Source organism: Allobosea sp. RAF48, from assembly GCF_052114025.1.
GTDB lineage: Bacteria > Pseudomonadota > Alphaproteobacteria > Rhizobiales > Beijerinckiaceae > Allobosea.
In genome coordinates this window covers 223,364-280,684 of record NZ_JBFRDZ010000012.1, presented here as the reverse complement: position 1 = coordinate 280,684, position 57,321 = coordinate 223,364, and the positions used below count along the sequence as shown (strand labels likewise).

48 protein-coding genes and 1 pseudogene (1 of these 49 running past the window's edge) are annotated in these 57,321 nt (G+C 68.0%); 23 read left to right on the top strand and 26 right to left on the bottom strand.

The window, feature by feature from the left end; all coding sequences use genetic code 11:
- The first annotated feature begins 1 nt into the window (after position 1).
- The 5 genes and pseudogenes from AB4Z10_RS21245 to AB4Z10_RS21225 all read left to right on the top strand — a co-directional run bounded on the left by AB4Z10_RS21245 (position 2) and on the right by AB4Z10_RS21225 (position 4,819).
- Positions 2-776, top strand: a pseudogene (locus tag AB4Z10_RS21245) (ComF family protein).
- 32 nt (positions 777-808) lie between these two features.
- The gene (gene grxC, locus AB4Z10_RS21240; RefSeq protein ID WP_441472370.1) at positions 809-1,066 is read left to right on the top strand and encodes a glutaredoxin 3; all 258 of its coding nucleotides are present in this window, start codon (positions 809-811) and stop codon (positions 1,064-1,066) included.
- Positions 1,067-1,160: 94 nt separating this feature from the next.
- Positions 1,161-1,637 (top strand): DUF1178 family protein, encoded by a 477-nt coding sequence (locus tag AB4Z10_RS21235; RefSeq protein ID WP_441472369.1) that lies wholly within the window; start codon positions 1,161-1,163, stop codon positions 1,635-1,637.
- A 349-nt stretch (positions 1,638-1,986) separates the two neighbouring features.
- Positions 1,987-2,805 carry a cell wall hydrolase gene (locus AB4Z10_RS21230; RefSeq protein WP_441472368.1) on the top strand — a complete coding sequence of 273 codons (819 nt, stop codon included), beginning with the start codon at positions 1,987-1,989 and terminating at the stop codon, positions 2,803-2,805.
- Between the two features lie 145 nt (positions 2,806-2,950).
- Positions 2,951-4,819, top strand: coding sequence for a methylmalonyl-CoA mutase family protein (locus tag AB4Z10_RS21225; protein ID WP_441472367.1), 1,869 nt, complete (start codon positions 2,951-2,953; stop codon positions 4,817-4,819).
- Positions 4,820-4,829: 10 nt separating this feature from the next.
- Here the strand turns inward: AB4Z10_RS21225 and AB4Z10_RS21220 are convergent, their stop codons facing one another.
- The gene (locus AB4Z10_RS21220) at positions 4,830-5,447 is read right to left on the bottom strand and encodes a J domain-containing protein (RefSeq protein ID WP_441472366.1); all 618 of its coding nucleotides are present in this window, start codon (positions 5,445-5,447) and stop codon (positions 4,830-4,832) included.
- Positions 5,448-5,551: 104 nt separating this feature from the next.
- Here AB4Z10_RS21220 and AB4Z10_RS21215 point away from each other — a divergent pair, with 104 nt between their 5' ends.
- Entirely contained in the window at positions 5,552-5,815 is a 264-nt protein-coding gene (locus AB4Z10_RS21215; protein ID WP_441472417.1) for a BolA family protein, read from the top strand.
- 4 nt (positions 5,816-5,819) lie between these two features.
- Here AB4Z10_RS21215 and AB4Z10_RS21210 read toward each other — a convergent pair whose 3' ends face one another.
- The 3 genes from AB4Z10_RS21210 to AB4Z10_RS21200 form a co-directional block, all read right to left on the bottom strand.
- Entirely contained in the window at positions 5,820-7,016 is a 1,197-nt protein-coding gene (locus tag AB4Z10_RS21210; RefSeq protein ID WP_441472365.1) for an MFS transporter, read from the bottom strand.
- Between the two features lie 197 nt (positions 7,017-7,213).
- Positions 7,214-8,383, bottom strand: coding sequence for an acetyl-CoA acetyltransferase (locus AB4Z10_RS21205; RefSeq protein ID WP_441472364.1), 1,170 nt, complete (start codon positions 8,381-8,383; stop codon positions 7,214-7,216).
- A gap of 136 nt (positions 8,384-8,519) precedes the next feature.
- Positions 8,520-9,425, bottom strand: a complete 906-nt coding sequence (locus AB4Z10_RS21200; protein ID WP_441472363.1) for an EamA family transporter — start codon at positions 9,423-9,425, stop codon at positions 8,520-8,522.
- A gap of 236 nt (positions 9,426-9,661) precedes the next feature.
- Between AB4Z10_RS21200 and AB4Z10_RS21195 the strand changes: the two genes are divergently transcribed.
- The 4 genes from AB4Z10_RS21195 (at position 9,662) to AB4Z10_RS21180 (ending at position 14,684) form a co-directional block, all read left to right on the top strand.
- Positions 9,662-11,239: a D-alanyl-D-alanine carboxypeptidase family protein gene (locus AB4Z10_RS21195; RefSeq protein WP_441472362.1), complete on the top strand. Its 1,578-nt coding sequence runs from the start codon at positions 9,662-9,664 to the stop codon at positions 11,237-11,239.
- A 7-nt stretch (positions 11,240-11,246) separates the two neighbouring features.
- Positions 11,247-12,143, top strand: a complete 897-nt coding sequence (locus tag AB4Z10_RS21190) for a DMT family transporter (protein ID WP_441472361.1) — start codon at positions 11,247-11,249, stop codon at positions 12,141-12,143.
- Positions 12,144-12,260: 117 nt separating this feature from the next.
- Positions 12,261-13,364, top strand: coding sequence for a CobW family GTP-binding protein (locus tag AB4Z10_RS21185; RefSeq protein WP_441472416.1), 1,104 nt, complete (start codon positions 12,261-12,263; stop codon positions 13,362-13,364).
- Positions 13,365-13,532: 168 nt separating this feature from the next.
- Positions 13,533-14,684 (top strand): GNAT family N-acetyltransferase, encoded by a 1,152-nt coding sequence (locus AB4Z10_RS21180; RefSeq protein ID WP_441472360.1) that lies wholly within the window; start codon positions 13,533-13,535, stop codon positions 14,682-14,684.
- 68 nt (positions 14,685-14,752) lie between these two features.
- Here AB4Z10_RS21180 and AB4Z10_RS21175 read toward each other — a convergent pair whose 3' ends face one another.
- The 3 genes from AB4Z10_RS21175 to AB4Z10_RS21165 all read right to left on the bottom strand — a co-directional run bounded on the left by AB4Z10_RS21175 (position 14,753) and on the right by AB4Z10_RS21165 (position 18,094).
- Complete coding sequence (locus AB4Z10_RS21175) at positions 14,753-16,369, bottom strand: acyl-CoA synthetase (protein WP_441472415.1); 1,617 nt, start codon at positions 16,367-16,369, stop codon at positions 14,753-14,755.
- A 98-nt stretch (positions 16,370-16,467) separates the two neighbouring features.
- A complete protein-coding gene (locus AB4Z10_RS21170; protein WP_441472359.1) occupies positions 16,468-17,457 on the bottom strand; it encodes an ABC transporter substrate-binding protein in 990 nt (329 codons plus the stop codon).
- 178 nt (positions 17,458-17,635) lie between these two features.
- On the bottom strand, positions 17,636-18,094 hold the full coding sequence (locus AB4Z10_RS21165) for an Lrp/AsnC ligand binding domain-containing protein (protein WP_441472414.1): 459 nt from the start codon (positions 18,092-18,094) through the stop codon (positions 17,636-17,638).
- 126 nt (positions 18,095-18,220) lie between these two features.
- On the opposite strand from AB4Z10_RS21165, the gene putA reads away from it, so the two are divergent.
- Complete coding sequence (putA, locus tag AB4Z10_RS21160; RefSeq protein WP_441472358.1) at positions 18,221-21,322, top strand: bifunctional proline dehydrogenase/L-glutamate gamma-semialdehyde dehydrogenase PutA; 3,102 nt, start codon at positions 18,221-18,223, stop codon at positions 21,320-21,322.
- 130 nt (positions 21,323-21,452) lie between these two features.
- Here the strand turns inward: putA and AB4Z10_RS21155 are convergent, their stop codons facing one another.
- Positions 21,453-22,553, bottom strand: a complete 1,101-nt coding sequence (locus AB4Z10_RS21155; RefSeq protein WP_441472357.1) for an NADH:flavin oxidoreductase/NADH oxidase — start codon at positions 22,551-22,553, stop codon at positions 21,453-21,455.
- Between the two features lie 105 nt (positions 22,554-22,658).
- On the opposite strand from AB4Z10_RS21155, the gene AB4Z10_RS21150 reads away from it, so the two are divergent.
- The 3 genes from AB4Z10_RS21150 (at position 22,659) to AB4Z10_RS21140 (ending at position 23,956) form a co-directional block, all read left to right on the top strand.
- Positions 22,659-22,964, top strand: a complete 306-nt coding sequence (locus AB4Z10_RS21150; RefSeq protein ID WP_441472356.1) for an ArsR/SmtB family transcription factor — start codon at positions 22,659-22,661, stop codon at positions 22,962-22,964.
- Between the two features lie 96 nt (positions 22,965-23,060).
- Positions 23,061-23,579: an RNA pyrophosphohydrolase gene (locus AB4Z10_RS21145; RefSeq protein WP_441472355.1), complete on the top strand. Its 519-nt coding sequence runs from the start codon at positions 23,061-23,063 to the stop codon at positions 23,577-23,579.
- Positions 23,576-23,956 carry a VOC family protein gene (locus AB4Z10_RS21140; RefSeq protein WP_441472354.1) on the top strand — a complete coding sequence of 127 codons (381 nt, stop codon included), beginning with the start codon at positions 23,576-23,578 and terminating at the stop codon, positions 23,954-23,956. The genes AB4Z10_RS21145 and AB4Z10_RS21140 overlap by 4 nt, the downstream gene beginning before the upstream one ends.
- 49 nt (positions 23,957-24,005) lie before the next feature.
- On the opposite strand, the gene AB4Z10_RS21135 is transcribed toward AB4Z10_RS21140, so the two are convergent.
- The 6 genes from AB4Z10_RS21135 to AB4Z10_RS21110 form a co-directional block, all read right to left on the bottom strand.
- Complete coding sequence (locus tag AB4Z10_RS21135; RefSeq protein ID WP_441472353.1) at positions 24,006-24,419, bottom strand: F0F1 ATP synthase subunit epsilon; 414 nt, start codon at positions 24,417-24,419, stop codon at positions 24,006-24,008.
- Between the two features lie 141 nt (positions 24,420-24,560).
- Positions 24,561-26,048, bottom strand: a complete 1,488-nt coding sequence (atpD, locus tag AB4Z10_RS21130; protein ID WP_441472352.1) for a F0F1 ATP synthase subunit beta — start codon at positions 26,046-26,048, stop codon at positions 24,561-24,563.
- Positions 26,049-26,123: 75 nt separating this feature from the next.
- Positions 26,124-26,993, bottom strand: a complete 870-nt coding sequence (locus AB4Z10_RS21125) for a F0F1 ATP synthase subunit gamma (RefSeq protein WP_441472351.1) — start codon at positions 26,991-26,993, stop codon at positions 26,124-26,126.
- 100 nt (positions 26,994-27,093) lie between these two features.
- Positions 27,094-28,626: a F0F1 ATP synthase subunit alpha gene (gene atpA, locus AB4Z10_RS21120; protein ID WP_441472350.1), complete on the bottom strand. Its 1,533-nt coding sequence runs from the start codon at positions 28,624-28,626 to the stop codon at positions 27,094-27,096.
- Positions 28,626-29,195 (bottom strand): F0F1 ATP synthase subunit delta, encoded by a 570-nt coding sequence (locus tag AB4Z10_RS21115; RefSeq protein WP_441472349.1) that lies wholly within the window; start codon positions 29,193-29,195, stop codon positions 28,626-28,628. Before AB4Z10_RS21115 ends, atpA begins: the two co-directional genes overlap by 1 nt.
- Positions 29,196-29,402: 207 nt before the next feature.
- On the bottom strand, positions 29,403-31,604 hold the full coding sequence (locus AB4Z10_RS21110) for a primosomal protein N' (protein WP_441472348.1): 2,202 nt from the start codon (positions 31,602-31,604) through the stop codon (positions 29,403-29,405).
- Positions 31,605-31,645: 41 nt separating this feature from the next.
- Here AB4Z10_RS21110 and AB4Z10_RS21105 point away from each other — a divergent pair, with 41 nt between their 5' ends.
- Together AB4Z10_RS21105 and AB4Z10_RS21100 are read left to right on the top strand one after the other, a co-directional pair.
- Positions 31,646-32,572: a tyrosine recombinase XerC gene (locus AB4Z10_RS21105; protein ID WP_441472347.1), complete on the top strand. Its 927-nt coding sequence runs from the start codon at positions 31,646-31,648 to the stop codon at positions 32,570-32,572.
- 73 nt (positions 32,573-32,645) lie between these two features.
- Positions 32,646-33,206 (top strand): DUF4337 family protein, encoded by a 561-nt coding sequence (locus AB4Z10_RS21100; RefSeq protein WP_441472346.1) that lies wholly within the window; start codon positions 32,646-32,648, stop codon positions 33,204-33,206.
- Positions 33,207-33,218: 12 nt separating this feature from the next.
- Here AB4Z10_RS21100 and AB4Z10_RS21095 read toward each other — a convergent pair whose 3' ends face one another.
- The 5 genes from AB4Z10_RS21095 to AB4Z10_RS21075 all read right to left on the bottom strand — a co-directional run bounded on the left by AB4Z10_RS21095 (position 33,219) and on the right by AB4Z10_RS21075 (position 38,908).
- Positions 33,219-34,019 (bottom strand): SDR family NAD(P)-dependent oxidoreductase, encoded by an 801-nt coding sequence (locus AB4Z10_RS21095; protein ID WP_441472345.1) that lies wholly within the window; start codon positions 34,017-34,019, stop codon positions 33,219-33,221.
- A gap of 26 nt (positions 34,020-34,045) precedes the next feature.
- On the bottom strand, positions 34,046-35,434 hold the full coding sequence (locus AB4Z10_RS21090) for an amidase (protein ID WP_441472344.1): 1,389 nt from the start codon (positions 35,432-35,434) through the stop codon (positions 34,046-34,048).
- Between the two features lie 27 nt (positions 35,435-35,461).
- The gene (locus AB4Z10_RS21085; protein WP_441472343.1) at positions 35,462-36,322 is read right to left on the bottom strand and encodes an ABC transporter permease; all 861 of its coding nucleotides are present in this window, start codon (positions 36,320-36,322) and stop codon (positions 35,462-35,464) included.
- Entirely contained in the window at positions 36,319-37,263 is a 945-nt protein-coding gene (locus tag AB4Z10_RS21080; RefSeq protein WP_441472342.1) for an ABC transporter permease, read from the bottom strand. Before AB4Z10_RS21080 ends, AB4Z10_RS21085 begins: the two co-directional genes overlap by 4 nt.
- A gap of 154 nt (positions 37,264-37,417) precedes the next feature.
- Positions 37,418-38,908 carry an ABC transporter substrate-binding protein gene (locus AB4Z10_RS21075; protein ID WP_441472341.1) on the bottom strand — a complete coding sequence of 497 codons (1,491 nt, stop codon included), beginning with the start codon at positions 38,906-38,908 and terminating at the stop codon, positions 37,418-37,420.
- Between the two features lie 352 nt (positions 38,909-39,260).
- Between AB4Z10_RS21075 and uxaC the strand changes: the two genes are divergently transcribed.
- From uxaC to AB4Z10_RS21060, 3 genes are all read left to right on the top strand, one after another.
- Entirely contained in the window at positions 39,261-40,664 is a 1,404-nt protein-coding gene (gene uxaC, locus AB4Z10_RS21070; protein WP_441472340.1) for a glucuronate isomerase, read from the top strand.
- Positions 40,661-42,130: a mannitol dehydrogenase family protein gene (locus tag AB4Z10_RS21065; RefSeq protein ID WP_441472339.1), complete on the top strand. Its 1,470-nt coding sequence runs from the start codon at positions 40,661-40,663 to the stop codon at positions 42,128-42,130. Before uxaC ends, AB4Z10_RS21065 begins: the two co-directional genes overlap by 4 nt.
- A 228-nt stretch (positions 42,131-42,358) precedes the next feature.
- Positions 42,359-43,189 carry a transporter substrate-binding domain-containing protein gene (locus AB4Z10_RS21060; protein ID WP_441472338.1) on the top strand — a complete coding sequence of 277 codons (831 nt, stop codon included), beginning with the start codon at positions 42,359-42,361 and terminating at the stop codon, positions 43,187-43,189.
- A 181-nt stretch (positions 43,190-43,370) separates the two neighbouring features.
- Here the strand turns inward: AB4Z10_RS21060 and AB4Z10_RS21055 are convergent, their stop codons facing one another.
- A complete protein-coding gene (locus tag AB4Z10_RS21055) occupies positions 43,371-44,525 on the bottom strand; it encodes an amidohydrolase (RefSeq protein WP_441472337.1) in 1,155 nt (384 codons plus the stop codon).
- A gap of 217 nt (positions 44,526-44,742) precedes the next feature.
- On the opposite strand from AB4Z10_RS21055, the gene AB4Z10_RS21050 reads away from it, so the two are divergent.
- The 3 genes from AB4Z10_RS21050 (at position 44,743) to AB4Z10_RS21040 (ending at position 48,627) form a co-directional block, all read left to right on the top strand.
- On the top strand, positions 44,743-46,452 hold the full coding sequence (locus tag AB4Z10_RS21050) for a lysine--tRNA ligase (protein ID WP_441472336.1): 1,710 nt from the start codon (positions 44,743-44,745) through the stop codon (positions 46,450-46,452).
- 19 nt (positions 46,453-46,471) lie between these two features.
- A complete protein-coding gene (locus AB4Z10_RS21045; protein WP_441472335.1) occupies positions 46,472-47,857 on the top strand; it encodes an FAD-binding oxidoreductase in 1,386 nt (461 codons plus the stop codon).
- Between the two features lie 77 nt (positions 47,858-47,934).
- A complete protein-coding gene (locus tag AB4Z10_RS21040; protein ID WP_441472334.1) occupies positions 47,935-48,627 on the top strand; it encodes a nitroreductase in 693 nt (230 codons plus the stop codon).
- A gap of 110 nt (positions 48,628-48,737) precedes the next feature.
- Here AB4Z10_RS21040 and AB4Z10_RS21035 read toward each other — a convergent pair whose 3' ends face one another.
- Entirely contained in the window at positions 48,738-49,808 is a 1,071-nt protein-coding gene (locus tag AB4Z10_RS21035) for a DUF808 domain-containing protein (protein ID WP_441472333.1), read from the bottom strand.
- Positions 49,809-49,981: 173 nt separating this feature from the next.
- On the bottom strand, positions 49,982-52,054 hold the full coding sequence (locus AB4Z10_RS21030) for a 3-hydroxyacyl-CoA dehydrogenase NAD-binding domain-containing protein (protein ID WP_441472332.1): 2,073 nt from the start codon (positions 52,052-52,054) through the stop codon (positions 49,982-49,984).
- A 187-nt stretch (positions 52,055-52,241) separates the two neighbouring features.
- On the opposite strand from AB4Z10_RS21030, the gene AB4Z10_RS21025 reads away from it, so the two are divergent.
- A complete protein-coding gene (locus AB4Z10_RS21025) occupies positions 52,242-52,988 on the top strand; it encodes an enoyl-CoA hydratase-related protein (RefSeq protein ID WP_441472331.1) in 747 nt (248 codons plus the stop codon).
- Positions 52,989-53,117: 129 nt separating this feature from the next.
- Here AB4Z10_RS21025 and AB4Z10_RS21020 read toward each other — a convergent pair whose 3' ends face one another.
- The 4 genes from AB4Z10_RS21020 to AB4Z10_RS21005 all read right to left on the bottom strand — a co-directional run.
- Entirely contained in the window at positions 53,118-54,623 is a 1,506-nt protein-coding gene (locus AB4Z10_RS21020; protein WP_441472330.1) for a tripartite tricarboxylate transporter permease, read from the bottom strand.
- 13 nt (positions 54,624-54,636) lie between these two features.
- Positions 54,637-55,128 carry a tripartite tricarboxylate transporter TctB family protein gene (locus AB4Z10_RS21015; RefSeq protein ID WP_441472329.1) on the bottom strand — a complete coding sequence of 164 codons (492 nt, stop codon included), beginning with the start codon at positions 55,126-55,128 and terminating at the stop codon, positions 54,637-54,639.
- A 157-nt stretch (positions 55,129-55,285) separates the two neighbouring features.
- Positions 55,286-56,278, bottom strand: coding sequence for a tripartite tricarboxylate transporter substrate binding protein (locus tag AB4Z10_RS21010; protein ID WP_441472413.1), 993 nt, complete (start codon positions 56,276-56,278; stop codon positions 55,286-55,288).
- A 262-nt stretch (positions 56,279-56,540) separates the two neighbouring features.
- On the bottom strand, positions 56,541-57,321 hold the 3' portion of the coding sequence (locus tag AB4Z10_RS21005) for a peptidoglycan-binding protein (RefSeq protein WP_441472328.1). 674 nt of this gene lie beyond the right edge of the window; the window shows 781 of its 1,455 coding nt (coding positions 675-1,455); its start codon lies off the right edge, out of view; the stop codon is at positions 56,541-56,543.

Here is a 57,321-nt window from a genome sequence, read left to right as displayed (position 1 = left end):
CCTGCCCTTCGCCGCGCTCCAGCGCAGCCGCCTGGCCTTTCGGGCCGGGCTCCGTGGCCTCATCTCGATCGTGTATCCTCCGGTCTGCATCGCCTGCCAGGCCGCGACCGGCGAGGCGCAGGCGCTCTGCGCGGCCTGCTGGGGCAGCATCGGCTTCATCGAGCGGCCCTATTGCGAGCGGCTCGGCACGCCCTTCGCCGTCGATCTCGGTCCCGGCCTGCTTTCACCGACCGCGATCGCCGACCCGCCGGTCTTCACGCGGGCCCGCGCCGTCTGCCGCTTCGACGGTGCGGCGCGCGAACTGGTGCATCGCCTGAAATATGGCGACCGCATCGAATTGTCCCTGACACTCGGGCGCATGATGGCGCAGGCAGGCCGCGAGCTCCTCGGCGAGGCCGAGATCGTCGCGCATCCCGCTCCACCGCACGCGACTCTGGAACCGGCGCTTCAACCAGGCAGCCACGCTGGCCGGCATCGTCGCGCGCCAGGGGAAGCTTCCGCTCGCGCCAGAGCTGCTCGCCCGCGTCAAGCGCACGCGCCAGCAGGTCGGGCTCACCCGCGCGCAGCGCGCCGACAACCTGCAGGGCGCGTTCAGGGTGCCGGCCGGGATGCGCCCGCAGGTCGAGGGCCGGCGCGTCCTCCTCATCGACGACGTGCTGACCACAGGCGCGACCGCCAATGCCGCAGCCCGGGCATTGTTGCGGGCCGGCGCCCGCGAAGTCGACATCCTGACCTTCGCGCGGGTCGTGACGGATGGCCGGGAAGGCACTACATGAGGGCTCAGCATCTTATCGAGAGTCCTCAGCCAATGCCGCCGGTCACGATCTACACCACCTCCTGGTGCCCCTATTGCAAGGCGGCCAAGACCCTGCTGACCCGAAAGGGCGTCGCCTTCTCGGAGATCGATGTCGACGGCCAGCCGGAACTGCGGCAGGCAATGACTGCCCGGGCCGGCGGGCGCACTTCGGTGCCGCAGATTTTCATCGGCGAGCGCCATGTCGGCGGCTCCGACGACATCCACGCGCTCGATGCCCGCGGCGAACTCGACAAGCTGCTCGCGGCCTGAAGCACAGGGCCTCGACGGCCCTGCCAAGCCCAGCCTGCGACGCCCCTTGCGTGCCCATTTGCCTTGGTGGCGCGACGCCACCATCTAAGATGACATGATCCGCTACACCCTCATCTGCGACAACGGCCACGAATTCGACAGCTGGTTCCCATCCTCGGCCGGGTTCGAGGACCAGGCGAAGCGCGGCTTCGTCAGCTGCCCGATCTGCAACAGCACCAAGGTCGAGCGCGCGATCATGGCGCCCAGTGTCGCGCGCACCGATCTCGACGCACGCGCGGCCGAGCCTGCACCGGAAGCTTCTGCGCCCGCGGCCGCGCCGCCGGCCCCGGTCGCGCTGATGAGCGACAAGGAGAAGGCTTTCCGCGAGATGCTGACGGCGCTGCACCAGCATGTGCATGAGAATGCCGAGCATGTCGGAGAGCGCTTCGCCGACGAGGCGCTGAAGATCCATCATGGCGAGGCGGAATCCCGCGCCATCTATGGCGAGGCGACGGCCGAAGACGCCCGCGCGCTGCATGAGGAGGGCGTCGACTTCCTGCCGCTGCCGCGCTTGCCCGGCACGCGGAACTGAAGCCTCCAGCCGGCGCGACACGCGCCTCGTTCCCGCCACAAGCGCGCCACGAATAAAAATTCGGGACCCGGGACGCCCGGTTTTGCGTTCTATGGCAAAGCGTTAAATCAAGGGCCGGCGGAAGGAGACATCCGTCGGCGGAAGCTTTGCGCGCCTCGGCCCTTCCTTCCCGGATTAACTTTCTGTTAAGTGTTTCGGGTTTCTTTGCCGGTGATCCCGGTGCGCCCCCCGGCTGCCCATGATCCCGAACTCAGGAGGTTGCCGCATGAAGCGGGCCGCGATCGCTGCGCATGGTCTCCGTTCCGACGGGGTTTTCCGGTACGGCGGACGTGGATCTATCCCGATTCTGATGGCTCTCCTCGCGCCGGCGCTGGGCGCCTGCAGCATGTCGCCGGTCGAGACCGCCGCGGTCTCTGCGCCGGCGACGAAGGAGCCGACCGCCGCGCGCAAGCGCGCCGTCGCTCTGGCCAAGGCCGATCCGCGCGAGAAGGAATGCCTCGTCCGCGCGATGTATTTCGAATCGAACCGGTCGAGCGAAGCCGGCCTGCTCGGCGTCGGGACGGTGGTGATGAACCGGGTCGAATCGGCGCGCTACCCTGAGACCATCTGCGGCGTGGTCGGGGCACCCCGCCAATTCGCGTCCGGCGTCCTGACGCGCCCGATGCCGGAAAAAACCCTGCCGAAGATCGAGGCGATCGCGGAAGACATCCTCAACGGCCGCCGGAACGAGTCGGTCGGATCGGCCAAGCACTTCCATATGGCTGGCATGCGCTTCGGCTACGCCAACATGCGTTACGTGACCGTGGCCGGCGGCAACGCCTTCTATCTCAAGGGCGAGCGCCCCGAGCGCAGGCGTATCGAGGAGCCGACGATCCAGCTCGCATCGGCGTCGACCTCCGCACCCCTCGCGACCTCTTCCTCGACGGTCTCCACGTCCTTCGCATCGGCGCCGCTTGCCTTCGCTCCCGAGACGGCGGCACCCAAGCTCGTTACGTTCCAGACACCGGCTGTCATGCTCGTCAAGAACGCGCCGCTGCCGCCGGGCCGGCCGCTCGATCTCGATCTGCCGAAAGCCTCCATCCGCGCCTTCGTCGTGCCTCCCAAGGCCGACAATCGCCTGGCGCTGCTGCCGGATTCCGAGATCAGGGGCAGCCTTTCCTCGCGATAGGCATCGGGACCAGCGCAGCCCTGCGCGCGCCCGTACCGACGCCCGGATTGCGTCCGCCTAACGTCGAAGAGGACATCGTCGAGGCTCTGGCGTTATCTTCGCCGCAGTGCAACATTCAGATTGCTCTGCAATACGGGGAGACGCCATGACCGCGACCAAGCTTGGCGGCCACCAGACGGGCCAACGCGACAAGCCCTGGATCTTCCGCACCTATGCGGGCCATTCCGACGCGGCTGAATCCAACCGGCTCTACCGGACCAATCTCGCCAAGGGCCAGACCGGCCTTTCCGTGGCCTTCGACCTGCCGACGCAGACGGGCTACGATCCGGACCACGTGCTGGCGCGTGGCGAGGTCGGCAAGGTCGGCGTGCCCGTGAGCCATCTCGGCGACATGCGGGCGCTGTTCGACCAGATCCCGCTGGCGCAGATGAACACATCGATGACGATCAACGCGACGGCCGCCTGGCTGCTCTCGCTCTACATCGCCGTCGCCGACGAGCAGGGGGCCGACCGCAAGCTGCTGCAGGGCACGACGCAGAACGACCTGGTGAAAGAGTATCTCTCGCGCGGCACCTATGTCTTCCCGCCGCGCCCCTCGATGCAGCTCACCACCGACATCGTCGTCTTCACTGCCAGCGAGCTGCCGAAGTGGAACCCGACGAATGTCTGCTCCTACCATCTGCAGGAGGCCGGCGCCTCGCCGGTGCAGGAGTTGTCATTCGCGCTGGCGACGGCCATCGCCCTGCTCGATTCCATCCGCGCCCGGCCCGAGGTCTCGGCGGAGGAGTTCCCCGGCACCGTCGGGCGCATCTCCTTCTTCGTGAATGCGGGGATGCGCTTCGTCACCGAGCTCTGCAAGATGCGGGCTTTCGTCGAGCTCTGGGACGAGATCACGCTTGGCCGCTACGGCGTCGCCGACGAGGCGATGCGGAGGTTCCGCTATGGCGTGCAGGTCAATTCGCTGGGGCTGACCGAGCCGCAGCCGGAGAACAACGTCTACCGCATTCTGATCGAGATGCTCGCCGTGACGCTGTCGAAGAAGGCGCGCGCGCGGGCCGTGCAGCTGCCCGCCTGGAACGAGGCGCTCGGCCTGCCCCGCCCCTTCGACCAGCAATGGTCGCTGCGCATGCAGCAGGTTCTGGCCTATGAGACCGATCTGCTGGAATTCGGCGACATCTTCGATGGTTCGACCGCGATCGACGCCAAGGTCCGCGAACTCAAGGAAGCGGCGCTGGAGGAACTCGCCAAGATCGACGACATGGGCGGCGCGCTCGCCGCCGTCGAGACCGGCTATATGAAGCAGGCGCTGGTGGAGAACGGCGCCCGTCGCATCGAGGCGATCGAGCGCGGCGAGCAGGTCGTCGTCGGCGTCAACAAGTTCACCAACAGCGAGCCTTCCCCGCTCTCGGCCGGCGACAGCGCCGTCGTCACCGTGCCGGATTCGGTCGAGAGCGAGGCGGTTGCCCGGCTCAAGGCCTGGCGCTCGGCGCGCGATGCCAAGGCTGCCGAGACGGCGCTGACCGAGCTTGCGGCGAGCGCACGGGAGGGCCGCAACGTCATGCCGGCCTCGATCGCCTGCGCCAAGGCCGGCGTCACGACCGGCGAATGGGCGCAGACCCTGCGCGAGATCTTCGGCGAGTACCGTGCGCCGACCGGCGTCGACACCACGAAGCTCGGCGACGCCACCGGCCTCGCCACGGCGAAGGCGGCCGTGGAGAAGGCGACGGAGCGGCTCGGCCGCCCGCCGCGCTTCCTCGTCGGCAAGCCCGGCCTCGACGGGCACTCGAACGGCGCCGAGCAGATCGCCGTGCGCGCCCGCGACGCCGGGATGAGCGTCAGCTATGGCGGCATCCGCCAGACGCCGGAGGAGATCGTCAGCGAGGCCAGGGAGCAGCAGGCCGACATCATCGGGCTCTCGATCCTCTCCGGCTCGCATCTGCCGCTGGTGCGCGACGTTACGGCGCGCCTGCGCGTTGCCGGCATGAACGTGCGCCCGGGTCAAGCCCGGGCATGACGCGAGGGGGTCAAACCATCCCCACGCTCTTCAACTGCTGATAGGCCTTCAGAATCTCCTGAAGCGTGCCTTCGCGCGAACGGTCGCCGCCATTGGCATCCGGGTGGAAGCGCTTCACCAGCTCCTTGTAACGCGCCTTGATCGCGGCTGAATCAGCGGTGTCGTCGAGGCCGAGCGTATCGAGCGCCTTGCGCGCGACGATGCCGACGCGCGATTCCGGTTGCGCGGCCTGCTGCTTGTTGCGGGCGCCGAAGAGGTTGAAGGCGTCGTTCATGTCGGCGCCTGCCTCGCCGTTCGCCGCACGGCCGCGCTGCGACATCCGCGCCGCCTTGGAGTTGACGCCGAGCTTCCAGGTCGGCCGGTGGCCGATCTCTTCCTGCTTCTGGTAGGCAGCGAGCGCGTCGTCGTCCATGCCGGCGAAGTAGTTGTAGGTCGCGTTGTAGGCCTTCACATGCTCCATGCAGAACAGGAAGAACTGGCCCTCGCGGCCGCGCCCCTTCGGCGCACGGAACTCGCCGCCCCGCGCGCAGCCCGGATGGTCACAGCGTGGCGCATCGCCGTCCACGGTCGCTTCGGCCTCGGAAGAGCCGATCCTGATGCTGTCGAAAAGGCGCGAGTTGATGTTCATCGTCGACGGTTTATGAGACGCAGGGTTCGGGCCGGCAAGTGCGATGCAGCGCACCGCCGAACCGACAGGACAATCATCGCAACGGTGGCACGATCWTGACCGCAATCGCTGAAAGAATCACGCGAAAGCTGACCGAGGCCTTTGCGCCACAGGAATTGAAGGTGATCGACGAGTCGCACCAGCATCAGGGGCATGGCGGCTGGCGCGAGGGCGGCGAGACTCACTTCCGCGTCAATATCGTATCAGAGGCCTTCGCCGGCAAGAGCCGGCTCGAGCGCCACCGCCTCGTCAATGCGGCGCTGGCGCAGGAGCTGGAAGACCGTGTCCACGCGCTTGCCATCGCCGCGAAGGCGCCGGGCGAGGCCTGAGCACTCATGCCTTTGCCGGCTTGGGCGGCGCGAGCGCGTAGATCGCGACCGAGACCAGCAGCAGGACGGCGAAGGCCCAGTGCAGATTGGCGAAGGTCGCGGCGGCATCGAGCCCGGCCGCGCGCTGCTCGGCGATGAACCAGCCGGAGGCCGACTGCACCGCCGCGGCGCCGGCGATGAAGAGGAAGTTCACGAAGGTCATGCCGCGCCCGATCAGATGCTCGGGGAAGAACTGCCGCGCATGCGCCATCAGGATCGCATAGGTGAAGCCTGCCGCGCCGATCAGCGAAAACAGCGCCACCGCCGTCAGATGCGAACTCTGCCCGCTCAGCGCCAGCAGGACGAAACCGAGTGCGGTCACGACCGTTCCCCAGGCGACGATCGCCTTGGCTCGGCCGGTGCGGCTTTCCAGCCAGCCATAGATGAAGGCGCCGACGATCATCGCCACCGCCATGATCGTCGCGGCATGGCCGGCCGAAACGGCGTCGAAGCCGTGGACCTGCGTCATGAAGGGAGCAATCCACAGCCCGCGCGCCGTGGCGACGATGGCGTAGCCGGTGATGGTCAGCGGCGCGAGCAGCCAGAGCGGCCTGAGCGCCAGGATGCTGGCGAGTCCCTGCAACAGCCCTTCGTCCGGCGCGGCCGAGGCCGGGCGTGGCGGCGGGTCACGCACGAGCATCACGGCCAGAACGGTCGCGGCCAGGAAAGCCGCGGCCATCGCCATCATCGACGCCCGCCAGCCGAAATGCGCCGCGGCGATGGCGAGCGGCCCGGCCCCGACGATATTGCCGAGCGAGCCCAGCGCGATGAACAGCGAGGTCAGCAGCCCGAAGCGGGCAGGCGCGGCTGTGCGGGCGAAAAGGAAGAGCGACGACATGAAGATCGGCGAGCAGCCTATTCCGATCAGCGCCATCGCAATGCCAGCCGACATCGCGCCGCCCGCCTGGGCGAACAGAAAGGCTCCCGCCGAGCCGATCGCCATCGCAACCGCCACTGTCCGGCGCGGCCCGACCCGGTCGAGCGCCCAGCCGACGGGGAACTGCGCCAGCGCAAAGGCGATGAACCAGGCGGCGCCGAGCTGGCCGAAGGCAGCCGGGCCGATGCCGAGATCGCCCATCACCGGCCCGGCGATCACGCTCAGGAAGGAGCGGTAGAAGATCGAGAGGATATAGGCCGGCAGAAGCGCGATGAAGACGGTCACGTTGGGGTATCCGCTTTGGCTGCTAAGCCGGTGACGCCCGGCTCGCCCGGAACCACACGCCATCCCCGGTTCGACCCGGTATCCATGCCCGAGCACCGCCGAAGCAGGTTCAGGCATGGATCCCGGCTCTTCGCTTCGCTACGGCCGGGATGACGCAAACTTCCGGGCGGACCGAACAAGCACCTGCCCGAGGTGACTCACTTGATCCGTTCGAGCACGGAGACGTAGTTCGCGACTGCCGCCCCGCCCATGTTGAAGATGCCGCCGAGGCGGGGATCGCTGAGCTGCATGCCTTCCGGCGCCTCGCCGGTGAGCTGCATGGCCGAGAGCACATGCATCGAGACGCCGGTCGCGCCGATCGGATGGCCCTTGGCCTTGAGACCGCCGGAGACGTTGACCGGCAGCTTCCCGTCCTTCTGCGTCCAGCCTTCCTTGATGGCGCGGGCGCCGTCGCCTTCCTTGGTCAGGCCCATCGCCTCGTATTCGATCAGCTCGGCGATGGTGAAGCAGTCATGCGTCTCGACGAAGGAGAGGTCGTCCAGCGTGACGCCGGCCTGAGCCAGTGCCTTCTGCCAGGCGAGCGCCCCGCCTTCGAACTTCAGGATGTCGCGCTTCGACATCGGCAGGAAGTCCTGGACATGGGCCATGCCGCGGAAACCGACGGCACGGCGCAGTTGCAGCGCGGTCTCCTCATCGGCCAGCACGAGCGCAGCGGCGCCGTCCGAGACCAGCGAGCAGTCGGTGCGCTTCAGCGGCCCGGCGACATAGGGGTTCTTCTCGCTTTCCTCGCGGCAGAAGGCGTAGCCGAGATCCTTGCGCATCTGCGCATAGGGGTTCTCGACGCCGTTCTTGTGGTTCTTGGCCGCGATCATCGCGAGCGCGTCGGACTGGTCGCCGTGACGCTGGAAATAACCGGCGGCGATCTTGCCGAAGACGCCGGCGAAGCCGCCCTGCGTCTCACCCTCCTCGGGCAGATAGGAGGCTTTCAGCAGGTTCTTGCCGATCTCGGGACCGGGCGTCTTGGTCATCTGCTCGACGCCGACGACGAGGACGATCTTGGCGGCACCGGTCTTGATCGCGCGCACGCCCTGATGCACGGCGGCGGAGCCGGTGGCACAGGCGTTCTCGACACGGGTCGCGGGCTTGAAGCGAAGGGCCGGATCGGCCTGAAGCACCAGCGAGGCGGTGAAGTCCTGGGCCGAGAAGCCGGCGTTGTAGTGGCCGAGCACGATCTCATCGACCTGGTCGGCGGTGATGCCGGCATCGACCAGCGCGTCGGTCGCAACCCGCACGATCAGGCTTTCGACGGTTTCGGCATCCTGCTTGCCGAACGGCGTATGCGCCCAGCCGACGATTGCAGCGCTCATGACGGTTCTCCCTATAATGTGTAGCTACACGTTATCTTGGCAGCCTTGCGCCGTCCGGCAAGCCCGTATCCTTGCATGATCGCCGTGCGCGGATCGGCTGGCTAGCTCTGCCTCCAGCACTAGCCGCCCCCAACACTCACTGCAATGCCACCGAGAGCAGCAGCCCCACGCCGCCGACGATCATCGCCATGCCCAGCATCTCGCGCCAGCTGGTGCCTTCGGAAAAGAGGCGGCGCGAGGCAATCTGCGCCAGCGGCACCTCGATCAGCGCCAGGGTGCGGACATTGGCGGCCGTGGTCAGCGAGAAGCCGATGAACCAGAACTGCGAAGCGGCGGCTCCGAGGAAGCCGGCGGAGAGCGAGCGGCGCCAGTTCTTGAGGCTCCGGAACAGGGCCTCGCGATTGGCGGCGAGCAGGTAGACCGTGAGGATCAGCGTCTGCAGGCCGAGGCCGAGCACGAGAATGGTCGAGGCGCGGATCAGGAAGCCGCCCTCCGGCAGTGCCTGGATGCCGCCACGGAAGCCGATCGCCGACAGTGCGAAGAAGGCGCCCGAGACGATGCCGAGCACGGCCGGGCGCAGGCCGGCGCGGGTCAGCTTCTCGCCGGGCTTCCAGGACACGACGATCACGCCGGCCGTCGCGATCGCGATGGCGAGGAATTTCAGCGGCGTCAGCGCATCGCCGAGCAGAGCCGCGCCGAACAGCGCCACCTGCACCGGCTCGGTCTTGGTGTAGGCGGTCGTCACTGCGAAAGAGCGCTCCCGCATCGCCGCCAGCATCAGCGCCGTCGCCGCGATCTGTGCGAGCGCGCCCCAGAGCGTATAGCCGAGCGAAGCCGTGCCGACGGCCGGCGGCAGGCGCTCGAGGCCAATGCAGGCCAGGATCAGGAACAGTACCGCGAAAGGCAGGCCGAAGAGGAAGCGCACCTGCGTGGCACCAACGACTCCGATGATATCGGTGAGGGAGCGTTGCGCCAGATTGCGGGCAGTCTGCAGCAGCGAGGCGAGAATCGTCGCCGGAATCCAGAGAAGGCCGAAAGCCACGGTAAACTCCGGGAAAGAATGAGCGCCTAGGGTTGCTTGCAGCTTTTGAACCGACGCCCCCGTCTAGGCAAATCGCTCGGCAGAGGGTAGGTATGCATCTGCTGGCTGGCGACTGCGTCGGCCGTCTCGAAAATGCCGCATGCGTCGCGTTGAAAGCTGCGCGTCCCGCTTGGTCCAGACTGCCCGCCTCCTCTTCGTCCCGCCAGTTTCATCCAGACAGGTTCAAAGCCCGCCCGATGACCCCCTCCCGCTTTGCCGCCGCCCTCGCCCTCAGCTTCGTCGCAACGGGCCCCGCCCTCGCCGGCGCGAGTCTGGTCGTCGATGCCGCGAGCGGTGCAGTGCTCTCCAGCGAGAACGCGACGCAGGCCTGGCGGCCGGCCTCCACCACCAAGATGATGACGATCTATCTCGCGCTGAAGGCCGTGCGGGAAGGACGCCTCGGACTGGAGACCGCGATCCCGGTTTCGAAGCTCGCCGCCAGCCAGCCGCGCGTGAAGGTCTATGCCCGGCCCGGGCAGGAGATCACGCTCGACAACGCGCTGCGCATCATGATGGTGAAGTCGGCCAACGACATCGCCTATGTCGTGGCCGAGGGCGTCGGCGGCGATGTCCCGACCTTCGTCGGCATGATGAATGCCGAGGCCCAGCGCCTCGGCATGCGGGACAGCAATTTCGTCAATCCCAATGGCTGGGACCATCCCGACCAGCAGACCAGCGCGCGTGACCTCGCCGTGCTCGCCATGGCGCTGATGCACGACTTCCCGCAGTATTCGGACTACTGGAACACCTCGGCCGTCCAGCTCGGCAAGCAGGTGATGCAGAACACCAATGGCCTGGTGGGCCGCTATGCCGGCATCGAAGGCATGAAGACCGGGTTCACCTGCGCCTCGGGCTTCAACGTCGTCGCGACGGCCAGCCGCGGCGGCAAGACCCTGATCGCCGTGGTGCTCGGCTCGGTTTCCGGCGTCGAGCGCACCGTCAAGGCCGCACAGCTCCTCGACGACGGCTTCAGCCGTTGGGGTGGAGGAGGCCTCACTGTCGCTTCCATGTCGCCCAGCGGCACGCGCGCCCCCAACATCTGCGACGATGTTCGCCATCGCGGCGGCGGCGTGGCGCTGGCCGACGATGCCGATATCTCCGGTCCGCTCACCGCGTCCGCAGCCGCCGGCGGCAATGATTCCGATGGCGGCCGGTTCGGCACCTTCGCGACCCAGTCGGCAGGCCCGGTCGCGACACGCTCGCCGCGCGGGCGTATCGTTCTCGGCCAGCGCGCGCAGGTCGCGCCGATTCAGGTCTCCTTCGGCCGCACCGCGGGCTCCGCTGCTGCTCCGCTGGCCGCCAACGCCACGGCCCAGCCGGAGTCGCGCGTCGCGCGCGGCACGGCCCCGACGATCGAGCCGGGCGCACCCGTTACCGCCGGACTCGCCATGCCGCCCCGCCGCACGGCGTCGAGCAATGGCGCGATCCCGCGCGGCACCACGGCCTTCGCCCCGGCCGACGCCCCGATCCAGCCGTCCTCCGATGCGTTCGAGGCCGGCCCGCTGCGGCTTCAGGGCGCGGTCCAGCGCGGTGCGGCGAATGCCGCGAGCCTGCGTGCGGGCGCTGCCGCCGGCATCAAGCCCGCTCCCCGCAACGCCAAGGCGCAGGCGGCCAAGCCCCAGCCAGCAAAGACCCCGGCAGCCAAGCCCCAGTCCGGCAAGGCGCCCGCCAGCACGAGCGCATTGCCCAAGCCGCGGCCATCGCAGGCCGCCGCGAAGCCGCAGGCCGACAAGCCCGCGGCCAAGGCGAAGGCCAAGCCCGCCAGCGACGCCTGAGGCCTGATTGGACGCGGGGCCGGCCAGCGCACGCCAGGGTTTGCTGCTGGCTTTTGCCTCGGCAGCCGCCTTCGGCACCAATATCGTCAGCGCGCAGATCGCCGGGCAGGCCGGCCTCAGCGGCCCGTTGCTCGTCTTCTACCGCGTCCTGCTGATGCTGATCCTGGTCGGCGGTGCGGCGCTGGCCTGGCGCAGTTCCCTCAGTCTCACCCGCGACGAACGGCAGCCCGTCCTGCTCTTCGGTCTCGCGACCGCGCTGGTCGGCACCGCCTATCTCTCCTCGGTCAGCTTCGTGCCCGTCTCGGTCGCGGCCGTGGTGTTCTACACATTTCCGATCCTGATCGTGCTGACCGAGCCGCTGTTCACGCCAGCGCCATTCCGGGTCGACCGGTTCGCTGTCGCGCTCCTGGCCTTTCTCGGCGTCGCGCTGGTCGTGGGCCCCGATCTGCAGGGGCTCGATCCGCGCGGGCTGGCCCTCGCCTTCATCGCCAGCCTCAGCGCCACCGCGCAGTTCTTCGCCGCCGCACGCTGCGCCCAGGTCGCGACGCTGCCGAAGCTGTTCTGGTCGCATATCGTCATCCTGCCGGTGACGCTGGCGATCCTGCTGATCACCGGCGGCTTGCTGCCGCCGCAGACCTTCCTGCTCGCGCCGATCGCCGTCGCCGTCACCTATGGCGGCTACATCATCGGCTTCCTCTTCCAGATCCTGGCGCTCGCCCGCATTGCGCCCGGGCCGGCCGGCCTTGCCTTCTGCGCCGAACCGGTCTTCGCTGTGGCGATCGCCGCCATCGTGCTCGCCGAGCGGCTCGGTCCGCTGCAATATGCCGGCGGCGCCCTTGTCATCGTCGCGCTGGTCATTAATGTAATAGTAGAACATTCGAGGCGGGCCGTGGTGCCTGCCTAGAAGCTGGAGCGCCCTGCGTCCCGAAACGCATCGTGGCGATCCAGCCCTTTGACGAAGCATCGGATTTTCCCGGAGGGTGGGTTCCATCTTTCGGTCCGATGCCCTGAGACCGGACGACTGATCATGACCGGCGCCAACGCCCGCCCCGCTCCCATTCCGCTGACGCTGCTCACCGGCTTCCTCGGCGCCGGCAAGACGACGCTGCTCAACCGGCTGCTGAAGGACCCGGCGCTCGCGGACACCGTTGTGCTCGTCAACGAGTTCGGCGAGGTCGGGCTCGACCACCTGATGGTGGAAGGCGTCGAGGAGAACATGATCCTCCTCGAATCCGGCTGCCTGTGCTGCACCATCCGGGACGACCTCATCGTGACGCTCGAGGATCTGCTGCGCCGGCGCGACAATGGCCGGATCGGCGCCTTTTCGCGCCTGGTCATCGAGACGACCGGCCTCGCGGACCCGGCGCCCATCCTCAACGTGCTGATCAACCACCCGTATCTCGCCATGCGCTTCCAGCTCGACGGCGTCGTCACACTCGTCGACGCGGTCAACGGCATGGCGACGCTCGATGCCCATGAGGAGGCGCGCCGGCAGGTCGTCGCCGCCGACAGGCTTATCCTGACCAAGACCGACCTCGCAGGCTCGGCCAATGCGCTGCGCGCACGCCTCGCCGCTCTCAATCCGGGTGTCGAGATCCTCCTTCCGGATGCGGCGGCAAGCGCGCTGATCGGTGCAGGCCTCTACGATCTGGCGCGACGCCCGGCGGCGCTACGCCGCTGGCTGGCGGAAACCGAAGTTCCGGATCACCGCCACGGCCATCATCACCACCATGATCATGGGCACGGGCATCACCATCACGGAGAGGATCCGCATGACGTCAATCGTCACGACGAGGCAATCCGTGCGTTCGCGCTGACGGCCGACCGACCTGTCGCCCGAAGCACTTTCGATCTGTTCTGGACCCTGCTGCGCTCGCTCCATGGGCCGCGCCTGCTACGGCTGAAAGGTCTGGTCGACGTGGCCGAGCAGCCGGGGCGTCCGCTGCTCGTGCACGCCGTGCAGCAGATCCTGCACCCGCCCGTCACGCTCGACTCCTGGCCTGATGCCGACCGGCGCTCTCGCCTTGTCCTGATCGTCAAGGACGTCGACGTGGAGACCGTTCAGCGCCTGTGGTCGGCCTTCCTCGGTCAACAGGCGGAGCGCGCCGGAACTGCGCGCTCCTAGATCGTATTTTCTTAACGCGGACCGGTATCCACCTCGCTCGAGAATGTTCTGACACGTCCGCTGCGGCCCGCTTCTTGAACCCGCCCTCCTGCATGGCGAGGCACAAGCCTGTGTCTCGCCATTCCGGTACAGCCTTGCACCGGAACGATACATCGGGAGCGGGACCGGATGAGCGAGTTCATAGCCCTGGCTGGCATGGGCGGCACGGCGTCGATGGTGCCCGCCGGCCGGCGATCGCACCCCGGCACTGCCGTCCACTGCGAAATCCGTCCGCTCGCCTCCTGTGACGGGATCGCTGCGGAATGGGCAGATCTCGCAGCGCGCGCGATCGAGCCCAACCCCTTTCTCGATCCCGGATTCGCGCTCACGGCGGCCCAGCATCTCGTCTCGTTCCGCGACGTCGCGCTCATGCTCCTCTGGCAGGGCGAGGCCGAACGGCAGCCGCGCCGGCTGATCGGCCTCGTGCCGTTCCGCCGACGCCAGCGCTTGTTCGCAGCCGAGGCTCTCGACGAATTCGCCGATCCCCGCCTGTTCAACGGCACGCCCCTGATCGACAGCACCTTCATGGCGCCGGCCCTGTCGGCGCTGCTCCGCGCCTGGCGCCGGGAAGCGGGGCCGACCGCCGGCCTGACCTTCCCGGCCGTCGATCCGGCCGGACCGTTCGCAGCGGCGCTCATCCGCATCGCCCGCCGGCACGGCTTTGTGGCGGACTGGCAAGGTCTCGGCATGCCTGGTCCGCAGCTGGCGGACATGGCCGTCGTCGCAGAGGCACGGACGGCTTTGGAGGCGCAGGGAACGCTGCGCCTGGAGAAACCGTCGACCCTCGCCGACCGGCGCGACGCCGTCGAGATGCTCCTTGCGCTCGAAGCCTCGGGCCGGCGCGGGCAGACAGGCCGCGCAACCCTTCAGGACATCCGTGAGGCCGCCTTCCTGCGCAGCATGACCCGCAGCCTCAGCCGGCAGAAACTTTGCCGGATCGCGCTGCTGATGCTGGACGAAAGGCCTATCGCGGCCGCACTGACGCTCGGCCGCGCTCCGACGAACTGGCTCTATCTGGCGGCCGGCGACGACAGTCTGGCTCCGGCCGAGCCGCTGGCGCTGCTCCTGGCGATGATGAACAAGGCGGCTCCCGCACGACAGATCAGGCTGGCCGGCGGCCTGCGGATCTTCGGAGCCGAGAGCGACGGCTTCGGCACGCTTCGTCTCAGCCATCGACGGGCCGGCACTCCGGCCGATCTGGCAGCCCGCATCCAGCGCCGGATCGGCCAGTCGCTGTTCAGAACCCGTTCCGATCAGCCTGCGACGCAAGCTGATCGGTAAAGCGCCTGCGGTTTGAAGTGAGAGACAGATTCGCCGATCAGGTTGCCTCAACCTGATCGGATCCGGCTCTAAGCCTCGGCCCGCAGCACACGGCGGATGATCTTGCCCGTCGTGGTCAGGGGCAATTCGCCGCGAAACGCGATCTCGCGCGGATATTCATGTGCCGAGAGCCGTGAGCGCACGAAGTTCTGAAGCTCGGAGACCAGCGACGGCGAGCCGTCCCGACCCGGTTTCAGCACGATGAAGGCCTTGACGATCTCGGTGCGCAGCACGTCGGGCTTCCCGACCACCGCAGCGAGCGAAACCGCAGGATGCTTCAGCAGGCAATCCTCGATCTCGCCCGGCCCGATACGATAGCCGGAAGAGGTGATGACATCGTCGTCGCGGCCGATGAAACGGACATAGCCATCGGCATCCTGCACGCCCTCGTCGCCGGTGATCATCCAGTCGCCGACGAACTTCGCCGCCGTCGCCTCCGGGTTGCGCCAATATTCGAGGAACATCACCGGGTCGGGGCGGCGCACGGCGATCTGCCCCTCCTCTCCCGGCGCGCAGATCGAGCCGTCCGGCCGGATGATCGCGACGTCATGCCCTGGAACCGCCTTGCCGATCGAGCCGGGCCGGCTCACGCCGATGGCGGCGCTGGAGGCGAGCACGAGATTGCATTCGGTCTGGCCATAGGCCTCGTTGATCGTAAGACCCAGCGCCTCGCGCCCCCAGGCCAGGGTCTCGGAGCCGAGCGCCTCGCCGGCCGCCGCGACCGTGCGCAGATTCAGCTGGTAACGCCCACGCGGACTGCCGGCGCCGCGCAGCATCCTCAGCGCCGTCGGCGGCACGAAGGCGTTGCGGATGCCGAGGTCCTGGATCAGGCGATAGGCCTCGTCCGGCTCGAAGCGCGTCACCGGCCGGGCGACCACCGCCACGCCGAAATGCAGCGCCGGCAGCAGCATGTTGAGCAACCCGCCTGCCCAGGCCCAGTCGGCCGGCGTCCAGGCGAGGTCGCCGGGCTGCGGCATGAATTCGTGCGGCATCTGCACGCCCGGCAAATGGCCGGGCAGAACGCGGTGGCCGTGCAGCGCGCCCTTCGGATTGCCCGTCGTGCCGGAGGTATAGATCATCAGCGCCGGATCGTCCGGAGTGGTCTCGACCGGCGTGAAATCGGGGCTGCCCCCGGCGAGGAGATCGTTCCACCCCTCCGCGCCGCGCCCCGGCCCGTCGGTCGAAACCCGCAAAGCGAGTTCAGGCAGGGACTGCGCGATCTGGCTGAGCTTGGCGAGGCCGGCTTCGTTGGTCATCACGACCTTCGCGCCGGAATCCTCCAGCCGGTAGGCCAGCGCATCGACACCGAACAGCGCCGCCAGCGGCACGGCGATGGCGCCGAGCTTGTAGGCGGCGAGATGGGCGGTCAGCACCTCCCGCCCCTGCGGCAGCAGGATCGCGACCCGGTCGCCACGGCCGACGCCGCGGGCGCGCAGGGCATTGGCGAGACGGTTGGAATGCTCGCGGAACCAGCCGAAGCTGACCGGCGTCACGCGCCAGTCCTGCGAAACCTCGATGATGGCGGACCGCTCCGGCGCGCTCGCCGCCCAGCGGTCGCAGACGTCGACGGCGATGTTGTAGCGATCCGGAATGCGCCAGCGGAAAGCGTCACGCGATGCGGCGTAGTCGGTCAGGGCTGGCAATATCAAGAGATAGAGGTCCGGTGGGAGGCGCGGCACGATAGGCAGGCGCTCAGCCCCTGTCACCTCCCCCCGGCGCGGCCTTTCCGTGCGTCATGATGCGCTCAGAACATGCGTTCGCCGGCCGGCGGCAGGAATGCCTCCGAAAATGCATCGCCCGCGCGCGCCTTGTCCCGGAAGCTTCCCGCCAGGGTGAGCTGATCCAGCGCCCGCGACCAGCGCTCGGCATCGATCCCGCCCAGGCCGTGCGCCCGCACATAGGGCGTCAATACGTTCCGCTCGTTGACCATGCCGAGCTTCTCGCGCTCGATCTCGAGCTGAGCGTCCTCGTTGCGGCGAACCACCAGTTGCGCGCTGGCGCCGGGGTTCGTGACGGTATCGCGGACCCCGTGCATGACCGCGCGCACCAGACCGCGCACCGCATCCGGCTTGCCGGCGGCGAACTTGGCGGCCACGATGACCGCGCTGCCGTAGAGCACGAGGCCGTGGTCGGCCATGTCCATCAGCACGATATCTTCGGCCGGCACGCCGCGCCCCTTGAGGGAAACATAGGTCGACGCGCCGAAGCCAAAGGCGGCATCGAGTTCCCCGGAGGCCAGCATCGGCTCCCGCACCGGAAGACCCACGATCTCCAGCTTGATCTTGCTGTCGTCGATCTTGTTCAGGCTCTTGAAGATCGGCCACTGCGCAAAGCTGGCATCGGTGCTCGCCGTGCCCAGCTTGCGGCCCTCCAGGCTCACCGGCTCAGCCGTGATGCCCCGGCTCTTGCGGCCGACGAGTGCGAAGCCCGGCCGATCGTGCATGATCATCACCGCCGTCAGATCGGCGCTCGGATTCTCGTCGCGGAAGCGGATCAGCGCGTTGACGTCGCCGAAGCCGGCATCCTGCGCGCCGGTCGCCAGTCGCTGCAGCATGGGACGCGAGCCGCTGCCCGGCTCGATGGTGACATCGAGCCCTTCCGCGCCGAAATAGCCCTTGTCCTGCGCGACCAAGAAGGGTGCCGCCAGCCCATCGAAACGCCGGTCCAGAGCGAAGCGTATCGGGGTATTGCCCTGCGCCCGGGCAGCGCCGCCGCCAGCGATACAGGCAGCCACAGCGCCGACCGCCAGCTGCCCGAACCCGCGCCGACACAGGACTGGGGAACGAGGGGGCGGAACGATGGGCATGGCAGGCCTCCGGGCGCCTTGCTGACCGCGATACGGCATCTCCGTATCGTCCACGCTTCTTGACATCATAAGATGTTGAAATGGCGTCAACGCGGCAGAGGTTTCGTCACAACGGCAGCGCACCGTCAGTCTTGACCTCCTCCATCACTGCATAAGTCCGCGTCTCGCGCACCGCCGGCAGCGCCAGCAGCACCTCGCCGAGGAAGCGGCGATAGGCGTTCATGTCGGCGACGCGCGTCTTGACCAGATAGTCGAAGCCGCCCGCGACCATGTGRCATTCGAGAACCTCGGGCGCCCGCTTCACCGCTGCGGCGAAGCGTTCGAAGGCGTCGGGCGTCGTCTTGTCGAGATAGACCTCGACGAAGACGAGCAGATGCAGGCCGAGCTTCATCGGATCGAGCGTGGCGCGATAGCCGGTGATGTAGCCGTCGCGCGTCAGCCGCTTCAGGCGCTCGCCCGTGGCGGTGGGAGAAAGCCCGACCTTCTCCGCAAGCTCGACGCCGGCGATGCGACCATCGCCCTGCAGCAAAGCGAGGATACGGCGGTCCGTCCTGTCGAGCATGATAAATCTCTATTGAGTCGCCATTTGACTGAGATTTATACTGGAACGGGAGAGGAAATGCCAATTGATATGCGGTCTATGATCCATCATCCTTCAGATAATCCAGCCTGATCCATTCCGGAGCCCTCCATGGCCGCCTCTGCCCCGCGTACCGCCATGCCGCCTTTCCGCGCACCCTTCGCCGAGGATGATGGTGCCATCGCCGGCCGGCTGCTTGCCGCCGCGCGCCGCGACCCCGCGGCCAAGGCGCGGATCGACGCGCGTGCGACCGGGCTGATCGAGGCGATCCGCACCCGCAAGGTCGGGCTTGGCGGCATCGAGGAATTGCTGCGCGAGTATTCGCTCTCCACCAAGGAGGGCCTCGCGCTGATGGTGCTGGCGGAGGCGCTGCTGCGCGTGCCGGACGCCGCCACCGCCGACCGGCTGATCGAGGACAAGCTCGGCCAGGGCGATTTCGCCCATCACGAATCGAAGTCAGACGCCTTCCTGGTCTCGGCTTCGGCCTGGGCACTCGGAATCACCGCCCGCGTCATCCAGCCGGGCGAGACGCCGACGGGCATCGTCAGCAGCCTCGCCAAGCGCCTGGGCGTACCGACCGTGCGTACCGCGACCCGCCAGGCGATGCGCGTCATGGGCAACCATTTCGTGCTCGGCCAGACGATCGAGGAGGCGCTGAAGCGCGCCCGCTCCGGCACCGGCAAACTCTACCGCTATTCCTTCGATATGCTCGGCGAAGGCGCGCGCACTCAGGCCGATGCCGACCGCTATTTCGCCTCCTACGCTGCCGCGATCGACGCCATCGGCCGCTCGGCCGGCAACGACAAGCTGCCCAATCGCCCCGGCATCTCGGTCAAACTCTCGGCGCTGCATCCGCGCTATGACGCCACCAACCACGAGCGCGTGCTTTCCGAGCTCGTGCCGAAGGTCGTCGACCTCGCCCGCCAGGCCAAGGGCTACGACCTCAACTTCACCATCGATGCCGAGGAGGCCGACCGGCTCGAACTCTCGCTCGATGTCATCGACGCGATCTTCGCCGATCCGTCGCTCGATGGCTGGGACGGTTTCGGCCTCGCCATCCAAGCCTACCAGAAGCGCGCCTCGGCCGTGATCGACCATATCGGCCGGCTGGCGGAGACCTATAACCGGCGCATGATGGTGCGGCTGGTCAAGGGCGCCTATTGGGACACCGAGTTGAAGCGCGCCCAGGAGCGCGGCCTGGCCGACTACCCCGTCTTCACCCGCAAGGCGATGACGGATCTGAACTACGAGGCCTGCGCCGCGCAGCTCCTGAAGCTCAGGCCCCGCATCATCCCGCAATTCGCCACGCATAATGCGCTCACCGTCGCGGCCGTCGCGGAGATGGCCGGAGATGCCGAGGGCTTCGAGTTCCAGCGCCTGCACGGCATGGGCGAAGCGCTCTACGAGAAGCTGCTGCGCGAGAACGAAGGCTATGCCTGCCGCACCTATGCGCCGGTCGGCGGCCATCAGGATTTGCTCGCCTATCTCGTCCGCCGCCTGCTCGAGAATGGCGCCAACTCCTCCTTCGTCAGCGCCTCCGGCGACCCCGACGTTCCGGTCTCGCAGCTCCTGCTACCGCCGGCCGATATCATCGGCACGCCGGGTGCCGCGCGTCACCGCCGCATCCCGCTTCCGGCCGATCTCTATGGCCCGTCGCGCAAGAACTCGGCCGGCACCGAGCTCGGCCATGAGGCCAGCCTCGACGCGCTGGTGAAGGAGATCGCGGCGGCGAAGAGCTTCCCGGACGCCGCGCCGATCATCGACGGCAAGCCGCAACCGGGCGCGACCCGCGACGTGCGCTCGCCGATCGACAACAAGCCGATCGGCAAGGTCACCGAAGCCGATGCGCCGACGGCCGAGCGCGCCCTGCTGGCCGCGAAGGCCGGCTTCCGCGCCTGGAGCGAGACGCCCGCCCGCATCCGCGCTGCGGCCCTGCGCAAGGCGGCCGACATCATGGAGGCCCGCCGCGGCCTGCTGATCGCGCTGCTGCAGTGCGAGGCCGGCAAGACCATCGACGACGCCATTTCCGAGGTGCGCGAGACCGTCGATTTCTGCCGCTACTATGCCGCGCAGGCCGAGGAGCAGTTCGCCACCCCGACGATGCTGCCCGGCCCGACCGGCGAGGAGAACCGGCTGATCCTGCGCGGACGCGGCGCCTTCGTCTGCATCGCGCCCTGGAACTTCCCGCTTGCGATCTTCACCGGCCAGGTCGTCGCCGCGCTCGTCGCCGGCAACAGCGTCGTCGCCAAGCCGGCGCCGCAGACGCCGATCATCGCGACCGTCGCGGTGAAGATCCTGCACGAGGCCGGCGTTCCGGTCAGCGCGCTGCATCTCGTGCCGGGCGGCACCGAGGCCGGTGCGGCACTGGTCGCGCATAAGGATGTCGCCGGCGTCGCCTTCACCGGCTCGACCGCCACTGCGCGCGGCATCAACCGGGCGCTCGCTGCCAAGGACGGCCCGATCGTGCCGCTGATCGCCGAGACCGGCGGCCTCAACGCCATGATCGTCGACGCCACCGCCCTGCCCGAGCAGGTCAGCGACGACGTCGTGATGTCGGCCTTCCGCTCGGCCGGGCAGCGCTGCTCGGCGCTGCGCCTGCTCGTGGTGCAGGACGATGTCGCCGACAAGATGATCGAGATGATCGAGGGCGCCACCAAGGAGCTCAAACTCGGCGATCCCCGCAAGCTCGACATCCATATCGGCCCGGTGATCGACGCCGCCGCCAAGCAGCGCCTCGACACCCATGTCGCCGCGATGCGCCAGCAGGGCCGCGTCGCCTGGTCCGGGCAGGCGCCCGATCTCGGCGGCACCTTCATCGCGCCGCATGTCATCAAGCTCGACCGCGTGAGCGACCTCACCGCCGAGCATTTCGGCCCGATCCTGCATGTCGTGCGCTGGAAGGCGGGCGAGCTCGACAAGGTGATCGACGAGATCGACGCCACCGGTTACGGGCTGACGCTCGGCGTCCACTCGCGCATCGAGACGACGGTCGAGCGCGTGGCGGAGCGCCTCTCGACCGGCAACATCTATGTGAACCGCAACATCATCGGCGCGGTGGTCGGCGTGCAGCCCTTCGGCGGCCATGGGCTGTCGGGCACCGGCCCGAAGGCCGGCGGCCCGCACTACCTCTCGCGCTTCGCCACGGAGCAGACGGTGACGATCAACACCGCGGCGGCCGGCGGCAATGCCAGCCTGATCGCGATGGGCGAGTGAAGCGAGGGGCCATTCGGCCCCTCCTTGAGCATTTCCGCGCTTCTCCGAAACGTGGAAATGCCCAAGATTCTTGTTCTATCGCATTTTCTTCACGCGAACCCGTGTCGACTTCGCTCGAAAATGCTCTGCTTCACGCCGCGCGGTAGCGCGACAGCCAGTGGGCGTAAGGCGCCGGCAGGGTCTTCCAGGCGGCGTCCTCGACGCCCAGGACCTTTGCCGCCGCGTAGGGCCAGTGCGGGTCGGCCAGCAACGGCCGGCCCAGCGTTACGAGATCGACCTTGCCCTCGCGCACCAGCGCATCGGCCTGCTCGGGCTGGCTGATGTACCAGCTCGTCGAGGCCGGCAGGCCGGCCTCGCGGCGCACCCGCTCGGCCACCGGCGCCAGGAAGGCCGGCCCCCACGGAATCTTCGCCTCGTTGGTGGAGAAGCCGACGCTGACATCGATGAAGTCCAGCCCCTCGGCCTTCAGGCGCTTCACCAGCTCGATCGCCTCGGCCAGCGTCTCCTCGTCCTGGCCGTCATATTCGATCACGCCGAGCCGGGCGGACAGTGGACGATCCTCCGGCCAGACCTTGCGCACGGCGGCCAGCGTCTCGATGAGGAAGCGGCTGCGGTTCTCGAAGCTGCCGCCATAGGCGTCGTCGCGCCGGTTGGCGTGGCGCGACAGGAAGCTCTGCGCGAGATAGCCATGGGCGAAATGCAGCTTCAGCCATTCGATGCCGATATCGCGGGCGCGCTCGGCCGCCGCAACGAAATCGGCACGAACGCGCGCGATATCGACCTCGGTCATCGCGCGCGGCACGCGCGAGAGACCGCCGCCCTGGGCGATCGCCGACGGCGCGATCGTCTCCCAGCCGCGCGGGTCGTCCGCCGGGATATGGTCGTCGCCTTCCCAGGGGCGGTTGGCGCTGGCCTTGCGGCCGGCATGGCCGATCTGAATGCCGGTGACGGCGCCGGCCTTGCGCATCTCGGCGACAATCGGCGCCAGCGCCTCGGCCTGGCCGGCGTTCCACAGGCCGAGGCAGGCCGGCGTGATCCGGCCCTCCGGCGATACGCCGGTCGCTTCGATGACGACGAGGCCGGCACCGCCACGCGCCAGACCGGCGAGATGGGCGCGGTGCCATTCATTGGCGACGCCCTCATCCGCCGAATACTGGCACATTGGCGAGGTCACGATGCGGTTGCGAAGTGTGACGTTCTTCAGGCTGAAGGGGTCGAACAGACCGGGCATTGAGCGGCTCCAAACTATAGGGAACTGGGACGGGATTTGATTGTTCGATAGTTCGATATTTTTCGAACTTTGGCAACATCAAAACCCTGTGATAGGCTGCTCATCATGCGACATGCCCGCCTGCCCGCTTCGGAAGAGATCGCGCTCGAGGACGTCTTTCACGCACTGAGCGACCCGTTTCGCCTGGAAATCGTGCGTCGGCTGGCGGTCGAGGGCGAGGCGAGCTGCCAGGCGCTCGAAGGCGACCGGCCGAAGTCCAGCGTCTCCCATCATTTCCGCGTCCTGCGCGAAGCCGGGTTGATCCGGACCCGCAACGAGGGCGTGACCCGGATGAACGCGCTGCGCCGGGAGGACATCGAACGCCGCTTTCCCGGGCTGCTCTCCTGCGTGCTCGCCAAAGGCGAGGACTGAGCTTTCTTTGCCGGCTGACAGCCGCCGATTCGCGCAACGCAGTTTTCGGCCAGCCGGCTGGTTTCGCGACATGCTGCTGCGTCCTATGCTCTGACGATGAGTCTCCCCTACCGCCCCAATGTCGGGATAGCCCTGTTCAACGCCGAAGGGCTGGTCTTCGCCGGCCACTCGCATAGTGCCGGCCCGGAGGTCGTGCTCCCCGGCTTCGACTGGCAAATGCCGCAGGGCGGCATCGACCCGGATGAGGACATCGTCGCCGCCGCCCGCCGTGAGCTGGACGAGGAGACCGGCGTCACGCAGGCCGAACTGCTTGCGGTAACCGACGAGTGGTGGAGCTACGATTTCCCGCCCTATGACGGACCGCCGCACAAGCTGATCGCCTTCCGGGGCCAGCGCCAGCGCTGGGTCGCCTTCCGCTTCACCGGGCGCGAAGACGAGATCGACATCGGCAAGCCGAACGGCGACGAGCCGCCCGAGTTCAGCGAATGGCGCTGGCGACCACTGAACCAGATGCCGGAGATCGTCGTTCCCTTCAAACGGCCGGTCTACGCGCGCGTGGCGGCGGCTTTCGCGGCCTTCGCGTTGCCTGTCATGGCAGAAGGAGCAGCCGGATGAGCATCGTCGAGCTCGATCATTGCGTGATCCATGTCTCCGACTGGGAGCGCTCGAACGCCTTCTACCACGACGTCATCGGGGCCGAGATCGTGCCCAACGGGGAAGGCTTCGTCTACCGCATCGGGCGGGCACAGCTGAACTGCCATGGGCCAGGTCTCGATCCGACACCGGTGGCGCGCCTGCCGGTGCCGCCGGGCGGCAGCGATCTCTGCTTCGTCTGGCCGGGACCGATCGCGGAGGCTATCAGCCATCTCGAACGGCAGAAGGTCGCGATCGAGCTGGGGCCGGTGCAGCGTTTCGGCCGGAGCGGCCATGGCACCAGCGTCTATTTCCGCGATCCCGACGGATCGCTGCTGGAGTTCATCAGCTACGCATGAAAAAGGGCCGCTCTCGCGGCCCTTCGAAACTCCAGCCCCTGACGGCGCGTCACGCTGCCTTGCGCTGCTCGAAGACGTGCTTGAACTCGTGCAGTTGCACCAGCATCTCACGCAGGCGGCGCTCCTCGACCTCGCTCGGCGCCGCGGCAAGGCGGGTCTCGGCCGAGAGGATCGCCGCCTCGAGGACCTCGTTATTGACGTCCTCGAGGAAATTCGCACGTTCGGCCAGGATCGTGACAGAGGTCTGGTTGACCTCGACGAGGCCGCCTCCGACGAAGAATTCCTTGCCATTATCCGCGCTGGTCTGGGCCAGCACGATGCCCGGCTTAAGCCCGGCGACGGTCGGAACGTGACCGGCAAGCACGGTCATCTCGCCCTCGACCGAGGGGATGATGACGCTGATGACCTCGCCCGAGAACAGGATGCGCTCCGGCGAGACGAGTTCGAAATTGAAGGTGGCCATCGCCCTTACTTTCCTCCGACGTCATCCCGGCCGCAGCGAAGCGGAGAGCCGGGATCCATGCCAGAACCTCTAACGTCCATGCTCAGGCATGGATCCCGGGCCGGCCGGTGGCCGCCCGGGATGACCCGCTGAGGCGGTGAGTTACGCGGCCTCGGCGGCCAGGCGCTGCGCCTTCTCGACGGCTTCCTCGATCGAGCCGACCATGTAGAAGGCCGCTTCCGGCAGGTGATCGTACTTGCCCTCGACCAGGCCCTTGAAGCCCTTGATCGTGTCTTCGAGCGAGACGAGCTTGCCGGGCGAGCCGGTGAAGACTTCCGCGACGTGGAAGGGCTGCGACAGGAAGCGCTCGATCTTGCGGGCGCGCGCCACCGTCATCTTGTCGTCTTCCGAGAGCTCGTCCATGCCCAGGATCGCGATGATGTCCTGCAGCGCCTTATAGCGCTGGAGCACCTGCTGCACCTGACGGGCGACGCCGTAGTGCTCTTCGCCGACGATGTCGGCCGAGAGCATGCGCGAGGTCGAGTCGAGCGGGTCGACCGCCGGGTAGATGCCCTTTTCCGCGATCGAGCGCGAGAGCACGGTCGTGGCGTCCAAGTGGGCGAAGGAGGTTGCCGGCGCCGGGTCGGTCAGGTCGTCCGCCGGCACGTAGATCGCCTGCACCGAGGTGATCGAGCCCTTGTTCGTGGTGGTGATGCGCTCCTGCAGGTTACCCATGTCGGTTGCGAGCGTCGGCTGATAGCCCACCGCCGAGGGGATGCGGCCGAGCAGCGCGGACACTTCCGAGCCGGCCTGCGTGAAGCGGAAGATGTTGTCGACGAAGAACAGCACGTCCTGGCCCTTGTCGCGGAAGTCCTCGGCGACGGTCAGGCCGGCGAGAGCGACGCGCATGCGGGCACCCGGGGGCTCGTTCATCTGGCCGTACACCAGCGCGCACTTGGAGCCGGCGGTCGAGCCACCGTTTTCCTTCGGGTCCTTGTTGACGTTGGACTCGATCATCTCGTGATAGAGGTCGTTGCCTTCGCGGGTGCGCTCGCCGACGCCGGCGAACACGGAGTAGCCGCCGTGGGCCTTCGCGACGTTGTTGATCAGCTCCATGATCAGCACGGTCTTGCCGACGCCGGCGCCGCCGAACAGGCCGATCTTGCCGCCCTTGGCATAGGGAGCCAGCAGGTCGACGACCTTGATGCCGGTGACGAGGATCTGCGCCTCGGTCGCCTGCTCGGCATAGGACGGAGCGGGCTGATGGATGCCGCGGGTATGGCTGGTCAGGATCGGACCGGCTTCGTCCACCGGCTCGCCGATGACGTTCATGATGCGGCCGAGGCACTCGTCGCCGACCGGGACGGCGATCGGGCCGCCGGTGTCGGTGACCGACTGGCCGCGGACGAGACCCTCGGTCGAGTCCATCGCGATGGTGCGGACCGTGTTCTCGCCGAGGTGCTGCGCGACTTCGAGGACGAGGCGATTGCCGAGGTTGTCGGTCTCCAGAGCGTTCAGGATCTCCGGCAGGGCGCCGTCGAACTGCACGTCGACGACCGCACCGATGACCTGGACAACGCGGCCGGTGCCGGTGTTGGCGGGCTTCTCGTCGGCGGTCTTCTTGGTGGTCTTGGTAGCGGCTTTGGCCATGGCGGAACCTCGGGACTAGCGCATTCGGATGTTTCGGCAGCCGGCGGAGAGCACCGCCGGCAAGAGTCTAGGCGGTTAGAGCGCTTCCGCGCCGGAGATGATCTCGATCAGTTCCTTCGTGATCATCGCCTGGCGCGAGCGGTTGTAGAGCTGCGTCTGCTTCTTGATCATCTCGCCGGCGTTGCGCGTGGCGGAATCCATCGCCGACATGCGCGCGCCCTGTTCGGAAGCAGCATTCTCGAGCAGCCCGCGCAGGATCTGGACGACCAGATTGCGCGGCAGCAGCGCCTCGAGAATCTCGCCCTCGTCCGGCTCGTAGTCGTAGACGGCGTCGGTCTGCTTCGTCCCTTCCGGGATCTCGGCCGGGATGATGCGCTGCGCCGTCGGGATCTGGGCGATCACCGAGCGGAACTTCGAGAAGAACAGCGTCGCGACGTCGAACTCGCCCTCGTTGAAGCGGGCCAGAACGTTCTGGGCGATCGCCTCGGCGTTGACGAAGCCGACCTGCTTGAACTCGCGCAGATCGATGAACTCGATGATCTCGCTGGCGAACTGACGACGCAGAATGTCGTAGCCCTTCTTGCCGACGCAGATGATCTTGACGGTCTTGCCCTCGGCCTTGAGCGCATTCGCCTTGTCGCGGGCGAGGCGCGCGATCGAGGAATTGAAGGCGCCGCACAGGCCGCGCTCGGCGGTCAAGACCAGCAGCAGATGCACCTTGTCCGAGCCCGTGCCCGCGATCAGGCGCGGCGCGCTCGACCCGGTCACGCCGGAAGCGAGGTTCGCCAGCACCGTCTCCATGCGCTCGGCATAGGGGCGCGCGGCCTCAGCGGCAGTCTGCGCGCGGCGCAGCTTGGCTGCCGCGACCATCTGCATGGCCTTGGTGATCTTCTGCGTCGCCTTCACGGAGGCGATGCGATTACGTAGGTCCTTAAGGGACGGCATCCGGTCTCTATCCCCTACCCGTCAGCCGCAAACGGCGACGAAGCAATCCAGAGAGGCGGCGCAGCGGAGCCTCGTCGGCTCGCCGCGCCCGCGGTCACGATCAGGCGAAGGACTTCGCGAAGTTCGTCACGATGTCCTTGAGCTTGGCGGCGTTGGCGTCCGACAAGTCCTTGCTCGTACCGACCTCGTTGAGGAAATCAGCATGCTTCGAGCGAACCAGCGACAGCAGGCCGTCCTCGAAGGCGCGAACCTTGTTGACCGGCAGCGCGTCGAGATAGCCGTTCACGCCGGCATAGATCACGACGACCTGCTCTTCCATCTTCAGCGGCGAGAACTGCGGCTGCTTCAGGAGTTCGGTCAGGCGGGCGCCGCGGTTGAGCAGGCGCTGCGTGACCGCGTCGAGGTCCGAACCGAACTGGGCGAAGGCGGCCATCTCGCGATACTGGGCGAGCTCGCCCTTGATCTTGCCGGCGACCTTCTTGGTCGCCTTGGTCTGCGCCGAGGAGCCGACGCGCGACACCGAGAGACCGACGTTCACGGCCGGGCGGATGCCCTGGTAGAAGAGGTCCGTCTCGAGGAAGATCTGGCCGTCGGTGATCGAAATCACGTTGGTCGGGATGTAGGCCGAGACGTCGTTCGCCTGGGTCTCGATGACCGGCAGCGCCGTCAGCGAGCCGAGGCCGGCGGCCTCGCCCATCTTCGCCGCGCGCTCGAGCAGGCGGGAGTGGAGATAGAACACGTCGCCCGGATAGGCTTCGCGGCCCGGCGGGCGGCGCAGCAGCAGCGACATCTGGCGGTAGGCGACGGCCTGCTTGGAAAGGTCGTCATAGATGATGACGGCGTGCATGCCGTTGTCGCGGAAGAACTCGCCCATGGCGCAGCCGGCGAAGGGCGCCAGGAACTGCATCGGGGCGGCGTCCGAGGCGGTGGCCGCCACGACGATCGAGTACTCCAGCGCGCCGCGCTCTTCGAGCACCTTCACGAACTGGGCGACGGTCGAGCGCTTCTGGCCGACGGCGACGTAGACGCAATAGAGCTTCTGGCTCTCCGGCGCGCCTTCGACGTTCAGCGACTTCTGGTTCAGGATCGTGTCAAGCGCGACGGCGGTCTTGCCGGTCTGGCGGTCGCCGATGATGAGCTCGCGCTGGCCGCGGCCGATCGGGATCAGGGCGTCGATCGCCTTGAGGCCGGTCGCCATCGGCTCGTGCACCGACTTGCGCGGGATGATGCCGGGCGCCTTGACGTCGACGCGGGCACGGGTCTTGGCCTTGATCGGGCCCTTGCCGTCGATCGGGTTGCCGAGCGCGTCGACGACGCGGCCGAGCAGCTCCTTGCCGACGGGAACGTCGACGATGGCGCCGGTGCGCTTGACGGTCTGGCCTTCCTTGATCTCGCGGTCGGAACCGAAGATCACGACGCCGACATTGTCGCTCTCGAGGTTGAGCGCCATGCCGCGCACACCGGACTCGAACTCGACCATCTCACCGGCCTGGACCTTGTCGAGGCCGTAGACGCGGGCGATGCCGTCACCGACGGAGAGAACCTGGCCGACTTCGGTGACCGAAGCTTCCGACCCGAAATTGGAGATCTGGGCCTTCAGGATGGCGGAGATTTCAGCGGGGCGGATGTCCATCAGCCGACCTCTTTCATAGCAAGACGAATTGAATTGAGCTTGGTTTTCAGCGAGGCGTCGACCATCCGCGAGGCCATCTTGACGATGAGCCCGCCGATCAGCGTCGGATCGACCTTGATCGAAACGTCGACATCCTTGCCGGCGACGCCCTTCAGCGCCGCGCGGATTTCGTCGACGCGCTTGGCCGTGGGCTGCTCGGCGACCGTCACCTCAGCGGAGACGATGCCCTTGGCCTCGGCGACCAGGCGCTTGTAACCGGTGATCATGCCAGGCAGCGCGAAGAGACGGCGCTTGCTGGCGACCAGACCGATGAAATTGGCGGCGATGCCGGTGATGCCGGCCTTCTCGAGCACGGCCTTGATCGCCGCGACCTGCTCCTCGGCAGTGAAAGCCGGGCTCTCGATCAGGCGCGTGAGATCGGCGCTCTCGGCGAGCAGGCCGTTGAAGGCGTCCAGAGCGGCGGCGACGGTGTCGATCGCGCCCGTCTCCTCAGCCAACTCGAACAGAGCGGTGGCATAGCGCTGAGCTACGCCCGACACCAATGTCCCCTGCGATCCGCCTTCAGCCACGCTTCCCGTCTCTCGTTTCAAGGGACCTCACCGGCGACCTTCCGAAGAAGGTGGAGTGCATGGTCCCGACGCTGCGAGTATCAAAGGCCCGAAGTCGGCAAGACGACTTCGCGACCGAAATGTGGCGGTGCACTAGCATGCGGTTCCGGGCCACGCAATCGCTAGTTCGCCATCCTAAGCGGCGATTTCGCCGCGGCTTTCAGCAATTCAAAGGAAGCTCTGTGGATCGACGTCGACCGCGACCCTGACCGAGCCCTTGGTCCGCGGCGCCCGTTTCAGCCAGCCGCGCAGGTAATCCTGCAGATTGACCTCGCGGGCCGTCTTGACGATCAGACGCATGCGATGACGCCCCCGCAACACCGCAAGCGGCGCTTCCGCCGGTCCCAGCACCATGATTCCGTCACCAGCCTCGGCGCAACGCGCCAGGGCGCGGGCATGGCTTTCGGCCTCTCCTTGCGTGTTCGCCGAGACGATCAGCGCCGCCAGACGGCCGAAGGGCGGCAGGCCCGCCGCCTCCCGCGACGCCTCCTCTGCGGCATAAAACCGCTCCGGGTCGCCCGAGATCAGCGCCTTGAGCACGGGATGCTCCGGGTCATGCGTCTGAAGCAGGGCGCGGCCCGGCTTCTCGCCCCGCCCTGCGCGGCCCGTGACCTGCCGCAGCGCCTGGAAGGTCCGTTCGGCTGCGCGCGGATCGCCGGAGGTGAGGCCGAGATCGGCATCGATCACCCCGACCAGCGTCATGCCGGGGAAATTATGGCCCTTGGCCACGAGCTGCGTGCCGATGACGATGTCGAACGCGCCTTCGGCCACTGCCATCAGCTCCTGCTTCAGCCGCTCGGTGCCGCCCGGAAAATCGCTGGAGAGCACGATCGAACGTGCCTGTGGAAAAAGCGTCGCAACCTCCTCCGCCAGCCGTTCGACGCCCGGCCCGCAGGCGACGAGGCTCTCGGGCTTGTGGCAGGCGGGGCATTCATGCGGCCGGCGCTCGACATGGCCGCAATGGTGGCAGACCAGCGCCCGCCGGAAGCGATGATCGACCAGCCAGGCCGAGCAGTTCGGACATTGGAAGCGGTGCCCGCAATCACGGCAGAGCGTCAGCGGCGCATAGCCGCGCCGGTTGAGGAAGAGCAGTGACTGCTCCTTCGCCTCGAGATTGGCTTCGACCGCCTTGATCAGCGCGCCGGAGAGCCAGCGCCCCCGTTCCGGCTTGTCGCGGCGCAGATCGACAAGGCCGAGTTGCGGCAATTCACGCCCGCCAAAGCGTTCGGGCAGCTTGAGATGCGTATACCGACCGCGCTCGGCATTGACGCGGGTTTCGAGGGAGGGTGTCGCCGAGGCCAGCACGACAGGTGCGTTCTCGATCCTGCCCCGCACCACCGCCATGTCGCGGGCATGGTAGGAGACGCCGTCCTCCTGCTTGTAGGCGCTCTCGTGCTCCTCATCGACGACGATGAGGCCGAGATCGCTGTACGGCAGGAACAGGGCCGAGCGGGCGCCGGCCACCACCTTGGCCTCGCCCCCCGCGATCGCCGCCTGCAGCCGCTCGCGCCGCCGCCCGCTTACCGCCGAGTGCCAGAGTCCCGGCTTGACGCCGAAGCGCGCCTCGAAGCGGTCGATGAACTGCGCGGTGAGCGCGATCTCCGGCATCAGGATCAGGCTCTGCCGGCCCTGCCGGATCGCCTCGGCCACCGCCTCGAAATAGACCTCGGTCTTGCCCGAGCCAGTGACTCCCTCCAGCAGCGAGACACCGAAGCTCTTCGCCTGCACGGACGCCACGAGCGCCTGCGCAACCTCCGCCTGCCCCTCGGACAATTCCGGCACGGCGTGTTCGGGATCGGGCAAGGCCGCGATCGCCTCGCGCGGCAGCGGCTCGACCACGAAGGTGCCGGCATCGACGAGGGAATCGATCACGGCAGCGCTGACCGAGGCGGCCTCGGCCAGCGCCGATTTCGCGATCAGCAATCCGCCCTCGGCCGCCGCGATGGCCCGCGCCCGCGCAGGGGTCATCCGTCCCGGCGGCGGCCCGGCGAGCCTGACGCCGAGCTTGGGGCGCTCCGGCGTATCGTCAGGCTGGCGGCGCAACGCCAGCGCCAGCACCGAGCCCTTGGGCGCGAGCGTGTACCAGGCGACCCAGTCGACGAGCTTGCGCAGCGCCGGATCGAGCGGCGGCATGTCGTATTTGCCGGTGACCTTCTTGAGGTTGCCGCCGCGCCCGGAGCCGACGTCCCAGACCACGCCGACCGTCTCGCGCGGCCCGAGCGGCACCTGCACGACATCGCCCGGCTTCAGCGAGAGCCCGGCCGGCACGGCATAGCTGTAGGCCTGGTCGAGCCCGAGCGGGATCAGCACGTCGACCGTGCCGCCTTCCAACATGTCCGCCGTCTCGTCCATGGCGCCAGTGTCTAGCATCGATTCGGCTGCTGTTAAGGCAGGAGAGTCATGGTGCCCGTATGAGCGATTTCGACAGCTTCCGACGGGACTGGCTTTCCCACCTCTCGGCCGAGCGGCGTCTCTCGCCGAAGACGCTGGAGGCCTATGGCCGCGACCTCGGCCAGTTCACGGCCTTCCTGACCGAGCATCTCGGCGGGGCGCCGTCGCTGGCCGACATCGCCGCGCTGAAGCCCGCCGATCTGCGCGCCTTCCTCGGTCAGCGACGGCGCGACGGCGTCGGCAACCGCACGCTGATGCGCCAGCTCGCGAGCTTGCGCTCCTTCGCCCGCTTCGGCGAGCGCAACGGCAAGCTCACGGCGGCCGCCTTCTCCGCGACACGCGGGCCGCGCCTCGGCAAATCGCTGCCGCGCCCGCTCGAACCGAGCGCCGCCAAAGCCGTCACACAGGCGGATACCCGCGCCGGCGAGGAGCGCGAGCAATGGATCCTCGCCCGCGACGCCGCCGTGCTCGGCCTGCTCTACGGCAGCGGGCTGCGCATCTCGGAGGCCCTCTCGCTCGCGCGCAGCCAAGCGCCGCAACAGGCCGGCGACACGCTCACCGTGATCGGCAAGGGAAGCAAAACCCGCATGGTGCCGGTGCTGCCCGTCGTGGTCACCGCAATTGCGGAATATCTCAAGCTCTGCCCCTGGCGCCTGCCGCCGGAAGGGCCGCTCTTCGTCGGCGCCAAGGGCGGGCCGCTCTCGCCCCGCATCATCCAGCTCGCTGTAGAGGGCCTGCGCGGCGCGCTCGGCCTGCCCTCCTCGGCGACACCGCACTCCCTGCGCCACTCCTTCGCGACACATCTGCTCGGCCGCGGCGGCGACCTGCGCGCCATCCAGGAGCTGCTCGGCCACGCCTCGCTCTCGACGACGCAGATCTATACCCGCATCGATTCAGCCCGGCTGATGGCCGCCTATGACGCCGCCCATCCGCGCGCAGGCCGGTAGCAGCACCGACATCTTGCTGCCTTAACGGAAAGCCTTAAACAGCGCCCGCCGATAGCGGCCTGCGAGGTGATTCGTGTCCGGTTCCATCGAAACGCCCGAGGGTGGCAACAAGCGCATCGCCCTCTTGATCGCGCTGCTGGCGCTGATGCTCGCCTTCTCCGAGATCGGCGGCAAGAATGCCGAGCAGGAGGCCGTCGCCAAGAACATCGAGGCCTCCAATCTCTGGGCCTTCTTCCAGGCCAAGACGATCCGCGGCACGACCGTGCGCACCGCCGCCGAGGCGATGGAGGTCGAACTTGCCGGCATCACCGACGAGGCCGCCCGGCAGCGCCTGGGCAAGCGCATCGAGAGCTGGAAGCAGACGGTCGCGCGCTACGATTCCGAGCCCGAGACCAATGAGGGCCGCAAGGAACTCGCCGCCCGCGCCAAGGCGGCCGAGGCACAGCGCGATATCGCCGCCGCCCGCGACGACAAGTTCGACATCGCCTCCGGCCTGATCCAGATCGCGATCGTGATCTCGTCCGCCGCGATCATCACCGGCGTCGGCCTGCTCGCCGTCACCGGCGGCCTGCTCGGCCTCACCGGCCTTGCGCTGATGGCGCTGGCACAGTTCGCTCCGACCGCGCTGTTCTAGTCTGGACGACCCTCAATAGTGGATCGCGCCGCGAATGCCGCCGCCGCAGGCGATGGCATCGCCATTGATCGCGACGCTGCGCGGCGAGGCGAGGAAAGCGACGATGTCGGCGATCTCCGCCGCATCGACCAACCGCCCGATGGTGTTGTTGGAGGCCATGCCGGCTTCGACCTGCGCCTCGCTCTTGCCACCGGCCGCCGCCCGCGCCGCGACGACCGAAGCCGTCTTTTCAGTCCGCGTCAGTCCGGGATGGACGACGGTCACGTTGATGCCCTGCGGGCCGAGCTCGTCGGCGAGGTTCTTGGTCAGCGCCGAGACGGCGACATTGCGGATCGAGCCGATGGTCGAGCCGGTCGAACGCGCGGCGAGCCCGCTGATGTTGATGATGCGGCCCCAGCCGTTAGCCGCCATATGCGGCGCAGCCTCGCGCGTCATGCGCAGATAGCCCATCACCTTGACGTTGACGTCGTCCCAGAACAGCGCGTCGGTGATCTCGGCAAGCTTCGGCGGGGGCGCCTGCCCGCCCGGCTTGGCAGCGGCGTTGACGAGGATGTCGAGCCCGCCCAGCACCGCGACGGTATCGGCAACCAACGCCTTCACCGACGCATCATCGCTCGTGTCGACCGTGCGGCCGACCACCTTGCGCCCGCTCTCCGCGGCAAGGGCCGCAGCCGCCTCGTCAAGCTCCTTCTGATTGCGCGCGGCGATGACGACATCGACGCCTTCCAGCGCGAGCTGCCGCGCGATCGCGCGGCCGATGCCCTTGCTGCCACCCGTGATCAGCGCGCGCTTGCCTTCAAGCTTCAGGTCCATGCGATGCTCCTCTACGACTCTGTGTGTCAATGCGACGGCGGAGAAGGCCAGGCGACCGCGCCGCGCATCTTCTCCCAGGCCCGCGCCATCCTGAGCACGCCGAGATCGTCGAAGCGCTTGCCGGTGATCTGCAGGCCGATCGGCAGGCCGCCCGCCGTCAGCCCGGCATGAACCGAGATCGCCGGCTGGTCGGACATGTTCGCCGCCACCGTGAAGCAGATATGCTCGAAGGGCTGCGCGGGATCGTTGACCGGCGAAGCCCATTCGGCCGGGAAGCTCGGCACCGGCGAAACCGGCGAGAGGATGAAGTCGTAAGGCAGGATCGCCTTCAGCGCCGCGTCGCGCATCGCCATCATCTGGCTCATGCCGCGATAGACGCGTTCACCCGGCAAATCCCTGCCGCCCTCCGCCCAGGCGAAGATGTAGGGCAGCACCTTCGCCCGCTTCTCCTGTGGCAGCGCGCCGATGTCGACCCAGGCGCGCTGGCGCCAGAAATCATCGAGCCCGTCGAGCATTTCGCGGGTTATATGAGGCGCCACCGGCTCGATAATGGCCCCCGCTGCGGCGAAGGCCTTCGCCGCAGCCTCGATCGCCGCCTTCGTCTCCGGCTCGACGGCGAGCCCGATGCCGGCATCGAGCTGGAGGCCGATACGCAGCCCCTTCAGGTCGATATCAAGCGCCAGCCAGTCGATATCCTGCGACGGCAGGCTCATGCCGTCGCGCGCATCGGGCTTCGACACTTCCCGCATCATCAGCGCGGCATCCTCGACGGTCCGCGTCATCGGCCCGGCGACGCGGCCGTAATAGGTCGGGTCGATCGGCACGCGCCCGAAGCTCGGCTTCAGGCCGACCAGTCCGCACCAGCCGGCAGGCAGGCGGATCGAACCGCCGATATCGGTGCCGACATGCAGCGGTCCGTAGCCGGCCGCGCCCGCCGAACCGGCGCCGGCCGAGGAGCCGCCGGGGTTCTTGGTGATGTCCCACGGATTGCGCGCGGGCTTGTGGAAGCTCGACAGCCCCGAGGAGAGCATGCCGTAATCCGGCATCGTCGTCTTGCCGAGAAGGACGAGGCCGGCCTCGCGGAGCCGCGCGGCCGGGGGTGCATCGTCGGCCGCGGGGGAGAGATCGTTCGCGGCCGTGCCGAGCGGCACCGGAACGCCCTTCGTCCTGATGTTCTCCTTGATCGTGCCGGGCACGCCGTCGAGCGGCAGCGCCTGCCCGTTCAGCCAGCGCGCCTCGGAAGCCTTGGCCTGCGCGAGCGCACCCTCCGGATCATAGGCATAGAGCGCATCGAGCTTCGGCTCCCAGGCCCCGATCCGCGCGATCACCGCTTCCGCGACCTCCACCGGCGAGAGCCGGCGCGCCTCGTAGGCGGCGAGAAGCTCGGTGGCAGTCAGATCGGCAAGATCGGTCATTCCCACATCCCCGTTTCCCTTCAGCCCTCACCGAGCACGGCGCAGGCGCGGATCGACGGCATCGCGCAGGCCGTCGCCCAGCAGGTTGAATCCCAGCACGGTCAGCGCGATCGCGGCACCCGGAAAGATCGCAAGCCAGGGCTGCGTCGCCATGAAGGTCTGGGCTTCGTTGAGCATGCGCCCCCAGGACGGGTTCGGCGGCTGCGTGCCCAGCCCGAGATAGGACAAGCCCGCCTCGGCCAGCACCGCGAGCGCGAACTGGATCGTCGCCTGCACCACCAGAATGCCGGCGATATTGGGCAGGACATGGCGCAGCGTGATCTGCCGGTTGTTGAGCCCGGCCGCCCGCGCCGCCTGGATGAAGTCCTGCGCCCAGATCTGCAGCGCCGCCCCGCGCGCCAGCCGCGCGAAATAGGGCAGGTTCAGCACGCCGATGGCGACGACGGCGTTGAGCATGCCCGGCCCGGCGATCGCGGTCATCATGATCGCCGTCAGCACGGCCGGAAAGGCGTGGGTGAAATCGGCCGTGCGCATGATGACATGGTCGAGGAGGCCGTCGCGCCGCACCGAGGCGATCAGCCCCAGCGTCGTGCCCGCGACCATGCCGATGCCGACAGCGCCCAGCCCCACAGCGAGCGAATTGCGCGCGCCGACCATGATCATCGAGAAGACGTCGCGGCCGAACTGGTCGGTGCCGAACCAGTTGGCGGCCGAGGGCCCCTTGAGCCGGTTCAGGATCGCCATCTGGGTCGGCTGATAGGGCGTCCAGACATGGGAGACGAGCGCCATCGCCACGACGGCGAGGCTCAGGGCCGCCCCGATCACGAAGGAAGGCGCCAGCCACCAATGCCTCTTGCCACCCGGCGCCTTGTCCGCGAGCGCGCTCATGCCTGCCTCAGTCGTGGATCGATCAGCCCGTAGAGCAGTTCGACCGCGAAATTGATCAGGATCGCCAGCCCCGCGAAGAGCATGACGAGGTCTTTGACCACGATGAGATCGTGCTGGGCGATGGCCTGGAAGACGAGCCGCCCCAGCCCCGGGAGGGCGAAGACGTTCTCGATGATGATGGCGCCGGCGATCAGCACCGAGAATTGCAGCCCCAGAATGGTGACGACAGGGATCAGCGCATTGCGCAGCGCATGCCGGCGCATCGTCACGCCCTCGCTGAGCCCCTTGGCGCGGGCGGTGCGGACGAAATCCTCCTGCAGCGTGTCGAGCATGGCCGAGCGTGTCACCCGCGCGATGATCGCCGCCTGCGGCAGCGCCAATGCCAGCGCCGGCATGAGGAGCGCCTTCAGCGCCGCGCCGAGCCCGGCCTGCCAGCCCGGAAAGCCACCGGCGGGCAGCCAGCCAAGCCCGACCGCGAAGACCAGGACGAGCAGCAGGCCGAACCAGAAATTCGGGATGGCGAGCCCCGCCTGTGCGAAGGCCATCACCCCGGCATCCGCGAGTTGGCCATGGCGGGAGGCGGCGAGCATGCCGAGCGGAATGCCGATCGCCATGGCGAACCCGATCGCCATCAGCGCGAGCGGCAGCGTCACCGCCATGCGCTCGGCGATGAGTTGCGCCACCGGCACGCGATAGGTGTAGCTCAGGCCGAGATCGCCGGTGACGAGCCCTCCTAACCAGAGGAGGAAGCGCAGCACCGCCGGCTTGTCGAGACCCATCTCGGCGTGCAGCGCCGCCAGCGCCTCGGGCGAGGCGTTGAGGCCGAGCGTCACCGCTGCCGGGTCGCCCGGTAGCACCTCCAGCACGACGAAGACGACCAGCGCCGCGGCGAGCAGGGTCAGGGCCAGCGCGACGAGCCGGCGCAGGACGTAGCCGATCACCTCGAACGTCCCGCCGTGGTCATCCCGGGCGACCGAAGGGAGACCCGGGATCCATGCCGGAGCATTTCCCATCGAGGCTCAGGCATGGATCCCGGATCAGCGCCGCTGACGCGGCTTGTCCGGGATGACGTGGACCGTGACAGGGGAACTTGGATCAACGCCAGCGCAGCTCCGCCAGCGGCGTCACCGGCAGCGGCCAGTCGGTCCACATGCCATCGAGCGCGGCATTCGCGACCGTGATCTTCGGCAGGATGAAGAGGAAGCCGTTGACCGCGTCATCAGCCAGCATCCGCTGCGCCTGCTTGTAGAGCTCGTTGCGGGCCCCCTCGTCCAGCGTCCCGGATATCTTGGCGATCAGAGTCTTGAACTCGGGATTGCGGTACTGGAAGTAGTAGTCGTCACGCGCGTAGATATCGATGTCGAGCGGCTCGGTATGGGCGATGATGCTGAGGTCGTAGTCCTTGTTGCGGAAGACGCGCTCCAGCCATTGCGGGAATTCGAGCGGCTCGATCGACGCGTTGATACCGATCTGCGCCAGCAGGGCCGCGACGATCTCGCCCGAGCGGCGGGCATAGGATGGCGGCGGCAGCTTCAGCGTGCAGTTGAAGCCGTTCGGAAAGCCCGCCTCCGCCAGCAGCGCCTTGGCCTTGGCGGGGTCGTACGGATAGGTGCCGGTGAGGTCGACATAGGCCGGATGCAGCGGCGAGAAATGGCTGCCGATCAGGCTGACGTCGAACCCGTAGACGCCGAGCGCGATGGTCTTGCGGTCGAGCGCATGCGCGATGGCCTGCCGCACCTTGAGCTTGTCGAAGGGCGGCTTGGCGTTGTTGGTGGCGAGGATCGTCTCGCCCTCGGTGCCGCCGATCGTGACCTTGAGCTTCGGGTCGGACCTGAGCTGCGGCACGGCCTCGGGCGCCGAGAGATTGGTATGCGCGTCGACATCGCCGGCCCGGAGCGCCGCGACCTGCGCCTGCGGATCGGACATGAAGCGGAAGATCGCCTTGGCCAGCGCCGGCTTCTCGCCCCAGTAGCTGTCGTTGCGCGCGAGTTCGAGCCGGTCGCCGCGGTTCCAGCGTACGAACTTGAACGGGCCGGTGCCGACCGGGTTGGTCTTGTTGTTGGCGGCCGTCGCCGGCGCGACGATCACGGCATCGCCCCAGCTGAGACCGTAGAGGAAATTCGCGGTGGGCTGCTTGAGCTTGATCACCACCGTCGCCGGGTCCGGGGTCGCGATCTCGGCGATCGGCGCGAAGAGCTGGCGCTGCGCGTTGGTGGAATCGGGCGCAACCGCGCGCTCGAAGGAGAACCTCACCTGCTCGGCAGTGAAGGGCGTGCCGTCATGGAAGGTCGCGCCCCGCCTGAGCTTGAAGCTGTAGGTGACGTTATCCTCGCCGATCGCCCAGCTCTCGGCGAGGCAGGGCTGCAGCTTGCCGGTCCGGTCCATCTTCACCAGACCCTCGAAAATGTTCTGCAGCGTCACCTCGCGGATCGCCTGGGCGGCGCCCGAGGTCGGATCGAGCGTCGGCGGCTCCAAAGTCTGGGCGATGGTGACGCTGTCCTTCGCCTGCGCCAGCGCGACGACGGGAAGCTGCGCCGCCAGCGCCGCCAGTCCCGCCCCAGCCAGGAGTTCACGCCGCGTCGTCATATCCATCGCTCCGATGCCGTTGCGGCGCGAGGATGACGCGGGAGGCGCGGCGAGCGCAAGCCCGCTCAGCCCGCATTACAGCTCTCTTTCCAGACCTCCGTCATTGCGAGGAGCGAAGCGACCAAGCAATGCAGGGCGGACTGGGTCAGCCCTTCCGCCCAGCCCCCTGAATTGCTTCGCTACGCTCGCGATGAGGGCGAAGCACGAGCCGCATCTGGCGCACTAGTATACCAGACAATTGACCCCCGTCGCGGCCGGCTCTAGAGCGGGATATGAAAAAGTGGGAAGCGGTCTTTCACATCGATCCCACACCGACATTGCGAAATCGATCACGCGACCGATGGAGATGCCCATGTTGCTGCACGACGATCGCCTCTTCCCCGCCGATCCGGTGACGCGCGGCATCGCGCGCCGGCTCTTCGCCACCGTCCGCGACCTGCCGATCATCTCGCCGCACGGCCACACCGATCCGCGCTGGTACGCCGAGGACAACGCCTTCCCCGATCCGGCCACGCTCTTTGTCAAGCCGGACCACTACATCTTCCGCATGCTCTATTCGCAGGGCATCCGGCTCGAGGAACTTGGCATCGCCCGCAAGGACGGTGGCGAGGTCGAGACCGACCCGCGCAAGATCTGGCGCCTCTTCGCCAACAACTGGCATCTCTTCAGGGGCACGCCGACCCGGCTCTGGTTCGAGCATGCCGCCTCGACGGTCTTCGGCATCAACGAGCGCCTCACGCCGGAGAATGCCGACAAGATCTACGACAAGATCGCCGCCAAGCTGGAAGAGCCCGAGCTTCGGCCCCGCGCCCTGTTCGAGCGCTTCAAGATCGAGGCGATCAGCACGACCGAAGGCGCGCTCGACGATCTCAAATGGCACGACATGATCCGCAGCTCCGGCTGGGGCGGCAAGGTCGTGACCGCCTACCGGCCCGACAGCGTCGTCGACCCGGAATTCGAGGGCTTTGCCGACAATCTCGAAAAACTCGGCGAGCTGACCGGCGAGGATATCGGCAGCTGGACCGGCTATCTCGCCGCCCATCGCCAGCGGCGCGCCTATTTCAAGGAGCGCGGCGCCACGTCCTCCGACCATGGCCATGCCACGGCCCGCACCGCCAATCTCTCGGATGCCGATGCCGAGAAGCTCTACGCCAAGATCCTGAAGGGCAAGGTTTCGGCCAAGGACGCCGACCTCTTCCGCGGCCAGATGCTGACCGAAATGGCGAAGATGAGCCTCGATGACGGGCTCGTCCTCCAGATCCACCCGGGCTCCCATCGCAACCACAACGCGGCACTGTTCGCGCATTTCGGGCGCGACATGGGCTGCGATATCCCGACCGAGACCAACTATGTCGAAGCGCTGAAACCGTTGCTCGACGCCGTCGGCAACGAGCCGGGCCTCACCGTCATTGCCTTCACCCTCGACGAGACCGCCTATTCGCGCGAGCTCGCCCCGCTCGCCGGGCATTATCCGGCGCTTCGCCTTGGGCCGGGCTGGTGGTTCCTCGATGCGCCGGAAGCGATGCTGCGCTTCCGCGAACTCACCACCGAAACGGCCGGCTTCTACAACACCGTCGGCTTCAACGACGACACCCGCGCCTATCTTTCGATCCCGGCGCGCCATGACGTCGCCCGCCGGGTCGACTGCGCCTATCTCGCCAAGCTCGTCGCCGAGCACCGGCTGGAGGAGGACGAGGCGGTGGAAGTCGCCCACGATCTCGCCTACCGCCTCGCCAAGGAGGCCTACAAGCTGTGACCCGTCTCTCCGCTTCCACCCTCGCCGGCCTGCCGGCCGCCGTCCGCCGGCCGGCCTATGATCGCTCGGGCCTCAAGCCCGGAATCGTCCATCTCGGCCTCGGCGCCTTCGCCCGCGGCCATCTCGCCGAGTATACCGAGGACGCGCTGGAGAAGCGCTTCGGGGCCTGGGGCATCGTCGGCGCGAGCCTGCAGCGCCCCGACCAGCGCGACCGCCTGAAGCCGCAGGACGGGCTCTACACCCTGCTCAAGCGCGCCCCGGCGGGACCGGAGTTGCGCATCATCGGCTCCGTGCTCGATGTGCTCGTCGCGCCCGAGAGCCCTTCCGCTCTCGTTGCGCGGCTGGCTGCGCCGGAAACCCGCATCGTCTCGCTGACGGTGACGGAGAAGGGCTATTGCCACGACCCGGCGACCGGCCGGCTCAAGGCCGACCATCCCGACATTCTGCACGACCTTGAAAACCCCGATGCGCCGCGATCCGCCGTCGGCATCCTGGTCGCGGGCCTGCGGGTCCGCCGGGCCGAAGGTCGCGGCCCGTTCACCGCGCTTTGCTGCGACAACCTCCCCTCCAACGGCCATGTCCTGCGCGGCCTCGTCCGCGACTTCGCCGCGCTGACCGACGACAAGCTGGCGGCCTGGATCGAGGCCAACGGCGCCTTCCCGGCGACGATGGTCGACCGCATCGTGCCGGCCACGACCGATGCCGACATCGCCGAGGTCGCGAAGTTGATCGGCGCCGAGGATGCTGCCCCGGTCATCGGCGAGCCCTTCAGGCAATGGGCGATCGAGGATGTCTTCGCCGCCGGCCGCCCGGATTGGCACGAAGTCGGGGCGCAGATGGTTTCCGAGGTCGCGCCCTTCGAGTTCATGAAGCTCAGGATGCTGAACGGCGCGCATTCCTCGCTCGCCTATCTCGGCTATCTCGCCGGCCACGAGACCGTCGCCGAGGCCAGCGGCGATCCCGTCCTCGCGCGCTTCCTCGAAGGTCTCTGGGCCGAGATCATCCCGACCGTGCCTGCGCCGCAGGGCGTCGTGCTGGCGGATTATGCCAAGGCCCTGCTCGCCCGATTCCAGAACCCGGCGATCCGCCACCGCACCTGGCAGATCGCCATGGACGGCTCGCAGAAGCTGCCGCAGCGCCTGCTCGGCACCATCCGCGAGCGGCTGAAGGCCGGCGCGCCGATCGACCATCTCGCGCTCGGCGTCGCCGCCTGGATGCGCTACGTCACCGGCAGCGACGAGAAGGGCGGCGCCATCGACGTCCGCGATCCGCTGGCAGCCGAACTCAAGCGCCGCGCCGAGGCGGCCGGGCGCGACGCGACGGCGCTGGTCGAGGCGCTGGTCGGCATCGAGGCGATCTTCGGCAGCGACCTGCCGGGCGAGCAACGGTTTAGGAAACCGGTGGTCGCTCATCTCGCCTCGCTGTTCGACAAGGGCGCGAAGGCGACGGCGGCAAGCGTCGGCTAAGGTCGCTCCGTCATTCTCGGGCGAAGCAAAGCTTCGACCCGAGCGCTTCTTGCACGAGGCCCACATCCTCCCCGTCATGCTCGCCCTTGTGGCGAGCATCCACGTCTTGAACAGCGCTCTCGCGAAACGAAGACGCGGATGGTCGGGACAAGCCTGACCATGACGCAGCAAGAGCACCATGCCCCCCGCCCCTTGATCCGCCGCCCCATCCGGCGCCAGATGCGCAGGATGCTTCGCGCGCTGACCGTCCTTGCCGCCTCGATCCTGCTGGCCGCGACCGCCGTGGCGCAGGAGCCGCCGCGTATCGCGATTCCCAATCTCTGGGACCCGCGCATCCGGCTAGACCGGCCGGAGCCCGGGCCGCCGCGCGTGGTGCGCTTCCTCACCGACGACGACTATCCGCCCTTCCATTTCGCCGGGCCGGACGGGGCGCTGACCGGCTTCTCGGTCGAGCTCGCCCGCGCCGTCTGCGACAGGCTGGCCTGGACCTGCACGATCCAGCCGCGCCGTTTCGACACGCTGCCGGATTCGCTGGCCGAGGGCCGCGGCGACGTGCTTGCCGCGGCGATGAACCTGACGCCGGCGCTGCGGCAGCGCTTCGCCGCCAGCCATCTCTATTTCCGCGCTCCGGCCCGTTTCGCCACCACGCGCGGCAATGCCCGCCCGGCGCTCGACAGCACCGCTCTGCAGGGCCGCCGGGTCGCGGTGGTCTCCAGCTCCGCGCATCAGGCTTTTCTCGAAAGGCTCATGCCCTTCGTGCAGCGGCGCGAGAGCACCGATCTCGGCGCTGCCATCGCCGCCTTGCGCAGCGGCGAGGCCGAATATGTCTTCGCCGACGGCGTGGCGCTGTCGCTGACGCTCGCCGGCAGCGGCGGCGAGTTCGCCTTCTCCGGCGGCCCTTATCTGGAAAGCCGCTATTTCGGCGAAGGCGTCGCCTTCCTGCTGCGCAAGGACGACCCCGCCCTGAAGCGCGCCATCGACTACGCGCTCCAGGGCCTGTGGGACGACGGGACCTATGCCCGTCTCTATCTGCGCTTCTTCCCGGTCAGCCCGTACTGAGCGCCTCGACTTCTCCGTGAGAGCATGCCGCGTCTTCATCGAAACGCGAGTGATCCCGGCCGCAGCGAAGCGCAGAGCCGGGATCCATGCCCGAACCTTGATCGGTGAGGCCCCGGCATGGATCCCGGGTCAAGCCCGGGATGACCGCGAGGTTCCGCGGAAAATCAGCAGACTCTAAGCCTCAGGGCGCGTTGCTGGCCAATGCCTGCTTCGCCACCGCGGCAAGCCAGCCCGAGGTCGCGGGTAGGATCGCGTCGTTGAAGTCGTAGCGGTCGTTGTGCAATTCGCCGCCATTAACGGCCGGGCCGTTGCCGACCCAGACATAGGCGCCGGGCCTGTCCTGCAGGAAATAGCAGAAATCCTCGGAGGTCGTGCTGGCGGAGATGTCGCGGCGGACCTTCAGCCCGGCGGCCTTGCCCGCATTGGCCGCCATGTCTTCCTCTGCCGGCGTGTTGATCGTCGCGAGCCCACCCAGCGAGAAATCGACATCCGCCTGCATCTCGAAGGTGGCGGCGATGTTGTTGGCGATGTCGCGGATGCGCTGCACGACACGCTCGCGCACCGGCACGGTGAAGACGCGATAGGTGCCCTCGATCCAGACATTGGTCGGGATCTGGTTCGAGGCGAGCCCGCCATGGATCTGGCCGATCGTGACGACGGCGTTGTCCATCGGGCTGACATTGCGCGAGACGATCGTCTGCAGCGCCACGATCAGATGACCCATCGCCGTGATCGGATCATGGGTCAGCTCGGGCTTGGCGGCATGGCCGGCCGTGCCGGACAGGGTGATCTTGAACTTGCCGGGCTCGGCCATCACCGGGCCGCGGTGCACGGCGACGGTGCCGGCCTCCAGCCCCGGCCAGTTGTGCAGGCCGAAGACGCGCTCCATCGGGAAGCGCTCGAAGACGCCGTCCTTGATCATCGCCTTGGCGCCGCCATAGCCTTCCTCGGCCGGCTGGAACAGGAACTGCACCGTGCCGCTCCAGCTCTCGTCGCTCTTCAGCAGCGCCGCGGCGCCGAGCAGCGAGACCGTATGGCCGTCATGGCCGCAGGCATGCATGACGTTGGTCTTGCCGGATTTGTAGGGCAGCTCGTTCACCTCCTGGATCGGCAGCGCATCCATGTCGGCACGCAGGCCGACCGAGCGCTCGGAGGAGCCGCGGGTCAACGTCGCGACGACGCCGTGGCCGCCGACATTGGCTGTGAAGGGGATGCCGAGCTCCTTCAGCTTCTCCTGCACGAAGGCGCTGGTCTGCGCCTCCTGCAACGACAATTCGGGATTGGCGTGGAGATGTCGTCGCCACGCGGTCAGCTTGTCGAGCAGGTCGCGGTCCAAGGCGGCATCCTTTCAAGGCATGGTCTAAAGTAAAAAATGGCAGCGGCGACCCTATACCGCCATGGCAAGCCGGCAAGCCGCTTCGGCGAGGGGCCGCACCCTCGTTTGCCGCATTTCAACCGTGTTCGCGCATTGACGGCGCCCTTCGCAATCTGCGAAAGCCCCTCTTTCGCTTTTGCGATATGGTTTTCCCGTTCAGGAGAGGACACCGCCCCTCATGCCCGCCTTCGACGCAGCCCTCGTTGACGCCGCCCAGCGTTCGGCCTCCTGGCCGTTCGAGGAGGCGCGCAAGCTCGTGGCCCGCATCGAGAAATCCGGCAAGAAATCGGTGATCTTCGAAACCGGCTACGGCCCCTCGGGCCTGCCGCATATCGGCACCTTCGGCGAGGTCGCCCGCACCTCGATGGTGCGCCACGCCTTCCGCGTGCTGACCGGCAACACCATCCCGACGCGTCTCATCGCCTTCTCGGACGATATGGACGGCCTGCGCAAGGTGCCGGACAACGTGCCGAACAAGGATGTGCTCGCCGCCAATCTCGGCAAGCCGCTGACCGAGGTGCCGGACCCGTTCGGCACGCACAGCTCGTTCGGCCGCCACAACAACGCGCGGCTCTGCGCCTTCCTCGACAGCTTCGGCTTCGACTACGAGTTCAAGTCCTCGACCGACTCGTATCGCGCCGGCGAGTTCGACGCGACGCTGCTCAAGATGCTCGCCCGCTACGATGCGGTGATGAAGATCATGCTGCCGACGCTGCGCGAGGAGCGGGCCGCGACCTATTCGCCCTTCCTGCCGATCCACCCGAAGACGCGCGTCGTCATGCAAGTGCCGATCGACGAGGTCGATGTCGAGGCCGGCACCATCGCCTGGGCCGATCCGGCAACCGGCGAACGCTTCGTCACCCCGGTCACCGGCGGCAACGTCAAGCTGCAGTGGAAGCCGGACTGGGCGATGCGCTGGGTCGCGCTCGGCGTCGATTACGAGATGGCCGGCAAGGACCTGATCGACTCGGTCAAGGTCTCCTCGCAGATTGCCCGCGCGCTCGACGGCACGCCGCCGGAAGGCTTCAACTACGAGCTCTTCCTGGACGAGCAGGGCCAGAAGATCTCGAAGTCGAAGGGCAACGGCCTGACGATCGAGGAATGGCTGACCTACGGCCCGCCGGAGAGCCTGGCGCTCTACATGTTCCAGCGCCCGCGCGAGGCCAAGAAGCTGCATTTCGACGTGATCCCGCGCGCGGTCGACGAGTATCTCCAGTTCCTCAACGGCTATGAGAAGCAGGACTGGAAGAACCGCCTGGGCAACCCGGTCTGGCACATTCACAACGGCAACCCGCCTGCGCCGGAAGTCATCGCCTCCGGCGAGGGCGACAACGCGGTGAGGACGCAGGTCACCTTCGGCCTGCTGATGAACCTCGTCGCCGTCGCGAACTCCGAGGACAAGGCCGTGCTCTGGGGCTTCCTCCAGCGTTATGCGCCCGGCATGTCGCCGGAAACCCATCCGCGCCTCGATGCGCTGGTCGGCTACGCGATCGCCTATTTCCGCGACTTCGTGAAGCCGGCGAAGAACTACCGCCCGGCCGACGAGGTCGAGCGCGACGCCTTCGCCAAGCTGGACGCCGCGCTGGCAGCCCTGCCGGCCGATCCCACGCCCGAGATGGTGCAGGACACGGCGCTGGATGTTGCGCGCGCCATTCCGCGCTACCAGAACCTCACCGCCAAGAACGCGACGCCGGAGCGTCCGGGCGTCTCCGGCGACTGGTGGAAGGCGATCTACCAGGTGATGTTCGGCGAGGATCAGGGCCCGCGCTTCGGCTCCTTCGCGGCGATCTACGGCCTGCCCAACACCCGCGCCCTGATCGCCAAGGCGCTGGCCGGCGATCTGGTCAAGGAACACGCCGCCTTCCTCGCGGCGCGCAAAGCCGACTGACGAGCCTACGGAGCCTGCCATGATCCTTCCCGACGACGCGCTCGCGGCGCTGGCGGAGGTGGTTGGCCCCGGCGACCTGCGCAGCGGGGAGGCGATCCCCGCCCGCAACCGCAAGGACGCCTCCGACACGCCGGAGGGTCTGCCGGCCCTCCTCGTCGCCCCGCGGACGACCGAGGAGGTCGCCGCGGTGCTGGCGATCTGCTCGCGTTTCTCGCTGCCCGTCGTCGTGCAGGGCGGCATGACCGGGCTTGCCGGCGGCGCCACGCCGCAGGCAGGCGAAGTCGCGCTCTCGCTCGAACGCATGAGCGGCGTCGAGGACATCGATCCGGTAACGCGAACGATGACCGTGCTCGCCGGAACGCCGCTCGCGGTCGTGCAGGAAAAGGCGGCGGAAGCGGGCTTCCTCTACGGCGTCGATCTCGGCGCGCGCGGGACCTGCACCATCGGCGGCAATGTCGCCACCAATGCCGGCGGCGTGCAGGTCCTGCGCTACGGCATGACTCGGCGCAGCGTGCTCGGCCTCGAAGCGGTGATGGCCGACGGCCGCATCGTGGGCCATCTCAAGAAGGTGGTGAAGAACAATGCCGGCTATGACTGGACGCAGCTCTTCATCGGCAGCGAAGGCACGCTGGGCGTCGTCACGCGCGTGCTGCTCGCCCTGCAGCCGGCAGTGACCGGCGTGCAGACCGCGCTCTGCGCCGCCGGCAGCGTCGGCAACGCGCTCGCAGCGCTCAACCGCCTCGAAGCGCGGCTCGGCGGCGGCCTGCTCGCCTTCGAGGCGATGTGGTCCGAATACATGAAAGCCGCGATTGAAAAGGGCGGCCTGCCCGCTCCCTTTGCCGGGGAGCCCGAGGTCACGATCGTCGTCGAGGCCGCGATGGGCTCCGGCTCCACCGGCGAGGAGACCTTCGCCGAGGCGCTTGCCGAACTGGCGGAGGAGGGCCTGCTGGAAGATGCCCTGATCGCCCAGTCCGGCCGCGACCGGCAGCGCTTCTGGGCCTATCGCGAGGCGAATTACGAGTTCTACCGCGACCTGCCGCCGGGCATCCATTTCGACGTCAGCATTCCCCTGGGCGCCATGGCGGATGCGGTCGCGCTGCTGCGCCAGCGGGTCAAGGCCCGCAGCGGCACGGCCTTCCCCATCGTCTTCGGTCATCTCGCCGACAGCAACCTGCATCTGTCTGTTCATGACGAGACTGCGGATCTCTCCGGCTTCGCCGATATCGTCTACGAGTTGGTCCGCGAGAAACACGGCAGCATCTCGGCCGAGCATGGCGTCGGCATCCTCAAGCGGCCCTATCTCGGCATGAGCCGCTCGGATGCCGAGCTCGCCCTGATGACGACGCTGAAGCGGACGCTCGACCCGGGCAACATTCTCAACCGCGGGCGCATCCTGCCGGCCTGACCGGCAACTATCGGTCTATGGCGCCCGGCCGGCGGCTCTGGCAGAACGCAAGGGAGAGCGCGGGCCGGGAGCGGAGCATGATCGACGAGATGACGCCTATCGAAGCCGTCGAGCACGCAATCCGCACACGCCGCGCCATCCGCGCCTTCCTGCCCGATCCGGTAGACCCCGGACTGCTGCGCCGCCTCATCGATCTGGCAGCGCAGGCCCCTTCCGGCACCAACATGCAGCCCTGGAAGCTCAGGGTGATCGGCCCGCAGACGCGGGCACGGCTTGAGGCTGCGCTGCTCGCGGCGCTCGAAGCCGGCGAGCGGCCGGGTGTCGAGGAGTACCGCTACTATCCCGAACGCTTCCGCGAGCCCTATCTCTCGCGCCGCCGCAAGGTCGGCTGGGATCTCTACGGCCTGCTCGGCGTGGTGAAGGGCGATACCGAGGGCATGAAGCGGCAGACCGCCGCCAATCTACGCTTCTTCGATGCGCCGGTGGCGCTGATGCTGACGATCGACCGCGATCTCGAGATCGGCTCCTGGCTGGACCTCGGCATGTTCATCCAGAACCTGCTGATCGCCGCGCAGGGCCACGGCCTCGATTCCTGCCCGCAGGCGATCTTCGCGCAGTTCCACCCGATCGTGCGGCGCGAACTGGCCATCCCCGACAACCAGATCGTGGTCTGCGGCATCGCCATCGGCAAGGCCGATCCCGATGCCCCGGCCAACCGGCTGGTGCCCGAACGCGAGCCGGTCGAAGCCTTCACCAGTTGGCTGGATTGAGGCTGGGTCAAACGCTCGTCATGCTCGGGCTTGTCCCGGCCATCCACGCCTTCCTTCGGCGAGGGCGGTGTTCAGACGTGGATGCTCGCCACGAGGGCGAGCATGACGGGCTACGAGCCGCGCCCGCCATCGTGCACGGGCTTGTCGGCATCCTTCCGGAAGAGCTTCAGCAGCGGCCCGACCAGCCAGCGCATCGCGACGATCGCGATGCCGCCGACGACCAGCCCGAAGACGGCCGCCAGCGCCGCACCGGCCAGCCATTCGCCAATCGCGGCGATTGCAGGTGGCAAGGCGCGGCCGGCAGCCACGGCAAGGTCATGGACGCCGTGGCCGAGGCCTGAGAGGCCGTAACCCTCCAGCCCGTGGATGATGATGCCGCCGCCGACCCAGAGCATCGCCGCCGTGCCGACTGCGCCGAGCAGGTTGAGGAAAGTGGGCATGCCGCGCACGAGGCCACGCCCGAGCGGCTGCGTCAGCCAGCGCAGCGCACGGTCGAGCCCGCCCGCTTCGCCCGGCTCCAGCCGCCTGAGGCCCAGCAGGCTCGTGCCGGGGCGCTGGTTGGCGGCAAGCGCAACGCCGACATCATCCGCCTTCACGATCAGCGCGACGACGCCATAGACGGCAACGGTGATGCCGATGCCGACGATGGCGAGCACCGCCGCCTTCATCCAGAACGACTGGTCGGAGACGCCGGCGAGCGTGATCGCCATGATCTCGGCCGAGAGGATGAAGTCGGTCTTGATCGCACCGGCGACCTTCTGTTGTTCGAGGGCCGCAGGATCTCCCGCCGTCTCGCCCGCCTTCGCGGCGCCATGCGCGCCATGCGGCAGCATCAGCTCCAGCACCTTCTCGGCGCCCTCGAAGCACAGAAAGGCGCCGCCGGCCATCAAGAGCGGCGTGATCGCCCAGGGCGCGACCAGCGCCAGCACCAACGCGCCCGGCAGCAGGAAGATGAGCTTGTTGCGCAGCGAGCCCAGCGCGATCCGCCAGATGATCGGCAGCTCGCGCGAGGCCGCGAAGCCCACGGCATAGCGGGGCGTCACCGCCGCATCGTCGATGACGACGCCCGCCGCCTTGACCCCCGCCTTTCCGGCCTGGGCCACGACATCGTCGACCGACGCCGCCGCGACCTTGGCGATGCCGGCGACGTCGTCGAGCAGCGCGAACAGACCCGAAGCCAATCGCCTCTCCTGAGATGATGCAAACGGTCGCGACCCTAGCCCGCTTTCCGCGAGCCGTCATTCTCGGGCGGAGCCCAGCACAAACCCGAGGATCTCACGCAGAGGAGGCTCCCGGAGCCTCTCGTCGGAGAGATGCTCGGATCAAGTCCGAGCATGACGAGCCGCAATCCGACTCAGCCCTTCAGGCTGGCGAAGCCCTTGCCGTCGGCGGCGAGGCGCTTCAGCAGCGGGGCCGGCTGCAGCGCCTTGTCGCCGGTCTCGGCCGCCTGCGCTTCCAGCCGCTTCGCGATGACGTCGAGCCCCACCGTATCGGCCCAGAACATCGGCCCGCCGCGCCAGGCCGGCCAGTTGTAGCCGTTGATCCAGACGACATCGATGTCGCCCGGCCGCGCCGCGATGCCCTCTTCCAGGATGCGCGCGCCCTCGTTCACCATCGGATCGAGCAGCCGCGCCAGGATCTCCTCCTGGGTGAAGCTGCGCCGCGTCACGCCCCGCTCGGCCGAGATGCGGGCGATCAGCGCCTCGACCTCGGGGCAGCGCTGGCCGGCGCGCGCGCCTTGCGGATAGATGTAATAGCCGCGCCCGGTCTTCTGGCCGAACCAGCCAGCCTCGCAGATCGCATCCGCCACGGGGGCCTTGAGGCCGCGCGCCTTGCGCGAGCGCCAGCCGATATCGTTGCCGGCGAGATCGGCCATGGCGAAGGGGCCCATCTTGAAGCCGAAGCCGACGAGCGCGGCATCGACCTCATGCGGCAGTGCGCCCGCAATCAGCAGACGCTCTGCGGCGCGGGTGCGCTGCTCCAGCATGCGGTTGCCGACGAAGCCGAAGCCATTGCCGACCACGACCGGCACCTTGCCCAGCTTGCGCCCGAGCGCGACCGCGGTCGCGACCGCATCGTCCGCCACGCCCTTCGGCCTGACGATTTCCAGCAGCTTCATGACGTTGGCCGGGCTGAAGAAATGCATGCCGAGTACATCCTGCGGCCGCTTGGTCGCCGCCGCGATGGTGGGCACGTCGAGATAGGAGGTGTTGCTGGCGAGGATGGCGCCGGGCTTGGCGACCTTGTCGAGCTCGCCGAAGATCTGCTGCTTGACGCCCATCTCCTCGAAGGCGGCCTCGATGACGATATCGGCACCCGCCGCGGCGGCGATGCCGACGGCCGGCCTGATCAACGCCATGCGCCGGGCTTTCGCTTCAGGTGCCAGCGAGCCCCGCGACACCGAGATGTCGTAGATCGCACCGATGCGATTGATGCCGTTGTCGAGTGCAGCTTGCGTGGTCTCGATCAGCGTCACCGGGATGCCGGCATTGGCGAAGCACATGGCGATGCCGCCGCCCATCGTTCCCGCGCCGATCACCGCGGCGCGGGCGATCTCGCGCGGCTTCACATCCGGCCCGATGCCCGGCACCCTCGCGACCTCGCGCTCGGCGAAGAAGACATGGCGCAGGGCCTTCGAGCGTTCATCGGCGATCAGCGAGAGGAAGAGCCTGCGCTCGACGCCCGCACCCTCGGCGAAGGGCAGGTCGAAGGCGGCCCGCACCGCCTCGACCAGCGCGGGCACGTTCGGCATGCCGTCGGCCTTCTTCAGGGCGTCCTTGGCGAGTGCTTCGAAGGCTTCGCGATCGGCCTCGGTCAGTTCGCCTGTCGCCGCGCTCGTCACCGGGCGGCGGCCCTCCGCCGCCAGCCCTTCGGCCAGCCGGACCGCGCCCGCGACGAGATCGCTGGAGACGACCTCGTCCAGCAGCCCGTATTCGAGCGCCTGGCCGGCCGAGAGCGGCTCGCCCGAGAGCATCATCGGAAAGGCGCGCGCCGCGCCGATCAGCCGCGGCAGGCGCTGCGTGCCGCCGGCGCCTGGGATGAGGCCGAGCTTGACCTCCGGCAGGCCGAGCTTCGCGGCCGGCAGCGCGATTCTGGCATGGCAGGCGAGCGCCACCTCCAGCCCGCCGCCGAGCGCCACGCCCTGGATCGCGGCGACGACCGGCTTGGCCGAGGCCTCGATCGCATCGAGCAGATCGGGCAGCAGCGGCGGCGCCGGCGGCTTGCCGAACTCGCTGATATCGGCGCCGGCGATGAAAGCCTTGCCAGCGGACGCGATCACGATCGCGACGACCGAAGCGTCGGCATTTGCCCTTTCGATTGCGGCCGCGAGCCCCTCGCGCACCGCAGCACCGAGTGCGTTGACCGGGGGATTGTCGATGGTGGCGAGCGCGACTCGGCCGCGCACCTCAAGCTGAACCTTCGTCATCGACGGCCTCCGCAATCCCTGTCCCGCGCGCCCCGACTCGCAGCAAGGCAGCGAAGCGTCCATACGGTTAGGGAGAACCCGGCCGGCGCGATGTCAAGCTCGGGGCGGTGACGAAAGACGCATCCGGCCTCGCTTGACCCCTTGCGAAAGGCCATGCCATCCCGACACCTCCATCAGGAGCGGACCGATGAGCGAAGTGCTGAGCGAAACCGTCGCAGCTGGCGTCGTGCAGATCACCATGAACCGGCCCGACCGCAAGAACGCGCTCGACCGCGCCAGTTACTCCGGGCTGATCGCGGCGATCGGCGCCGCCGAAGCCGACGCCTCGATCCGCGCCATCCTGCTGACGGGCGCCGGCGGCTGCTTTACCAGCGGCAATGACATCAAGGATTTCGCCATCGCCGCCGCCTCCGGCGAAGGCCCGCGCGTCGCCATCGACTTCCTCGAGGTGATCTCGACCGCCCGGAAGCCGATCGTCGCGGCAGTGGAAGGTTTCGCCGTCGGCATCGGCACGACGATGTTGCTGCATTGCGACCTCGCCTTCGCCGCCCGCTCCGCGACCTTCCGCCTGCCCTTCGTCACGCTCGGCCTCTCGCCCGAGGGCGGATCGAGCCACCTGCTGCCGCTCGTCGCCGGCTCCAAGAAGGCGGCCGAGTTGCTGATGCTGGGCGAGGCCTTCAATGCGGAGGCCGCCGCTGCCGCCGGCCTCGTCAACGCCGTGGTCGAGGACGGCACGGCACTGGAAGCCGGACTTGCCAAAGCCAAGGCGCTGGCGGCTCTCCCGCCGGAATCGCTCGCGCTCACCAAGATGCTGCTCAAGCGCGGCTCGGCCGAGGCCGTGGCCGAAACCATCGCGACGGAAGCCCGCCATTTCGGCGAGCGCCTGCGCTCGCCGGAGGCGATGGCGGCCTTCGCCGCGTTCCTGAAGAAGTGAGCCGCAAGGCTCGTCATGCTCGGGCTTGACCCGAGCATCTCCCGCCGAAGAGCGCTCCGGGGAGCTTTCGCGGCCTGAGATTCTCGGGTCGACCCTGCGGTCGCCCGCGAATGATTTGCTGCCGCCTCCTCAGGCCGCCACCGTCCGGCCGCGCCCTCTCAGCCAGTCGCGCGTCCAGGAGAAGACCGGCCAGAGCAGCGCGGCGAAGGTCATCGCCGCCAGCACCGACGAGACCGGCCGGTCGAAGAAGGGCAGCACCGATCCATCGGACTTGATCAGCGAGGTCACGAAGCTCTGCTCCACCATCGTGCCCATGACGATGCCAAGCACCATCGCCGCGACCGGATAGCCGTTCTTCTCCATCACGAAGCCGAACAGGCCGAAGAAGGCGACGCACCAGACCGCGAACAGGTTGTTGCCCGCCGTCGCGAAGGCACCCACGGCGCAGAAGATCATGATCACCGGCATCACCGCCGAGCGCGGCGCGCCGACGACCTTGCTCGCCAACCGGATCATGATGATGCCGAAGGGGATCATGATGATGTTGCCGAGGATGAAGATGATGTAGAGCGCATACATGCTCTCGGCCTGCGTGGTGAACAGCGTCGGCCCCGGGTTCAGCCCCTTCATGTAGAGCACGCCGATGGCGATCGCGGTGATGGTGTCGCCGGGAATGCCGAAGAGCAGCGCCGGCACCCAGCCCGAGGCCAGCGAGGCGTTGTTGGAGGCGCCGGCCTCGATCAGCCCTTCCGGGTGGCCGGTGCCGAACTTCTCCGGTGTCTTCGAGAAGCGCTTCGACATCGCATAGCTGACCCAGGCCGCCATGTCGGCGCCGGCGCCCGGCAGCACGCCGATGATGATGCCGACGATGTTCCCGCGCGTCTGCTGCTTGGGATATTCCTTGGTGAGCTGCCACTGGCCCTTGAGGATCGAGCCGAGGCGGCGGTTCTCGATCTTCGGCGGCTCGCGCTCGGTCAGCGCCCGCATCACCTCGGCCAGCGCGAAGACGCCGACCAGCGCCGGGATGGGCTCGATACCCCCCAACAGGTCGGTCGAGCCGAAGGTGAAGCGCGGCACGCCGCCTGGGTTGTCGATGCCGATGCAGGTGATGAGCAGGCCGAGCAGCATCGCCGCGATCGCCTTGATCGGCGAGGAGCGCGCCACCAGCGTCGAGCACATCAGGCCGAGCATGGCGAGCCAGAAGTTCTCGTAGGTCGAGAAGGACAAGGCCATCTCGGCGAGCAGCGGCGCGATCAGCATCAGCGAAAGCGTGCCGGCGATGCCGCCGAGCGCCGAGAACCACAGGCAGATGCCGAGCGCCGTCTCCGCCTGGCCCTTGCGCGTCATCGCATAGGCCTCGTCGGTATAGGCGGCGGAAGCCGGCGTGCCGGGGATGCGCAAGAGGCAGCCCGGAATGTCGCCGGAGAAGATCGCCATCGCCGAGGCCGTGATGATCGTCGCCACCGCCGCGATCGGCGAGAGGTAGAAGGTGACGGGCACGAGCAGCGCCGTCGCCATGGTGGCGGAGAGACCGGGCAGCGCGCCGACCGTCAGCCCGTAGAAGGCCGAGGCGACGAGAGCGATCATCACGTCGAACTGGAAGACAAGCCCGAAGGCCTTGATGACGGTGTCCATCGTCAGGCCTCGCTCACCAGGGGAAGGGCAGGATGCCGCCGGGCAGCGGCACCCGCAGCAGCTTCAGGAAGATCAGGTTGATCGCGAAGGGCGCGATGATCGCGAGCGGCACCGCGAGCTTCGGCTTCGCGCCGAAGGCGAGGCTCGCGACGAGCACCATGATCGCGGCCGTCGGCAGGAAGCCGAGCGTCTCGGAGACGAGCGCGTAGAAGGCAAGCAGCGCGGGCGGCAGCAGGGCCAGCCAGTTGCGCCAGGCCGGCAGCGGCGCCAGCTCCTCAGGCGTCGCATGGCTGACGACATCGGCCTCGGCGACTTCCTCGAAATGACGGCCGATGCCGAAGACGATCAAGCCGCCGCAGAGTACGAGGCCCGCACCGACGACCATGGGAAAGGCGGACGGGCCGACCTGCTGGCCCGGAACGGGCGGCAATCGTGAGCCATAGACGAAGGCGACGGCCCCCAGCGCGGCGAGGGCGGAGCCGGAAATACGATCTGACAACAACATGCTGGAGCGTCCCGCAACTCGCGCTTTCGGGGTTGCACGGAAACGCTCCGTCATCCCGGGCTTGACCCGGGATCCATGCCGGAGCGTTTCCGATCAAGGTTCAGGAATGGGTCCCGGGTCTCCCTTCGGTCGCCCGGGACGACCTGTGCTTGTAAGCTCAGCCCTTGGCGAGCCCCGCCGCCTTCATGGCGGAGGCCATCGACTTGTCGCTTTCGGCCATGAAGGAAGCGAAGCCCGGCCCGTCCGCGAACTTCATGCCGAAGCCGCGCGCGTTCATGAAGTCCTGATAGTCCTTCGACTCGAAGGCCTTCTTCAGCGAGGCCGTCAGCTTGGACTGGAGCTCGGCGGGCAGCCCCTTCGGCGCGCCGATACCGCGCCAGGCGCCGATCGAGTAGTTGACGCCGAGCGTCTCGTTCAGCGTCGGCACGTCCTTGAACTGCGGGTTGCGCGCGTCAGACATGATCGCCAGCGACTTCGCCTTGCCGGCATCGATCATCGCCCGTCCCTCGGGCACCGAGCAGGTGACGATGTCGAGGCCGCCGGCAGCGAGGTCCTGCATCGCCGGCGCCGCGCCGTTCGACGGCACCCAGGCGACATGGTCAGGCTTCAGGCCCATGGAAACGAGCCAGCCGATCAGAGCGAGATGCCAGATGCCTCCCTGGCCGGTGCCGGAGGCCTTGAGCTTGCCGGGAGGCGCCGCCTTGATCGCGTCGGCCAGCGCCTTGATGTCCTTGTACGGGCCGGAGGCCGAGACCTGCACGCCTGGCGGGTCCTCGTTCATCAGCGCGAGCGAGGTGTAGCTCGTCGACTTGAGATCGGTCAGGCCCTGATGGTGCATCATGGCGATCTCGACCGTCAGCATGCCGATATTGTAGCCGTCCGGCGCCGCCGTCGCGATGGCGGAATGACCGACCACGCCGGAACCGCCCGTGCGGTTGACGACGTTGACCGGCTGGCCGAGGTCCTTCTCCAGAAGCTGCGCGACGATGCGCGCCGTGGCGTCCGTGCCGCCGCCGGCACCCCAGGGGCAGATCAGGGTGATCGGCCGCGAGGGATAATTCGCCTGCGCGATCGCGGGCGCCGCAATCAGGCTGGCAGCGCCGGCTGCGGCCGCGCCCTTGAGCACACTACGCCTGTCGATGAAATCGATCATTCCCCAGTTCCTCCCGCTAAATCGATTTAGTGCCTGGGCGCTCCTCGTCCGCGACGGGGCTCCCTTGATATGACGGGCCATCTGAGCCGATCACGCGGCGGGTGACAACCTCTCATTTTGGCCGATGCGGCACGCCTTGTTGCGATCTGCACCACCCGTCATTGCGAGCGCAGCGAAGCAATCCAGGGAGACTGCGCGAACGTCTCACCCAGTCTCCCTGGATTGCTTCGTCGCTTCGCTCCTCGCAATGACGGCTTGGCTACAGTCCGCAGACGATGGGCTGGACCGCGCTGGAGACCCGCTCGACCACCGCGCCGGTGCTGAGGTCTGATCCGGCCGCAGCCGGCGGCAGCGAAGCGCCGGCCTTGCCGAGCATCGCCTGGATGGCCGCGGCGTCGGCGAGCGCGTAGCTGCGCTGCGGCGCGACGCCGGCGATCAGGACCTTGTCGGAAGGGTTGTCGATCACGATCCCCACCAGGCGCCCCTGCCGGTCGAAGGCCGGCGCGCCCGCCTGACCGGGCTGCAAGGGCGCCCGCAATGCAGGCTTGCCGCCGGCCTGCACGCTTTGCCCCGGAAGTGCCACGGCAACCCTTTTGCCGGCATCGTTGCCGTATGCGACGAGCACCAGCGCCTTATCGGCGCGCGGCGCCTCAGCGCGCAGGCCGGTCGGCTTCGCGGCGCCAGCGCCGTCGAGATCGAGCAGGACGAGCCCGCTCGCGTCGTCCCTCAAGCGCAGCTTGGCAGCGCGATTGCCGACACGCAGGCTGCGACAGGCATCGACGGCCGGCGCTGCGCTCAGCGCCGTCCGCTCGTCGAGCACAAGCGCGACGCCGTAGCGCTCGTTGCTGCGCGCAGCAGGCTGCAGCGGCGCCGACACCCCGGGCTGCGCGGCGGCTCCACCTGCAACGGCCGAGGGCGCCGTCGGGAGCGGCCCCGTCGGGAAGGGCTCGAAGCTCGCGGCGATCGCGATCACCAGCTTGTCGACCGTCGGCGCCAGCGCCTTGTCATAGCCGATCGAGAACCCCCTCAGCCCCTGCGGT

Excerpts from the sequence above, each read along its gene's own strand:
- grxC (WP_441472370.1), top strand. The coding sequence starts at position 809 with ATGCCGCCGGTCACGATCTACACCACCTCCTGGTGCCCCTATTGCAAG.
- AB4Z10_RS21235 (WP_441472369.1), top strand. The coding sequence starts at position 1,161 with ATGATCCGCTACACCCTCATCTGCGACAACGGCCACGAATTCGACAGC.
- AB4Z10_RS21230 (WP_441472368.1), top strand. The coding sequence starts at position 1,987 with ATGGCTCTCCTCGCGCCGGCGCTGGGCGCCTGCAGCATGTCGCCGGTC.
- AB4Z10_RS21225 (WP_441472367.1), top strand. The coding sequence starts at position 2,951 with ATGACCGCGACCAAGCTTGGCGGCCACCAGACGGGCCAACGCGACAAG.
- AB4Z10_RS21220 (WP_441472366.1), bottom strand. The coding sequence starts at position 5,447 with ATGAACATCAACTCGCGCCTTTTCGACAGCATCAGGATCGGCTCTTCC.
- AB4Z10_RS21205 (WP_441472364.1), bottom strand. The coding sequence starts at position 8,383 with ATGAGCGCTGCAATCGTCGGCTGGGCGCATACGCCGTTCGGCAAGCAG.
- AB4Z10_RS21195 (WP_441472362.1), top strand. The coding sequence starts at position 9,662 with ATGACCCCCTCCCGCTTTGCCGCCGCCCTCGCCCTCAGCTTCGTCGCA.
- AB4Z10_RS21180 (WP_441472360.1), top strand. The coding sequence starts at position 13,533 with ATGAGCGAGTTCATAGCCCTGGCTGGCATGGGCGGCACGGCGTCGATG.
- putA (WP_441472358.1), top strand. The coding sequence starts at position 18,221 with ATGGCCGCCTCTGCCCCGCGTACCGCCATGCCGCCTTTCCGCGCACCC.
- AB4Z10_RS21155 (WP_441472357.1), bottom strand. The coding sequence starts at position 22,553 with ATGCCCGGTCTGTTCGACCCCTTCAGCCTGAAGAACGTCACACTTCGC.
- AB4Z10_RS21150 (WP_441472356.1), top strand. The coding sequence starts at position 22,659 with ATGCGACATGCCCGCCTGCCCGCTTCGGAAGAGATCGCGCTCGAGGAC.
- AB4Z10_RS21145 (WP_441472355.1), top strand. The coding sequence starts at position 23,061 with ATGAGTCTCCCCTACCGCCCCAATGTCGGGATAGCCCTGTTCAACGCC.
- AB4Z10_RS21140 (WP_441472354.1), top strand. The coding sequence starts at position 23,576 with ATGAGCATCGTCGAGCTCGATCATTGCGTGATCCATGTCTCCGACTGG.
- AB4Z10_RS21135 (WP_441472353.1), bottom strand. The coding sequence starts at position 24,419 with ATGGCCACCTTCAATTTCGAACTCGTCTCGCCGGAGCGCATCCTGTTC.
- atpD (WP_441472352.1), bottom strand. The coding sequence starts at position 26,048 with ATGGCCAAAGCCGCTACCAAGACCACCAAGAAGACCGCCGACGAGAAG.
- AB4Z10_RS21125 (WP_441472351.1), bottom strand. The coding sequence starts at position 26,993 with ATGCCGTCCCTTAAGGACCTACGTAATCGCATCGCCTCCGTGAAGGCG.
- atpA (WP_441472350.1), bottom strand. The coding sequence starts at position 28,626 with ATGGACATCCGCCCCGCTGAAATCTCCGCCATCCTGAAGGCCCAGATC.
- AB4Z10_RS21110 (WP_441472348.1), bottom strand. The coding sequence starts at position 31,604 with ATGCTAGACACTGGCGCCATGGACGAGACGGCGGACATGTTGGAAGGC.
- AB4Z10_RS21105 (WP_441472347.1), top strand. The coding sequence starts at position 31,646 with ATGAGCGATTTCGACAGCTTCCGACGGGACTGGCTTTCCCACCTCTCG.
- AB4Z10_RS21095 (WP_441472345.1), bottom strand. The coding sequence starts at position 34,019 with ATGGACCTGAAGCTTGAAGGCAAGCGCGCGCTGATCACGGGTGGCAGC.
- AB4Z10_RS21090 (WP_441472344.1), bottom strand. The coding sequence starts at position 35,434 with ATGACCGATCTTGCCGATCTGACTGCCACCGAGCTTCTCGCCGCCTAC.
- AB4Z10_RS21085 (WP_441472343.1), bottom strand. The coding sequence starts at position 36,322 with ATGAGCGCGCTCGCGGACAAGGCGCCGGGTGGCAAGAGGCATTGGTGG.
- AB4Z10_RS21075 (WP_441472341.1), bottom strand. The coding sequence starts at position 38,908 with ATGACGACGCGGCGTGAACTCCTGGCTGGGGCGGGACTGGCGGCGCTG.
- uxaC (WP_441472340.1), top strand. The coding sequence starts at position 39,261 with ATGTTGCTGCACGACGATCGCCTCTTCCCCGCCGATCCGGTGACGCGC.
- AB4Z10_RS21060 (WP_441472338.1), top strand. The coding sequence starts at position 42,359 with ATGCTTCGCGCGCTGACCGTCCTTGCCGCCTCGATCCTGCTGGCCGCG.
- AB4Z10_RS21050 (WP_441472336.1), top strand. The coding sequence starts at position 44,743 with ATGCCCGCCTTCGACGCAGCCCTCGTTGACGCCGCCCAGCGTTCGGCC.
- AB4Z10_RS21045 (WP_441472335.1), top strand. The coding sequence starts at position 46,472 with ATGATCCTTCCCGACGACGCGCTCGCGGCGCTGGCGGAGGTGGTTGGC.
- AB4Z10_RS21040 (WP_441472334.1), top strand. The coding sequence starts at position 47,935 with ATGATCGACGAGATGACGCCTATCGAAGCCGTCGAGCACGCAATCCGC.
- AB4Z10_RS21030 (WP_441472332.1), bottom strand. The coding sequence starts at position 52,054 with ATGACGAAGGTTCAGCTTGAGGTGCGCGGCCGAGTCGCGCTCGCCACC.
- AB4Z10_RS21025 (WP_441472331.1), top strand. The coding sequence starts at position 52,242 with ATGAGCGAAGTGCTGAGCGAAACCGTCGCAGCTGGCGTCGTGCAGATC.
- AB4Z10_RS21020 (WP_441472330.1), bottom strand. The coding sequence starts at position 54,623 with ATGGACACCGTCATCAAGGCCTTCGGGCTTGTCTTCCAGTTCGACGTG.
- AB4Z10_RS21015 (WP_441472329.1), bottom strand. The coding sequence starts at position 55,128 with ATGTTGTTGTCAGATCGTATTTCCGGCTCCGCCCTCGCCGCGCTGGGG.